We start from the raw sequence: 57,671 nt of genomic DNA, 5'->3' as shown, positions 1-57,671 counted from the left end.
TCATCGACAGGAGTTCACGCCTTCGGAGACAATCCAGCTCGAGCCGACCTGCCTCTTTGTCTACCGCAGAGACAGGCAGATCGTCGACGGACTCAACTGCACTCTCCCCACCGGCGACGGCTCCCTCAGCCTCAAAGGAAGCCTGGGCTCACTGGCACAGCCTGCGCCGAGCCTCACTATCGGCATTGACCGGCTGCCGGCATCATTTGTGCTCACGGCGCTCCGAACCCTTCATCAGGGATTCGCGCCCGGATTAGAAGCGAAAGGCTCAGCTCACGGCTCCTTCACCTACCAGGCCACTGCCCCTTCTTCTGTACTGGAGGGCGGCATGACAATAGATACGCTGTCACTGAACGCGCCAGAGCTTAAGACGCCCCTCGAATTGGAGCCGATCCATCTCACAGCTTCCGGCAAAGCATCTCCGGCGAAGGTCACGTCGCACCATGGAGCACCAGCAGTTCCGGATCGCACTTCAGTCGAGCTGACGCCCTTTTCTCTACCCGGCAATTCGCTTACCCTGGCTGGCACGCTCACGCGAGCGGGATTTGAGCTGCACATGAATGGCGCTTCAACCATTGACCGCCTGACCTCTCTCGCCCGCAGCTTTGGCCTTTCGCACTCCTCTGTTGCGGCCCTTGGGCCGCAGGGTACTGCAGCGATAGCGCTCACCCTCCGCGGCCCATGGACTAAGGCCGTTGCAGCTACGCCGCGGCCCCTCGATGTGGAGGGGACCATGCGGCTGCAGAATGCCATCTACAATTCTGCTTTTCTCCCCGCTCCTGTTGAGCTCCTCTCGGCGGAGGCGAACTTTTCTCCCTCTGAGGTCGTGTGGAGCCCTGTATCGGCGGCATTTCAACACATCCCGTTCACGCTGTCATTGACTGTCCCGAAGAACTGCACGGGGCTAGACTGCGCCGTGTTGTTCAATGCCAGCACGGCAAACCTCGATGCTGGAGTTCTTGAACGGGCGTTGACCGGCAACTCAAATCGTGGCGCCTTGCTGGGCGAGATCATGACCCGCATCGATGCGACGCTCAGCCCCGGCAAGAACTGGCCTGCCGCATCGGGAGTCGTACGCGCCAACACCTTCCTGGCGGGTCCTATGGTTATGCGCAATATGACCGCTTCGCTCCAGGTGCAGGGAAGAAGCGTTGCGCTTCATACCCTCGACGCGCGAACGCTGGGGGGCACCGTGCACGCAAGCGGCACTCTGGATGCGGTCTCCGGCGCGCCTCCAAGCTATAACCTGAGCTTTGTGCTTACCAGGGCGGCGGCAACAGAAGCAGCCGCGCTCTTCCACGAAAACTGGGGCTCAGGAGAATTGAGCGCCAGTGGTGATCTGAAGCTGAGCGGTTACTCCCGAGCTGCTCTTGCCTCTTCGGCGCGAGGGACATTCCATGCCGCCTGGGATCATGGTGCGTCGACTCTCCTCGGCAGCTTTGAGCACTGGGATGGCAGCGGCACCGTGGAGCAGTCCAGGTTGACGCTGACTCGCTCTTCACTGACGCGCGGCTCAACCGGCGAACCACTCTCAGGGTCCATCGGGTTTGATCGTCAGGCGAATCTGACAGTCGGAACCCTGCATCTTGTGGGGCCAATGCAGCCACAGAAATAGTTCCGGCTACTGGTCCGCACCCTCCAGGGGAAAGTTGTGAAAGAGCAGCGTCGTCTCAAAGGGTGTTGGCTGCCCATTCACGAGATACGGCTCATAACGGGTTCCTTTTGCATACTCGAGAGCAATGTGCTTTAGCTCTTTGTCATCCGCATCGATAAGCTGTGCTTTGGTGACGCGGCCCTTTTCGTCAACCTGAACATGGATGAGTGCATTTCCGTACACGTCAACTTCATGCACTCTGCCATACTTTATGATCTTGTATTTCTCGGCATCCGGCGCGGGCTCAGCATCGCCCGGCGCCACGAAGATGGTAGGCGGAAACTTCTTCACCTCTTCCACTCTTCCGTCTGCCTCGACCATCAGCCGCTTGCCATCCCATATCCGAATCGTTGCAGCTGCAGTATGCGTACCCACCGTCTGCCAGTCGGAATAGATCACCGTCTGGTTCAGCAGTTGCGCATACGCGTAAACATGGATCAGCGGGTCAAAGCAGAGATTGGTAGTGGTTTCGTCGCTGGCACAGAGTAGAGGAGCGCCATTCACCTGCTGCGGAACCAGCCGGGGAGGGGGCCTGTACGCCATGAGGCGGTCAATCGCCGGCATCGGTTCGAGATATAGCTCCTCGAAGTCAAGCAGTTCCAGTGGCCGCTCACCCGACGTACTGATCCAGAGGTGATGGTCGATGAAGTTTTGGATGACCGTGTACTTGTACGCGCCTGCCACAACATCTGCGCGGCTGGAAATCATCGGATCGCGATAAACGTCATACGTCCCCGTAGTGACTTTGCCCTTCAGGTCATGCAACTTGAGGTCGTAATGAACATGGTTAGGCACATCGGTCGGCCCAGCACCAGCTAGCAGCACGTTGGCGCGCGCGATCGCCCGAGTCAGGCTCAGACTCTGCATCACCTGGGCGGAGCAGGCCAGCGGCGCAAGGAAAACGACGGCTAAGAGAAAGCGGCTGTCAATCATCGTATCGTGTGTGATGCTAGCTCCGCGCGGTCTGCGAAGCAAGCCATCGCGACCCGGATAACCACCAGATCAAAACCGCGCATCCAATGCCGGAGTTGCAGCGCGAACAATCGCGCATCTTTCTGGAGGACAAATCAAATGTTTTTAGTTCTTGCAGTCGTTCTGGTGCTGGCCTGGATTGGCGGCTTTGTAGTTTTCCACGTCTCCAGCTTTCTGATTCACCTGTTGCTGATTTTGGCGGTCATCTCAATCATCATGCACTTCGTGCGCGGATCGCGAACGGCATAACCTCGGCGGCCGAAAGAAGTTCAGCGATAGCCGATAGCAGTTTTCGCCAGGCCATGAGAAGGCGTCTGGCTCGCATCGGCAGCACGGAATAGAAAACCGGAAGACCGTTCAGGTCTTCCGGTTCACGTCTTCCAGTTCGATTTTCTCTACTCGTCGTAGTGCAACAGGCTGAAGACATCGAACTCAGGAAACTTTGCCCGCCCCTTCAGGAAGTCCAGCTCTACGGCAAAACCCAGCCCGGCAATCTCGCCGCCAAGCTGCTGTACCAGCTTCACTGTCGCCTCCATCGTGCCGCCGGTCGCGAGCAGGTCATCGACAACGACCACTCTCTGACCCGGCTCAATGGAGTCCAGGTGGATCTCAAGAGAATCCGTTCCGTATTCGAGGTCGTACGTAATGCGTGCAGTCTCCGCAGGTAGCTTGCGCGGCTTCCGCACTGGCACGAAGCCGGCATTCAGCCGATATGCGAGCGCCGGGCCAAAGATAAACCCTCGCGCCTCAATACCCAGCACCAGGTCGATGTCCTTGCCGATGTAATGGGCCGCCAGCGCATCAATGAGTGCCGCATACCCCTGCTTGTCCTTGAGCAGCGTGGTGATGTCATAAAAGAGAATGCCCGGCTTGGGAAAATCCGGTACGGTGCGGACAAGTGACTTGAGAGGTTCGCAGTTGATCGGCTGTTCTGACATGCTGGTTTTACCAGGCTCCTTCGATTTGAAACGGTCCAAGGCCATCAGCCTCAGACTCGGTAAGCTCGTGTTCCATCACGCTGTCGACACGACTGCCGCGCGATCCGTGGCCTAGCCTTCTACGCAACTCAGCCAGGTCTTCCTGCTCGCCCGCGGCAACTGCCTCCACATGACCATCTTCCGTGTTGCGCACCCACCCACGCAGGCCCAGCGCGCTGGCTTCTCGATTGACAAACCAGCGAAAGCCCACACCCTGAACGCGACCCTTAACTAGGAAATGGCAAACCATAGGAATCGTGGTTAGTTTTGCAGATGGGGCGGGAGAGCGCAAGCCGCCAGAAACGCCAAGAGACGCAGCGGCACTGCCAGCGAAGATATCCCCGCGGCAACTCCCCTTATATGCCCGCTAACCTCGTTGTCGCATTGGAAGGAATAGATACAGGGGTGCTTGGAACTAATAACGTGGCCCCTGAAGAAAACAGGCTGGCGTAAGCCACGCCAGCCTGCTCCAGAAAGCTTCGGCCGCCCTTACGCTCGGCTCATGTAGGCGCCTTCCGCCGTATCAATCCTGATCTTTTCGCCTTCGTTAATAAAGGGAGGTACCTGTACGACCAGTCCGGTCTCCATCTTTGCCGGCTTGGTAACTGAAGAAGCGGTCGCCGACTTGAGGCCGGGCTCCGTCTCCACCACGGTCAACTCCACCGTCTGCGGCAGCTCAATGCCCACCGGAACACCGTCAAACAGCGAAACCTTGATCTGAAGATTCGATGTTAGATACTCGACAGCATCGCCCAGCGTCTCCCGCTTCAGGTGGAGCTGCTCATAGTTCTCCGTGTTCATGAAGTAGTAGTCATCGCCGTCGTTGTAGAGATACTCCATCGGAATTTCGTCGACAATCACACGCTCAATCGGATCCGGCGAGCGAAAGCGGTGCTCAAACATGGCCCCGGTGCGCAGGTTGCGCAGTTTGGCCTGAATGAAGGCGCGCAGATTGCCGGGCGTGCGGTGCTCCACCGAGAAGACGGCGTGCAGCTCATTGTTGTGCTTGATAATCATGCCCGGGCGCATTTGGGTGGCGGGAATCGCCATAAAAAAAGCTCCTTGCTTGTGGTTCTGGGATTGTGCAGAGATTCGCGGTCGGAAAAACTCTCCGCTCCGATTGTAGCTTACGGGCTCCCGCACACGCGAGATTGGCCTTACCATCTCCTCTCTAAGTGCTTTCAAATCTGGCCTGCCCGCTGGCGGCCATTGGGATGCCGCATTCCCCAATGATCGGCATGCACAAGACGAACACCCAATCCGCCGCCTTCCTGCCTCTTCAGCCGGTCTATGAGCAGCGCTTTCGATGCATAGGAGCAGAGTGCGAGGACACTTGTTGCGCAGGCTGGACGATCCCCATCGACAAGGCAAGTTATGAGAAATACCAGCTGCTTCCGGCCAGCGCGCTGAGGACTAAGGTTGAGCAGCATCTACTGCTGACGCCGGAAAAGAACAGCGATGCGTACTACGCCAGTATCCAACACGATAGCCGCGGCTTCTGCCCATTCCTGGAGGAGAGCCTCTGCGGCCTGCAGAAGAAGCACGGGCCGGAATATCTTTCTCATACCTGCGCAAATTATCCCCGCAGCAGCCGACAGATCGACGGGCTCACGGAAAAGACGCTCCTGCTCTCGTGCCCCGAAGCCGCCAGGCTGGTCCTGCTCGAGCAGAACCTGGTGCCAGAGTTATCTGCAGCGCCCGTCGACGGCCTTCGCTATGGGCAATTCCATCACCTTTCCGCCGAGCCTGCCGGGGCTGGTGACCTGCCCATGGTTTACTTCTGGCAGATCAGGAGCTTTGCTCTGCTGCTCCTTCGGGACCGCAGCTATCCGCTCTGGCAGCGGCTGTTTCTCCTCGGAGTATTCTGTAAGAGACTCTCTGGCCTGGTAGGCGAAAGACAGATCCACCTCATCCCGAAGCTGCTCGAAGACTATAGCAAGATAGTTTCCGACCTCCTCCTCGGCGCGACCATGGAGGCCATCGCCGCGCAGCCTGCTCTCCAGCTGGACATTCTGCTGACGCTGCTCAAGAACCGCCTGGAGCGATCCCCCGTTAACGGACGGCTGCTGGAATGTGTGCGCGACTTCAGCCTGGGCATCGGCTTTGATCCGGCATCCACGCCTGCCGCCCTGCTCTCGCGCTATCTGGGGGCCAATACAAGATATTTCCGGCCATGGTTTGTGCAGAACGAGCTGCTCTTTGAGAACTATCTGAGCAACTACGTCTTCGCTCATCTCTTTCCCTTTGGGTCACCGGGACCGGAGCAAGGGCTGCATATCTATCGCGAATACATGCTGCTCTGTGTCCACTACGCAATGATCAAGGGACTGCTGATTGGGATTGCCGGACGCTATCAGTCCGCCTTTGATACCGCCTGCGCGCTCAAGCTCATCCAGTCTCTGGCAAAGGACATCGAACACAGCGCTCAATCAGTCGAGCAGATCGTCGACTTCCTTGAGACCAGCCATCTCGACAATACAAATGGCATGACTGTGCTCTTGAGGGATTCTGCCCAACCGGGGATGTAACGAATGTCTTACTTACCGAAGATCCGAGCAAAGAAGTGACCGACATGGTGCAAGAAACCTGTCTTCTGTTTCTTTACTGTGGGCGCAGGGGGGGCTGCCTGGGAGACCTCAGCGGGCGGCTGAACCTTCGCAGGCGTCACAGGCGGTACATCGACGGCCGAGTTATATGTCAGCGGCACCTGCACCTCCGCGTGAGCGGTACCGGGTGGCACTACAGGCCTGCTCGGCGGAGGCGGAGGAGGCTTCAATCCTTCGCTCTCGGCCAGGGGAAAAGCCGTATCAGCAGGCGTCGAAGACGGCCCTCCGACAGGCTGCCCGGATTTTGCCGGATGTGAGCCAGAGACGCCCGCCGATGCTACGGAGACTGCCGGGCTGGCTGGGCAGCCGCACGGCTCCGGCTCATTATCGACCACCTGCTGCAGGCTGCCATGTTCGAACAAAACCCGCTGATTTGGCTGCACTCGATAGATGCCGCCCTCAAACTGGCTGCTGACCGTCACATAAGGCGCATTCGCACCGTGATTATCGACGCAGGTATCGCCCTTCTGGTTGACGCGGACCTTCAGCTCCGCGCTTCCCGGCCCGGAGATCAGGATGCGTAGATCGGGTGTCATCAGCACGTCGGAATATTTGCCGGGCGTGTAGTTTGCCTCAAGCGCACCGCGGTCGAGCGCAATCAGCAGCGCCGACGAACTGGCATCGCCCACCGAGCGGTCCTGCGAAAGATGTACGGTCGTTGATGCGCAGAGCTCAAGCTCTCCGCCACGCGCCAGCGTCAGATGCGCTGTCTGATCGCCCGCTGTCACAGTCCCGCTGTTGGCGATGCTGGCTTTGCCATTCTCGACACTCAACGAGCCGGAGAGCGCAACACCCTGCGTGGGAACGTAAGCTATGGGTTTCTGCTGCGCAACGAGATCGATCGGCAGAAGCAGCCAGACGGCAACCCAGAGACGCATCCCGCTATAGCTCCAGAAAATTCTGAATCAGCCGTTTGCCATCCTGCGTCAGCACGCTCTCAGGGTGGAACTGCACACCCTCGACAGGAAACTTCTTATGGCGCAGACCCATGATGATACCATCAGCCGTCCTCGCCGTAATCTCAAGCTCAGGCGGCAGCTTCTCGTCGGAGACGATCAGCGAGTGGTAGCGGGTGCAGGTCATCGGACTGGCGATGCCGGTGAAGATGGTCTTCCCGTCATGAGTCACTTCGCTGGTCTTGCCGTGCATCAGCACCGGCGCACGCACCACCTTGCCGCCAAAAGCCGCCCCGATCGCCTGGTGGCCGAGGCAGACTCCGAGAATCGGCAACTTCCCTGCAAAATGCTGGATCAGCGCAATGCTGATGCCCGCCTCCTGCGGCGTGCAGGGCCCGGGCGAAAGCAGGATCCGCTCCGGCTGAAGCGATTCGACTTCCTCGACCGTCAGCTCATCATTGCGGCGGACAGTCATCTCGGCCCCAAGCTCGCCCATGTACTGCACGAGGTTGTAGGTAAACGAATCGTAGTTGTCGAGGACGAAAACCATTGCTGCTTTCAGTGTAGCGCTACTCCAGCACTGCTACCTTGGCGCGCTTGCCCACGCGAACAGTCAGGCGCGCTGGCATACGCTCCAGCGAGAGGTGCGGCTCGGCAGAGGCTGTTCCATCAATGCGCACCGATCCCTGCTTCAATTTGCGATTTGCATCCGTGCCGGAATCCGCAAGTCCCAGCCGCACGAGCAACTTATCCACACGAATCGCAGCGTGCTCCGCCGAGTAACCTAGGTCCGCAGGAGCAATCTGAACCTCCTCCAATCCTTCGACGTCGTCGCTCTTCTGCTGGAACTGCTTAGCCCAGTTCTCATCCGCCGCTCGGGCAGCCTCTTCCGAATGAAAGCCGCCAACGATAGCACGGGCCAGGCGCTTCTTGGCCTCCATGGGGTGGAGCACGCCGCTCGCCACATCCGCCTGCATCTGATCGATCTCCGACTGGCGCAAATCGGTCAGCAGCGTCCAGTAGCGCCACATCAGCTCATCGTTGATCGACATCAGCTTGCCATACATCTCCTGCGCGGGCTCATGGATGCCGATAGCGTTGTTGAGCGACTTTGACATCTTCTGCACGCCGTCCAGCCCCTCGATAATCGGCGTCATCAGCACGATCTGCGGCAGTTGGCCAAAGTCACGCTGCAGTTCACGCCCAGCCAGGAGGTTGAACTTCTGGTCTGTTCCACCCAGTTCCACATCAGCCTTGAGCGCGACTGAGTCGTAGCCTTGCGCCAGGGGATAGAGCATCTCGTGCAACGAGATCGGCTGCTCATTTTGAAAGCGGGCATGGAACTCGGCCCGCTCAAGCATCTGCGACACGGTGAACTTGGCGGCCAGCCGGATGATGTCCTCGAAGGTGAGCTTGCCAAGCCACTCAGAGTTGAAGCGAACCTCTGTTTTATCGCGGTCGAGGATACGAAAGACCTGGTCTGTATAGGTCTTCGCATTCTCGTCGATCTGCTCGCGGGTGAGCGGCTTGCGCGTCGCGGATCGTCCCGTTGGGTCTCCGATGAGCGACGTGTAATCGCCGACGAGGAAGATCACCTGGTGTCCGAGATCCTGAAAATGCTTAAGCTTCCGCATCAGCACCGTATGCCCCAGGTGCAGGTCCGGCGCCGTTGGATCAAACCCGGCCTTGACGCGCAGCGGCGTCCCGGTCTGGCGCGACTTTTCCAGCCGCTCACGCAGGTCAGAGACACGGATAATCTCGGCCGCGCCCTTCTGCAGCAGGTCAAGCTGCTCATCTACAGGAAGAAAATTAGCCATTGCTGGTAGCAGTATATCGGCAGAAAGCCCCTTTCCACGTTCGCCTTGTCAGCCATCCGGGCAACTTCGCTTTTGTACTTCGATTGACAGCGGGCAAGTTAAATCGAAATTCACATTTGATTGCGCTGGAATTCACTCCGGATTCACTTCGGGAGATTAAACCTGAAACGCCGCACCACATGACGCGTGCGGCTCCACGAATAACCTTTTACCCCCGGAGGGGATTCAATGAAACGTAAGTCAGAAATACTCCTCAAATGCGGAGCCGCGGTCCTTGCTGCCCTGCAAGTGGCCGCTGGTTGCCCGCTCCAGGCCGATGCTCGACCAGAAGAGTCTTCGTCTCAGAAAACTACCACGCCGATCAAGCATGTCATTGTCATCATTGGCGAGAACCGCACCTTCGACCATCTCTTTGCCACCTACAAACCTCGCGGGGGGCAGCATGTATGGAACCTGCTCTCGCGCGGCATCATCAATGCTGACGGAACGCCGGGCCCGAACTACGCCTACTCAGCACAGTACAGCGCCGTTGATAGCACAGGCTCCTACACCAACAGCCCCCAGCAAAAGAATCCCTACGCCCACATTCCGCCCATCGGGACAGGAGGTGCACCCACCGCCGCCAATGACGATGCTCCTCCGACCTTCCAGACCCTCCGCGTAGCAAAAATCGCCGATACCGGCCTCGCTGCCGGATACGAGAAGTTCCTGCTCACTGGCGCAACCGGCCTGAAGAAGAACTCGCTCGATACCCGTTTCAGGGACCAGGACGATCTCCGGGAGGGCGTCTTCCCAATCACCCCATCGATCGGCGCTGATGATTACGCTGCCAGCCCGGTGCACCGCTTCTTCCAGATGTGGCAGCAGGTGGACTGCAACGCCCGCTATGCCACGGAAGATAATCCCAGCGGATGCCTCAAGGATCTCTTCCCCTGGGTCGAGACCAGCGTAGGCGCAGGCAGCAACGGCAAGCCGCTGCCTGCCGGCTTCAACTCCCTCTCGACGGGGGAAGGCTCGACTGCCATGGGCTTCTACAACATGCAGCGAGGCGATGAGCCGTATCTGCGTGAACTGGCCGACGACTATACGCTCAGCGACAACTACCATCAGGCGGTGATGGGCGGAACCGGCGCCAATCACATCTTTCTCGGTTACGGAGATGCGCTCTACTACAGCGACGGCAAAGGTCATGCGACCCGCCCGCCGTGGAACCAGATCGAAAACCCTGACCCGCAGCCTGGAACCGACAACTACTACAAGCAGGACGGCTACTCCGGCGGAAGCTATGTGAATTGCGCCGATGGAAGCCAGCCCGGAGTGGAACCGATTCGCCAGTACCTCGGCTCGCTCAACCGGCCAGCTCCGCCCAACTGCCAGGCAAACCACTACTACCTGGTGAACAACTACAACCCCGGCTACCTGGCTGATGGCTCGCTGGGAGCGAAGACCAGCAAGTTCACCATCCCGCCCAGCTCAGTCCGCGGCATAGGCGATGCCCTGATGGAGAAAAATATCTCCTTCAAGTGGTATGGCGAAGGCTGGGATCTCTACTCCACCGATCCGGCTTACACCAATCCCTACAACCAGTACTGCAACATCTGCAATATCTTCCAGTATTCGACCTCGATCATGGCCAATGCTAAAAATCGGGAAGAGCACATCAGCGACACAACCCAGCTTTACGAGGACCTCGCGACGGGTAATCTGCCTGCGGTCTCTTACGTCAAGCCGGACGCCTTCAACGATGGCCATCCGGGTTCGTCCAAGGTCGACCTTTTTGAGGGATTTGTGAAGAAGGTCGTTGATAACCTTCAAGCCAACCCCGAGCTATGGAAAACGACCGCAGTTTTCGTCACTGTGGATGAGGGCGGCGGCTACTACGACTCAGGCTATATCCAGCCATTGGACTTCTTCGGGGACGGCACGCGCATTCCCCTTCTCGTCATCAGCCCCTACTCGCGTGGTGGACGTGTCGTGCACCAGTATTACGACCACGTCTCCATCCTCAAATTTATCGAACGCAACTGGCAGCTGAAGCCGCTGACCGACCGCAGCCGCGACAACCTGCCTAATCCAAGGACAGCAGAAGGCAACCCTTATGTCCCCACCAATGGCCCGGCCATCGGCGATTTGATGGAGATGTTCAACTTCCACGACAGGCGCTAGCTAAGCGATAGCCACAGGAGGCAGGCTCTCGGGCCTGCCTCTTTCTTTAGCGAAGCGCTTTTCCTCAATCCCTTCACGCATGCGTAACATCTCACCTAGAGGAGCAATTAATGGAAAAGAGGAAACTCGGAAATTCGGGAATGGAAGTGCCACCTATTTGTCTGGGCGGCAATGTTTACGGATGGACGCTCAACGAGGCGGACACCTTTCGCCAGCTCGACTCCGCGCTCGCGGCAGGGCTTAACTTCATCGACACCGCTGATGTCTACTCCCGCTGGGCTGCCGGACACATGGGTGGCGAATCGGAGACGATCCTCGGAAACTGGTTCGCCAAGAGCGGCAAGCGCAAGGAGATTATCCTTGCGACCAAGGTCGGCATGGACATGGGCGACGGCAAGCAAGGATTAAAGGCCGACTACATCCGTAGGGCCGTCGAAGATTCTTTACGCCGCCTCCAGACCGATTACATCGATCTTTATCAGGCACATAAGGATGACTCCTCCACGCCGCTTGAAGAGACTTTAGGCGCGTTCACGAAGCTCATCGAAGAGGGCAAAGTGCGCCACATTGGGGCTTCCAATTACACCGGCAGCCGTCTCGCTGAAGCGTTGGAGATCAGCCAGAAGAATGGTCTGGCAAAGTATGTTTCGCTGCAGCCGCATTACAACCTCATGGAGCGCAAGGAATTCGAGAGCGACCTTCTCACCGCCGTCGAAAAGTACAACATCGGCGTCATCCCTTACTTCGCTCTTGCGGCGGGTTTTCTCACCGGCAAATACCGCAGCAAGCAGGACGCGGAAAAGGCCGCCCGCGGAGGCATGGTAGGCAAATACCTCAACGAGCGCGGCTTTGCCGTGGTCGAAGCTCTTGATGCCGTTGCGAAGGAGCACCAGTCAAATCCGGCGCGAGTCGCTTTGGCCTGGCTGCTGGCCCAGCCTGGCGTGACTGCGCCGATCGCCAGCGCCACCAGCGAAAAGCAGCTCGAAGACCTGATCGCAGCCCCCGAGCTCAAACTCTCGCCGGAAGCTATCAAAAAGCTGAACGACGTAAGCGCGCCCGACGCAGCATAACCCTCACACTCACTCCATCCGCAGGGCCTGCATCGGTTCCACCGAGGCAGCCCTGCGTGCAGGAATCACTCCGGCGAAGAACGCAGCAATGCAAAGAGTAAGCGTCGTCAGCAGCAGGATCACCGGATCATAGGGCTTCGCCCCAAAAAGCTGGCTCGAGATGGCATAACCTGCTCCAACTGCCGCGGGAACGCCAATCGCCAGCCCTATAAAGATCTGTTGAAACGCCCCCCGGATTACCATTCGCAAAACTGCAGTTCTATCTGCGCCCAGAGCCATGCGCAGGCCAATTTCGTTCGTCCGCCGCTCCACGGAATAGGCAGTCACGCCATAAAGACCGATGGAAGCCAGGAGCAGAGCCAGCACTCCAAAGAGCGAGGTCAGTGTTGCAATCATCGATTGCTGATCAAACGCTGATTTGACCTGCTCGGCAAGCGTCTTGAAGCTGATGACAGGCAGATTGGGATTGACCTGCGCCACTGCGCGTCGAACCTGCGACTCAAGATTCGGAACATGGCCATTGGTCCGAATCTCGATGGCATTCATATAACTCAACATTTTCTCCCACGTCTGGGCAATCGGTTCTACATACTGCACATGCTGAGTGCCCGCGACGAAGTACATCGGGCGGATTGGCTGAAACGGCCCCAGGTATTGCGTGTCTTCAGTGACGCCGACTATCTCGTAAGTGCCTGCGTATTTTTGGTCCATCACGCCGAAGTGCTGCCCCATCGCGCTCTTGCCTTTAAAGAACCTATTGGCGAAGGTGCGATTCACGACCGCCACTTTGCGCGAACTCGCCGTATCCTGTTCAGTTATCCCCCGACCTTGCAGTATCTTCGTTCCAATGGTCTTGAAGTAATCCGCGGATACCCGATCAAGCCCAGAGACAGACTGATTGGAACCCTGGGGCGGCGGAGCCTGGCCCTCGATATAAACACTGAAGTTGGACTGATTACCATCCAAGGGGCTATTCAACGAAGCGCTCACGGACGTCACGCCTGGAATGCTCATCAACGCATCGTGAAGCTTCCGGTAGAACGGTTCCAGCTGATCGCTGCGATAGCCTGCGAGCTGAGGCCCACAGAACAGCATGTATCGATCCTTGGCATCAAAGCCGAAATTCTGGTTCTGCATATTCCTCAGGCTTTGTGTGAGCAACCCCGCCGCGCAGAGCAACACCAGAGATACTGAAGCCTGCACAATCACCAGCACCCGTTGAGTCAGATTTCCCTGCTGCCCAGTCGCGCGATTCGCACCGCGCAATGCTTCGATCGGATTGGCATGAGATGACATCCACGCGGGAGCAACTCCGAAGATCACCCCCGTCAGGAGCGATACGCCAAAGGCAAACCCCAATACAGCCACGGACGGGGAAGCATCAATCGGAATATAGGTATCCGGGAAGGCGAGATGCAGAATCAACTTCGTGCCGCCATACGCGAGAGCCACTCCAGCGACTCCACCGAGCACCGAGAGGGTGATGCTTTCGAGCAGCGCCTGGCGCACCAGTCGCGAGCGAGGTGCGCCGAGGGCTGAGCGCACTGATATCTGCTGCTTTCGCACTGTGGAGCGAACCAGCATCAGGTTTGCCATGTTCGCACATGCGATTAGGAGCACGAAGCTTGAAATCCACATCAGCAGATGCAGTCCGGACTTGTAGTTGTCGGCCATCCGCTGCACTCCGCCGCCGCCTGCGGAAAGATGCAGCGTCTGCTTCAGCACCAGCGGCCGGTCCTCCGAGCTGAGCTCGCTGACGGGGCTGAGCAGCCATTGCCGCAGCTCCAGCTGCATCTTAGCTTCTATCTGCTTTGCATTGGCGCCGGGGGAGATGCGTCCGATCAGGTTCAGCCATTCAATATTCGGCCTGTCGAGAATCGAGCTGCTATTCCGGAGAAGCGGCTCATCCCCAAGCGGTACCCACAGCGAAGGAGGATTGGACGTCAACCTCTCCCCGAAAAAACCCGGAGGAGTGATACCAATAATCGTGAACGGCTGGCCGTCTATGAGAAACGTCGAGCCAAGGATAGCTCTATCCTCGCCATACTTCTGCTGCCACGTACGAAAGCTCATCATCGCCACAGGAGCTGCGCCCTTGCGATCATCGTCAGGCGAAATCAGGCGCCCTGCGTAAGCTGCGATCCCGAGGGTAGAGAGAGCATTGCCAGAGACGAATTCGCTCGTCAGGCTCTCTGCCGGGTGACCACTTCCAGGCCGACGCACTGCGGCCATGTCCGAACTCGACTGGAAGGCAGCTAGCTGGCTGAAGCCCGGTGTATGGTCACGAAAGTCCCTGTACTGATCGTAGGAAAAGAGAGACCAATCGTCTTCAAGACCGCCGTTCTGGCAGCAGTTCTCAACATCCCCGATCCGCAGCAACTCGCTGGGCTGAGCCACCGGCAGCGACTTCAATAGCACGGCATGCACCAGCGAGAAAATCGCCGTGGTCGCACCTATTCCCAGGGCCAGCGTCAGGATGGCGGTAGCAGTGAATCCCGGTGCTTTGCGGAACTGGCGCAGGGCATAGCGGATGTCTTCGACAATAGCTGGCATGAACTTCTCCTGCCTTGGGAATACGCACTCGGCATGCCATCTTGTTCCACGTCTAAATGATTGATTTTGTTAGGGATTGGAAAGTCTTAGCTCGGAGGCATGTCCACTTCCGGACAATCGCTGTCCGGAAATGGACAATCGCAAAGGTGGAAGAACGGGGAATGCCTACTTTGCCAGCTCCGTCTTGACTACGTCGCTTACCTGCCGCCCTTCGGCCCGCAGTCCACTCGACTGGATGCGCGCCTGCACAGCCTTCATCGCGGTCCCCATGTCCTTTGGCCCGAGTTCCTGTCCGCCAGCCTTCAGCTCGGCCAGCGCTTCTATTACCAGGGCACGAATCTCCTCTTCGCCGGCCGCCTGAGGAAGGTAGTGCTCGATCAGTTTGATCTCCTCGGCCTCCTTCGCGGCAAGCTGAGGACGATTGCCCTTGGTGAACTGCTCAATCGATTCGCGCCGCTGCTTGATCATCGTCGTCAGCACGGCTTGCGCCTCGGTGTCGGTAAGTGGTTCGCGCTTCTCGATCTCTTTATTCTTGAAAGCGGTCTTAATCATCCTCAGCGTCGATAACCGCTCGGGCTCTCGCGCCTTCATTGCGGCGACCATTTCCTGATCTATTTGCTTTACTAGGCTCACGCCGGGGGCTCCAATCTACAAACTAACCATTATAGAAAGAAACGCGCGGGGCTGCTGCTGGCTACAATAAAGACATGATTCGTAAGACACGTCTCTTCACGCCGGGCCCGACTCCGCTGCTGCCTGCTGCACAGTTCGCCATGGCTGCGGCTGATATTCACCACCGCACCGCAGAGTTCCGCGCTCTCTACCAGCGCGTTCTCGACCAGCTCAAGCTTTTCGTCGGCACGAAGAACGACGTGCTGCTGCTCTCCAGCTCCGGAACCGGCGCTATGGAAGCCGCCGTTTCTAACCTCACATCTCCGGGCGACCGCGTGCTTGTCCTCTCCGCCGGCAAGTTCGGTGAGCGGTGGACCGCACTGGGTAAGGCCTTCGGCTGCGAAGTCGATGTTGTCTCCGCACCCTACGGCCATACTTTTTCGCTTGAAGAAGTTCGCAAGGCTCTTAAGATCGAGACTCGCGCCATCTTCATGCAGGCCACAGAAACGTCGACAGGCGTCCGTCACTGCGTGCCCGCCATCGCCGATCTCATCAAGTCTGCGAATAGCAATGCTCTGCTCGTTGTCGACGCCATCACCGGCCTCGGCACCACCCACTTCGATATGGACGGCTGGGGGGTAGACGTGCTGATTGGCGGCTCCCAGAAGGCGGTCATGATTCCGCCGGGGCTGGCCTATCTCGCCGTCAGCGACAAGGCGTGGGAAGCGATGGAGATTTCGCTGAATCCCCGCTACTATTTTGACCTCCGCAAGGAGCGCAAGAACGCGCATAAGGGCGAGTCGGCCTACACGCCTGCCGTGGCCCTCATTGCGGGACTCGGCGCTGCCCTTGATTACATCGCACAGCAGGGTGGCGGAGATCTCGCTGCCGGACGTGCCGCTCTGGTCGAGAACGCAGAAACCTGCGCCGAGATGACCCGCGCAGCAATTGCTGCCATGGGACTGAAGCTCTACGCGCCAGACGCTCCCGCAGCCGCAGTCACCGCAGTTCTTTCTCCCGAGGGCATAGATTCCGGCGTATTCGTCAAGGAGTTGAAGTCGCGCTTCGCCGCTGTCATCACCAACGGCCAGGGCGAGATGAAGGGGAAGATCTTCCGCATTGCCCACCTCGGCTTCTTTGACTACATGGACACAATCTCACTCATTGGCGCGCTCGAGCATATCGCCGTCTCCGTGCTCAAGCTGCCGGGCTTCCAGTTCGGCCAGGCCCTCACCGCCGCACAGAAGGTCTTCGCCCAGCGCGATCCACAGGCTGCCGCAAAGCGTGAGTGTCAGTGTGGACGCGAAGTGAGTCATTGCGCACGGAAGACTGCCGCAGTTACTGCCTAAACAATCGCGATGAGGGGCGGAGTCTCAGCTCCGCCCGCGCGACCTGCCTTGAAGGAGCAAGATGAAGATCATTCTCGCCGAGAAAGTTTCCCCTGCAACGCTCGCCGTTTTCAAGAGTGAGCCTGACTGGCAGGTGCTTACCCACGATCAGGTTCCTGATCTACCAGCGGCACTTGCCAATGCTGACGGATTGGTCGTGCGCTCCGCCGTGCAGGTGGACGATAAGCTGCTAGCCTTCGCGCCGCGTCTCCGCGTTATCGGGCGCGCCGGCGTAGGGGTCGATAATATCGACGCTGACGCAGCCACTCGCCGCGGCATCGTTGTCATGAACACTCCTGGCGCCAATGCCATCGCGGTTGCAGAACTGACTCTCGGTCTCATGATCGCGCTTGGACGCCAGATACCCAAAGCCAATGCCACTATGCACGCGGGCAAATGGGAAAAGAAATCGCTTCAGGGAGTAGAGCTGCGCGGCAAAACGTTAGGCATCCTCGGCCTTGGCCGCATCGGCCTTGAGGTGGCGCGGCGCGCCCGCAGCTTCGGCATGGAGATCATTGGCCACGATCCTTTCGTCTCCGCAGCCATCGCGCGCGAGAACCAGATCCGGCTCGTCAGCGTAGAGGAGCTCTTCCGCGAGTCCGACTACCTCACGCTGCACGTCGGACTCACGCCGCAGACAGCCGGCATCATCAACGAAGCTTCCATCGCCACCATGAAGAAGGGCATCCGCATCATCAACTGCGCCCGCGGCGAACTGATCGTGGAAGAGGCGCTTGCTGAAGCTCTCAAGAGCGGCCAGGTAGGCGGTGCGGCGCTCGACGTCTTCCACAAGGAGCCGCTCAAAGACTCTGCATTTTTCGGACTCGAAAACGTCATCCTTACGCCACATATCGCTGGCTCTACCGCAGAGGCGCAGGAGGCCGTAGGCATCCAGATCGCCCTGCAGGTGCGCGAATATCTCAAGCTGGGAGTCGTGCAGAATGCCGTTAACATGCCCTCGCTCTCGCATGAGGAGTACCTGGAGCTCGAGCCTTACATCAAGATGGCCCAGCGTCTCGGCTCCTTCGTTGCACAGTTTCCTGAGGGGAACATCGAGAGCATCCACATCGCCTATAACGGCCGCATTGCAGACAGCAAGACGGAGCTGATTCGCAACAGCGCTATCGAAGGCGTTCTCGGGCACTCTGAAAACGTCAATCGCATCAACGCAGCCTCTGTCGCGATGGAACGCGGCATCCGCGTCCATGAGGATACGAAAGAGGCAGCCTCGGGCGGCGCAGGCAATGTAGTCAAACTCACCCTGCACACCCAGAACGCAGAGGTGACGGCGAGCGCAACAGTTCTGCACGGCAGCTCCGCGCGCCTGCTCAGCCTCGACGGCATCGACATCGAGGCGCCCCTTGAAGGCACGCTGCTGACCATCCACAACCAGGATGTCCCGGGCGTAATCGGGCGTATCGGCACCATCCTCGGAGAGCACCGCATCAATGTCGCCAACTTCGCTCTCGGCCGCTCTGACCGTAGCCATCGCGTTCCTCAGGGCACGGCGCTCGCGGTGGTTCAGATCGATGGAGAAGTGACGGATGCAGTCCTGAAAGCATTGCGCGGAGTGGATGCGATCTCGCAGGTGCGGCTCGTTAATCTCGGCGAAGAAGTAAAATAGCTGCTAGGGGATAAGCTACATGCCGCTTTACGAGTACCGCTGCAAGCAGTGTGGACATCAGTTTGAGAAGATTCAAAGCTTCAGCGCGGAAGACGAAAAAGAGTGCCCGCAGTGTCATGGAGAACTGGAGCGGCTCATCTCCGCTCCAGCTATCCAGTTCAAGGGCGCTGGCTGGTATGTGAACGACTATGCGGGTAAGAGCAGCGGGCCCAAATCTTCGTCAGCAGCGGCTGAAGGATCAAGCAGCAGTTCGGACAAAAGCTCGACGGCTACAGACAAACCCTCTGCGCCTGCGAGTTCCACTCCCGCCTCCGCTAAAAGCGAATAGCGATTTCTTCAGGCTTTTGAACTCTTTCTTCCAGAGCTCTTCTTAGAAGAGCTCTTTTTTGCGCCCGAGCTTTTCCGGGCTGTGCCCTTTTTGGCTGTGCTCTTTTTCGAACCTGAATTCTTTTTCGCGGCAGACTTCTTCTTAGCTGAAGCACTCTTTTTAGGTGGGGGCGGCGCCTTCTTGCCTTCTGCCCGCGCCTCCGACAGGCCGATCGCAATCGCCTGCTTCGGGTTGGTGACCTTCTTTCCGCTGCGGCCGGACTTGAGCTTACCCTTCTTCATCGCCTTCATCTCCCGCTCTACATCCGCGGAAGCGCTCGGGCTGTATTTCCTGCCCGAACCTTTCTTTGTCGAGGAACTCTTCTTTGCAGTCGCCATCGTATCTGCCTCCATCCAATGGGAAGCAGAGAAGCATCTACAGGTTGCGCCGCTTTCTGTTGATCGGAATCAGTGCCGGATCTTATCGGATAACAGCAGCCGCAGGCAGAATCTCATCTACATCTACCCAGTCCGTCGGATAGCTGCCGGTGTAGCACGCCACGCAATAGGTATTCCCTTCGCCACCATTGCATGCGTTTTGTAACCCTTCAAGTGACAAATAGGCGAGCGAATCAGCCTCTATGAACTGCCGTATCTCTTCGATCGAGCTGTTGGCCGCAATCAGCTCTTTCTTGCGCGGCGTATCAACCCCATAGAAACAGGGCGAGATCGTCGGCGGACAGCTGATGCGCAGGTGCACTTCCTTAGCGCCCGCGGCCCGAACCATCCGAACGATCTTCCGACTAGTCGTCCCTCTGATAATCGAGTCGTCGATCAGGATAATGCGCTTGCCCTCAAGCAGGTTGCGAACAGGGTTAAGCTTCAGCTTTACGCCGAAGTCCCGCACCCGCTGCTCCGGCTCAATGAAGGTGCGCCCGACATAGTGATTGCGAATCAGCCCGAATCGAAATGGAATCCCACTCTCGGCCGCATAACCAATTGCAGCCGTCACGCCTGAATCCGGAACCGGAACTACCAGGTCGGCATCAACACCTGACTCGCGCACAAGCTGCCGCCCCATCTGCTCGCGGCTCTCCTGCACCCAGCGCCCGTAGATTCTGCTGTCAGGCCGTGCAAAGTAGACATGCTCGAAGATGCAGCTCGCCTGCTGTATGCCAGTGGAATACTGCCTCGACGTAACTCCATCGCTAGTTACCATCACCAGCTCGCCCGGCGCTACATCACGCTCATACTTTGCCCGCAGCAGGTCAAAGGCGCATGTCTCTGAAGCAAATACGATGGTGTCCGGACCGTCCGGGTTCTCAATACGCCCCATTGAAAGCGGACGGAAGCCCCGCGGATCGCGAGCTGCAAAGATTCGGTCGCGCGTCATCATTACCAGCGAAAATGCGCCATCTACCTGTCGCAAAGAGTCGGCAATCGCATCGACCAGCGTGCTTTCTTTGGAATGCGCGATGAGCTGCACGATGATCTCAGAGTCGCTCGTTGTCTGGAAAAATGCGCCCGCTCGTTCCAGCCGCGCACGCACCGCGCCCAGGTTTACGAGATTGCCGTTGTGCGCGATTGCGATCAGGCCCTTTGTCGAATCCACGCGGATCGGCTGCGCGTTCAGCAGCGCCGAGTCGCCGGTGGTCGAGTAGCGCGTATGGCCGATCGCCATGTTCCCATGCAGCTTGGCCAGCACATCTTCGGTGAAGATCTCCGACACCAGTCCCATACCCTTGATGTTTGAAAGGTTGGTGCCGTCGGCAGTGGCGATTCCGGCTGACTCCTGCCCCCGATGCTGCAGCGCATAGAGCGCAAGATAAGCCTGCCGCGCAGCCTCCGGGTGGTGATGGATAGCCACAACCCCGCACTCTTCACGAAGCTTGGGGTCCTCTGAGATCTCCTGCGGGCTCGGGCCCGCGTCTAACTGCTCAGCATCCGCTGGCAATCCTTCGCCGTCGATCCCTTCCATCACCAACTGCGATTTCATGCCGTCACCACTTCGCGCAGCGCGCCTTCAAGTGCATGCGCCCAGCGGTTTTTAAGCCCGGTTACGTTGTCGCGAATCACCGGATGACGGTTGACTGCAATCTCAAATTGATCGGCCACTGTTTCTCCAAGGTGGTCCACACGCAGCCCGTCAAACGCGGCGACCAGGGCGCGAACTTTTCCCACAGCGCTCTCATCGCACGTAACAATCACCTGACTGGCGCTCTCCTGGAAGAGCGGCCACGCATGGGGCAGGTCCGCGCCTTCCAGCAGCTTCACGCTCACCCCGACATTATGCTCGAAGCATCCCTCGGCGAGAGCGACGGCGATGCCTCCATCCGAAATATCCCGCGCAGAATGCAACAGCTTCGCTGCAGCCAACTGAGAGAGAGCCTTCTGCAAACTGGCCTCCACTGCCAGATCCAGACTTGGCGGCACGCCCCACAACTCGCCCAGCACCTGCTTCGCATACTCTGAAGACCCAAACTCGCGCAACCGCTCCTCGATCGTTCCAATCTTTTCAGGCGAGATCAGCAGGACAGCATGACCCGGCGCTTGAAAGGCAGACGGAAGCGCTGTCGTTACGTCATCGATAATGCCGACAATGCCCAGCACTGGCGTGGGATAAATGCCCTCGCCCCGCGTCTCGTTATAGAGGGAGACATTGCCGCCTGTCACCGGAGTTCCCAGCGCAATGCAGGCCTCCGCGATGCCATCGATAGCCGCCGAAAGCTGCGCCATAATCTCCGGCTTTTCCGGATTGCCGAAGTTCAGACAGTTGGTAGCAGCAACGGGAGTCGCGCCGGTACAAGCTACCTTGCGAGCGGCCTCCGCGACTGCATGCTCGGCGCCGAGCTTGGGATCGAGATAACACCAGCGCCCATTGCCATCGAGCGCCATAGCCAGACCGCGCTGCGGGCCGCCATTTCCCGAATCCTTAATGCGCATCACGCCCGCCTCACAGCCCGGCCCCTGCACAGTGTTCGTCTGCACCATCGAGTCGTACTGCTCATGCACCCAGCGCTTCGAGCAGATATTCTCCGCGCCCAGCAGCAGGCGAAGATCATCTGCGTAATTCCGCTGCTGTACACGATCCTCATAGCCCAGCTTGTCCAGCGCGCTTCGGGTCGGCTCCATCTGCACCGGAGCTTTCCACTCGCCCACCGGCCGATGGTAGAGCGGAGCATCGTCCGTCAGCGACTGGTTCGGGATATCAGCGACCAGTACGCCGTGATGCCGGATGCGCAGCCGCGGTTCGGCAATGACCGTGCCCACGATAACTGCATCCAGCCCCCACTTCTTGAAGACCTCGAGAACTTCGTTTTCGCGACCCTTTTCAGCTACCAGCAGCATCCGCTCCTGGCTCTCGCTGAGCATCGTTTCGTACGCCGACATACCGGTCTCGCGCTGTGGCACCAGATCAAGCTCTACATCCAGCCCGACCCCGCCTCTCGCACCCATCTCGCAGGTCGAGCAGGTCAGCCCCGCAGCACCCATGTCCTGAATCCCCAGGACCGCACCGGTCGCCATCGCCTCGATACAGCCCTCCAGAAGCAGCTTCTCCATGAAGGGATCGCCGACCTGGACATTCGGCCTCTTCTGCTCGGAGCCTTCCTTGAACTCTTCGCTGGCCATCGTCGCGCCATGGATTCCATCGCGTCCGGTCTTCGCGCCGACATAGATCACCGGATTGCCGATGCCCGTGGCCTTGGCATAGAAAATTTCATCCCGGCGCACAAGCCCGAGCGCAAAGGCATTCACCAGAGGATTGCCCGAGTAGCACTCCTCGAACTTCGTCTCACCGCCCAGGTTTGGCACTCCAAAGCAGTTGCCATAGCTTGCTACGCCGCTCACCACGCCTTCAACAATGGTGTGATTCTTGTGCAGTAACTCCTGGGGAATCCCCTCCCCGGCAATCGGTCCGAAGCGAAGCGAATCCATCACCGCAAAAGGCCGCGCGTTCATGGTGAAAATATCGCGCAGAATGCCGCCAACCCCGGTGGTCGCGCCTTGAAAGGGCTCGATATAGGAAGGATGGTTATGGGATTCGATCTTGAAAGCGCAGGCCCAGCCATCACCAACGTCAATGATGCCGGCATTTTCGCCCGGTCCCTGCACCACGCGATCGCTCTTGGTCGGCAGCCGCTTCAGGTGTACGCGTGACGACTTGTAGGAGCAGTGCTCACTCCACATCACGCTATAAATGCCTAGCTCAGTGAGGCTGGGCGTGCGGCCCAGCGCTTCTTCGATACGCGCGTACTCCTCGGCTGTAATACTGTGCTGGGCGAGAAGCTCAGGGGTGACGGTGGTCGGTTCAGGGGCCACGGCGGCTACAGGTTTCATGGCGTTTAACAATATTGTCGCACGAGGCCGACCTTCGAACCGGACCGGCCTCACCAGGACACAGACTTAGCCCCCACCATCGCGGCCGCTCGGACCGCCGAAATATGTTCTGGCGTCGTCCGGCAGCATCCCCCCACAGCCTGGGCGCCAGCCTCAAACCATTGGCGGGCGAGCTCGCCATAACCGGCGACGTCTGAAATGCCCATCCAGCAGCGCCGCGCGGCATCCCAACCCTCCCCGGAGTTGGGGTAAACCACGATTGGCTTCGCCGATGCCGCTTGAAGAATGTGAATCAGGGGCAACATCAGCTCTGGATGCGTGCAGTTCACCCCGACAGCGACCACCTGCGGCTCTCCGCTCAGTATTGCGGCAACCTCTGCCAGCTGCTCACCATGCACCAACTGCGCTGCATTCCTGCAGGTAAAGGAAATCCAGGCGCCGATAGCGGGGTGAGAATGCAGCGATTCCAGGATCGCCCCAGCCTCCTCAAGCGAAGGGATGGTTTCAAAGGCCACAAAATCAGCGGCAGACGAGGCCAGCGCCTGCAGCCGCTGGCCGTGAAAACGCACCAGATCAGCGAAACTGCACGCATAGTTGCCGTGGTACTCGGCGCCATTGTGCAGCGCCGCGCCATAGGGCCCCAGCGACGCCCCCACCAGCGCATGGCGCCCCGTCTCCCGCTCATATTCGTTCCGCGCACGCACGGCCAGTTCAACCGCCAGTCCTAGCGCCCGGTCGGCGTCAGCAGCGCTGAACCCCACTTCCGCAAAGCCCATCCTCGAAACCTGGTAGCTCGCCGTCAGGATGCAGTCGGCCCCGGCTGCTAAGTAGTCACGATGAACTGTCTCGATCAGCTCAGGCCCAGTCTCCAGCACATGCGCCGACCACAGCGTGCCGGAGATGTCGGCTCCCCGACGCTCCAGCTCCGTAGCCATTCCACCATCAACGACATGTACAAAGCCGAAGTCGAGTTCTCTCAGCGGAGTCATGCTACACTCAGTCTAGCGTGCGCAGCATTGGCCCCGCCCACCAGGACCGGGAGCCGCGCAAGCTTCCTTCAGCAACACGATCGGGGAGTGGCTCAGCCTGGTAGAGCACCTGGTTCGGGACCAGGGGGTCGGAGGTTCAAATCCTCTCTCCCCGACCATTTTCAAACCTCTGATTCGTCCTCATTCAGTCGGCTATCATGATGGAGCGATCCCTTTCAGGTTTGCTGCGCCATCCATAGCCGCAAAGCACCCTGCTTGCCAGCGCATATGCTTACCCCGAAGGCAGTTTTCAAGGCCACGCCATTCGCGATGCGAACCGCATAGCTGAAATCTCTGAAGCGGTAGTGCAACTGATCGGCAGAGACCTCCTTCAGCGCACTGCGATCCGGAGCCCACACAAACTTCAGACCAAGGCGTGAGTGTGACGGCGCGTCTCTCAGCCTGAACGCTGTTTCCTGCTCATGAAACACAGCTACGAGCCTGCCGCCGCCTGCGAGGGGCACACTCGCTTGCAGCATGGAACCAGATTCACTCACCGTCGGTAAGCCAGCCATGGTCAGCGGCTTCTCGCTCCCATCCGGTGCGATCAGAACAAACTGGCCCATGGCGCGTACGCCCTTGCGGCCAGCGCGCACTTCGTCATCGCTCCAGTGATAGCCGTCGAGCACGGCCAGCAGACGCTGTTCGATACCATGTTGTCGCACGGGCTCTTCAAGATACGGCTGCGGGAAGCGGTCATCATAGACATGCAGATCCCGCAGGTAAAACTGATCCTCTACGAAATGCAGATTGGCACGGAAGTATTTGCTTTGATACCAGATGCTGCGCTGAGGCGCAGTGTCCCTGCCGAATGGATCCTTCAGCATCACCTGCGCCTGCGTCGGCGTTGACGTGAAGGAGCGCTTGAACCGGCGCCCCGTTTCGCCCATCGTCTCAACGATCAGTCCACCCTCGCTACGGGCACGGGCGAGCTTATCCATTTGCATCGGATAAGCCTTGCTCATCTGGGGCCAGCCGAAACTGTTCTCCTGCCCTAGTTGCGCATAGGCGACAGACTGGGTTGGCGCATGCGCCGTCATCTCCAGAAAGCGATCAACAAAGGTCTCCGATTGACCGGAGGGCCATACCGGCTCCATTGTGTCCGGATAAGGAAGCTGATTGTCGTAGTAATAAACCGGATCCTGCCCTAACAGGCGAAACATGGGAGTCGAGATCTGATTGCGAGCCGTCAGAGCAGGGCTCCATGCATTCTTCCGGCCCGGATAGTATGCAGCAATGGGACCGCCCCAGATCGTGAAGCCATCCGTAGCCAGCTGATCGCGGCAATTGCCAAAGGCATCGACGCCATAGTGGTCGGCTAGATATGCAATCGAGACTGCATCCAGGTTCCACGAAGCCACCGTCTTCGCATCATGGCCAAAGATACGTCGAAAGGTAGCCATGGCAGTATCGGCGAGCTTGCGACGCTCTTCCGGCGTGTACCCAATTGCATAGGCAATGGGCACATGATAGTCCCACTCCCATTTTGGATTGCCACGCCACGGAATCCCCGCATCGTCGCAGATCTTCCGGTTCATCTCGAACCAGATCCCCGGCTCATGATCCGGGGGCATTGCGTCTTTGAGGAAGTTGACGTACGGTCCCTCGACCAGCGCATCGTATTGCAGCAGCCACGTGGCCGGGAACCTGTGTGCCTTGATCAACGCCATCTGCTCACGTACCGGCTGGATCAGATCGATGCTCTCGCGCGGCTCCTCGGCACGAATAAAGTTCATGATGTTGATAACGCGCAGAGGTGCGCGCGTCTTAGCCCCTGCTGCTGGCATACCGGGTAACAGGCATGACGCAATGGCTGTCTTAACTCCCGCGGCCAGCACCTCGCGTCGCGTGTAGCCGTCCGGATTGCAAACCTTTAGTGGTTCTCTGGCAAACATAGTTATTTCAGGCAGACCGCTGAAGTACGTGTGTGGCTACTCCGCATCCGGAGTAGCCACACCCATGGAGTCTTACCAATCACCTTCCTGTTGTTCTCACCTTCCTGTTGTTCCTGCGCCTGTGGTCGACGAGCAACTATAAGACGCACAGAGCTCTCCCGCGCTACTGGATGGTATAGGAATGCGTCCCGCTCCCGATTGTCTCGGTTCTGTTCGCCGGCAGCAGGACGGTGGCCGTCGTATTCGCTGGAATTGTGATGGTGAAGCGGTGCTGTGCCTCCTGCCAGTCCGAGATAATCGTGCCGTAGTCCGAGTCATACTCGACATGAAGCTGCGGCAGAGCAGGGTCGAAATGAGGATGGATGGTGAGATGATGAAAGCCCGGTCCGGCCGCATCGGTATCGATACCTGCTGCACGGCGATAGACCCAGGCCATCACGGAGCCAAAGGCATAGTGGTTATAGGAGTTCATCGAGGGATCGCCTGTGTCTCCATTCCAACGCTCCCACCAGGTGGTAGCGCCCTTCTTCACCATGTAACCCCATGACGGATAAGTGTCCGACAGAAGAAGTTTGAAGGCCAGGTCGGAGCGGTTATTCTCGTCAAGCACAAACATGAGGAATGGAGTGCCAAGGAAACCAGTTGTGAGATGGTTGCCATGCGCTTCTATATCCTTCGCCAGACGATTGACCATACTGGCGCGCAATGACGCCGGCGCAATACCGGTAAACAGTGTGGCAAGATACGCCGTCTGCGTATTGCCGGCGACGCTTCCATCTTCTTTTACAAATGCCTTGCGGTAGGCATCTGCGATGTGATCGTACTGTTGCTGGTACTTATCTGCGTCGGCTGTCCGATGAAGCGCGTTGGCCATCTCCACCATCTCACGCGCAATCAGCGCCCAGTAGGCGGTACCGATGAGAGTTTTGGGAGTGTTCTGGTCCGGCGCAAGCCAATCCCCATAATTGTTGCCAAGATCATTGCGGCGGATGTAGTCGGGGTTGCTCTTCAGAATGAAGTCCATCCATCGCTGCATTGCCGGCCATGAACGCTCCACCACGGCAGCGTCGCCATACTGCAGCCATGCGGCATAAGGGATGAAGATACCGGCATCACCCCAGCCAGGGGCGCCGGGCTGCGGTCCGAGAATATTCGGAGATACGTCGGTAAAGGCACCGGCGGGAGTCTGTGCGTCCGTAACATCGAGCATGAACTTGTGCGTAAAGGCATCGATGTTGAAGTTATAGGAACCCGTCCGCCAAAAAACTCCGGCGTCGCCCATCCAGCCCAGCCGCTCGTCTCGCTGCGGGCAGTCGGTTGGGATCGAGACAAAGTTGCCCCGCTGTCCCCACGCGCCAAGCTGATTCATCTTGTTGAGAGTCTCACTCGAACTGGTGAGGCGTACCGAAGGCACAGGGGGCAGGCTGTTGTAGACAAGACCCTCGATGGTCGCAAGAGTAGGTGCCGTCGGCGGCGCCATCCCTACATAGGAAAACTCAACATAACGGAAACCGTGAAAGGTGAAAGCGGGTGTCCATGTCTCGTCGCCATCTCCTGAGAGAGCGTAGGTATCCGTCGCGTCAGCATTACGAAGATTTTCCGTGTAGATGCTGCCATCTGGGTTGAGACGCTCTGCATAGCGAAGCCTTACCACGGCTCCACGCGGCCCACGAACATGGATGCGAACATTGCCGACCATGTTCTGCCCCATATCGTAAACAAAAGGATGAGCCGAGCTTGCAGGATCCAGGCTGATGGGATGAAGCGTGATTGTGTGACTAATAGGTAGATCTGGCTGAGCAGTGACGACCATCCCGCTGTCGGGGGGATCTCCAGCGGATGCTTCTGTCCAGTGTGCAGCATTGAAGCCTGGCCTGCTCCAGCCATGCTGGGCAAGGCGCGCATCGTAGGACTCGCCACCATAAATCTCTGAGAAGGTAATAGGCGCTGAGGCTGTAAGCCAACTAGTATCCGTGACGATGGTCTGGTGCCTTCCATTGGCGAGCGTCAGGTCTAGTTGCGCACGAACCAGATCCGGTCCAGGAGTGTAGCGAAAGCCAGTCCAGGTCATCGGCGAGCTATACCATCCACCTCCGAGCAGAACTCCGATTGCGTTTGCGCCGTGGCTCAGCAGCGAGGTAACGTCATAGGTCTGGTAGAGGACGCGTTTGTGAAAGTCCGTCCAACCCGGCGAAAGCAGCATATCGGGCGCTACTGATTTGCCGTTGATGAATGCCTGGTAGGCACCGAGCGCGGTAATGCTGAGGCGTGCGGTGCGAACAGGCGAGTCGATGCTGAAGTCCTTACGCAGCAGCGACGCATCCGTAGTGATGCGGTCGGGGCCGGCAATTGCCTGCTGCCGATCCGTGCCAATCCCGAAGTACATCGAGAGCGGGCCTATTGCTTCCGCGCTCTGCCAGGCGCCATCAGCGGTGGAGCGGGCAAGCCAATGCTGGTTCGTGACAATGCGCTCACTCCTGCCATCCGCATGAGTGATGTGAATGGATGCAGCCACAGCCGACGGCGCCGTCGTGGATGGCGCATCTGCACGATGCGAAATTACATCCAGTTCAATGTCATTGTCTCCGGGGTGAAGCAGGGAGGTTATCTCCTCGCGATCAAACGCACCCCATTCGTCGTGATGACCCGAGACGTGGCCGTTGACGTGAGCAATGAACTTTCCACGCACCAGCACATGTAGGCTTGCCGCTTGCGGCTTGGCATTGAGATGTAGGTGGTAGAGAAAGTGTGCAGGCGTAGCTGAGGGAACACGCATCGGATCCGAATTCGCAAGCCATATCCAGCGAATATCCCTGAGTTCCTGTTCCGCAACAGGGTCTTTCCGCATGATCCACTGGCCCTTCCAGTCGCCAGCACTCATGAGCCCGGTCTCAAACCACGCCGGCGCAGAGGTCGTCTCTTGCCCCTTGTTATCCCAGACGCGGACCTGCCAGAGATAGCGTTGCTGTGGCTTGATCGCAGTGCCGGCATAGGCAATATTTACCGAATCGGAGGAGTGAACGCGTCCGGAGTCCCAGACGTCGGCCTTGCCGGAGCCGAGGTTCTTCGCATCGGTTGCAACGAGGATTTCGTAGGCGGACTGCATCCAGTTCGGAGTCTTTGCATCGCTCTGCCAGGAGAAGCTCGGATGCGGAGTGTCGATGCCCAGCGGGCTCTCAAGGGCGTTTGTTCTAAGGTGAACCGGAGCAGCGTGAGCAGAGGCTACCAGGATCATGAGGGATACTGCGAGTTTAGTCATCGATGGAAAGCTCCGGTCGTGGATTGAAACATAATACCTATTGAGATTGAAATATGCATAGTCGCCCCGGTGCAGCCGCCTCAGCTGGCCCGCTGCGCACTCAAGCCGATGTCAGGATTAGGGTTAGGATCGAAAAAGATCGCAGAACGGCTAATTGCAAAGGCGAGGTGAACTGCCTGCCCCCGGTTCCTCCGTGGCAGGCAGAGCTCTCTTGAAATGGCGTCAGAAATGTCGCAGGCGATGCGGCCCGGCGGATTTCACTGATCATTCAGCCTTCAGATCAGAATGTGCCTAGCTCGATCTGCGCTACGCTCCCCTGGTGCCGGAAGTTAAGCCCGCGGTCCGTTTCATCTCCGTTCAGAATGCGCAAAGGCTGCCACTTTCCGTTGCGGTAGCTGCCTTCCTCTGCCTGGAGAATCTGCATATGCTCGTGGCCGGGGCTGGTCAGCTGAAACGTAATGCTGGCGTCGAATCCCGTTACCAGGAACTTATCCGGCCCCAGTTGCGCCACGAGTGCTCGTCCGTGAAAATCCTTTGTTCCCGGCGGCCTCATCCCGTCCCTCTGCGGATAGCCGAAACCAATCGTCGCCTGCCACTTGCCAAAATTCAATGTTTGAACGGCCTGGCCTTCTTCTTCGACCGCGGTCTTCAATTTGCCTTCAAAGTTCAAGGCGGCAATCTCCCGATCCATCGGACCAATCAGCGCATAGTTCTCTGCGTGCATGCCAGGCAAGCCACCTGGAGGGATTGTTGCGTCGATGCGATCCACGCCAAAAGGTGAAAACCCGATAGCACCCATACCCAGCGCGGTAAAGAAGTAGCGGCCAAAGTCATCCCCCGAGCCGGTCTCCGGAATCCACAGTGGATTATCGGGTCTGCTGTACGTGCGAAGGATTTCCCGATAGAAAGCACCATCGCTTGAGTAGATATCCGGCCCGATGATGTCGATATCAGGCGTTTCCATCTTCCAAAGATTGAGCATCGACTGCACCGCGCCGCCGCTGGGGTAACTGATGCCGGGAGTTGGAATGCGCCTCTCCGGCAGCTCGCGGATGGGATAGCTCACCCACACATTCACATACATCGGCAGCGGATACTCAGCCTTACCGGCCTTGGCCACTTCATCGATGTATCGCGAAACCGAGTAGGCCTGAAAGGTTTCATCGGCATCGCCGCCGAACACCTGCTTCCAGGTTCCCGGAGTTTTATGCAGCCCTTTGAGCAGCGCTTCCGGCACCGTCCCCTCGAACTGCTTTTCCGCCATCGCAGAATAATCTCGCACGCTGCCGATGGCGCCCGATTCATTCTCAACCTGCACCATGATCACTGTGTGCTGATCGCCATCTAGCTGCTTCAGGTGCCGCATCAGCGTGCTGAAGGCCTTCTTATCCGCATCAAGATTGCTGGAGGAATTCGCTGACAGCACCTCGATGGGCTCGCCATGGGCGTCCCTCATTCGGGGGAAGCGTGAACCATCCATCTTGACCCACCGGGGCGTGTAGCGCATCTGGCCGTTCTTCCATGTGCCAAACCAGAGAAGGATCAAATGGAGATGGTGCTCGCGTGCCTGGTTCACCAGCGCATCGACCTCTGTAAAGTCGAACTTGCCCTCCGTCGCCTCAATCTGCTCCCAGTAAACCGGAGCGGCAACGGTATTCACGTGCATCGCCTCCATCCACGGCCACACCTTCGGCAACACGGATGCCCATGCGCTTGAGTTATGCATCTGCGCGCCCAGCACCAGATAAGGAGCGCCATCAACCATCAGCGCAAAGCGTCCATCCTGCCGCGAAATATGCGGCATATCCGCAGGGGTGGCCGGGGCAGTGCTTTGGGCTGGCGACAATGGAGCGAAGCTCAACAGGACAAGGCAGACAAGCAAGCCAGGCAGGAAATTGATTCGCAAGGAGGCTCCTCTTTGGAGGTCTGATTAGCCCTGCGAGGCCAAAGCCTGCCGCCGCACAGCCGCCCCAACTTTATCTCCCTGCCTGCGAACTTGTAAATGCACCCGCCGGGGTCTACTCCTGCTTTACGCTCGTGGCCTTATCGTTCTGGAACGTCACCGACCACTTCTTGCCTCCGGCATCGTAGTGCACAGTTCGATTGCCGACGTTCGAGGAGTCAGACTGCTGAATAACTCCCAGCGCCGCGGCGGTCTGCAACTCGTTCATCCCTACCTTTGCCTGGTGCTGATCGACCGTCTGCCACACGTCCGCGGGCCAGTGTTTATACATCGTATGAGGATCGTCATAGTAGAAGATGTCATCCGCGTAATACTTTGAGTCGGTGCCCTGCTCATAACCGATCGCGGTCGCATATTCCTTTTTGTCGCCTGGCATTGTGAACACGGCAAAGATCTGCTTATCCCCTTTTGGGATGCGATCCTCGATCTTTGCCGGTACCGCTTCGGGAACCATGTCCTTGATCTCCAGCGCCTGCATCCCCGGCAGCATCCCCTGGCTCTTCGCAAAATTCACCCTGTGCGCGGCATAGGGAAAATACTCCAGTTCGTAGCCAGCCTGTACCCAGACCGTTTTTCCGTCGAGAGCTTTTGCGGATTTCAAATCATCGATGAACAGCTTGCGAGGAATCACCATCTCATCCGCTGTCAGCTGTCGCTCCTGCGGCTGCGGCTTCTGGACAGCCGGAGCATTGCGCTCCCTCCAGATAAAGAACACCCTTACGCCAAGTGCGGCAAGTGCAATCAACGTAACGACGGCAATTTTCTGCCAGCTCTTCATGTAACTTCCCTTCCTTTCAACAGGATAGGATGCAGATCAGCGCTTCTGTACTTCCTGGGAGCGCTCGTTTAATTCCGCCTGCATCAGCGACTCGGAACTGAGCGCATCCGCTCTCCGCAGGCTCGGGAATAAACCCGCCCACAGACCTGTCACCACCAGGGATCCGATCCCTCCCGCGACAACGGCACGCACTGCGCCCCACCACTGGGCTGTCAGTCCACTCTCGAATTCGCCCAACTCATTGGACGCGCCGACAAACAGCGAATTCACGGCACTCACCCGGCCACGCATCTGCGGCGGCGTCGCCAACTGCAGCACGGAAGACCGGATAACCACGCTCACCATGTCTGACGCTCCGACGATCAACAGCGCCACGAGCGACAGAGGCACGCTCCTCGACAATCCGAATACGATGGTCGCCACGCTGAAAATGCCAACGCAGACAAACATCTTAGCGCCTGCCCCATGCTTGATCGGCATCCATGTCAGCGTCATCGAAACCAGCAACGCCCCGATTGCAGGGGCCGCCCGCAGCAATCCCAATCCGCGCGGCCCTGCATGCAACACGTCTACCGCAAAGATCGGCATCAACGCTACCGCACCTCCCAGCAGCACTGCAAAGAGGTCGAGCGTGATTGAGCCCAGCAGGATACGCGTCCGCCAGACATAGCGAAATCCTGCCAGCAGCACATCTACTGATATCGCCTTATGCTCCATCCGCCCCGGCCGCACGTGTAGCGACCCTACCAGCACGAGGAAACACATCAGCATGACAAGAGTGAAGGAGTAGACCAGCGCCGCGCCCGACAACCGCCCGTGGAGTGGCAGCGTAAAGAGCAATCCGCCCAGCGCCGGGCCTGCAAAGTTGGCCATTTGGAAAACCGTCGCGCCCCACGTCACCGCGTTGACGAAGTGCTCCTTCGGAACCAGGTGTGGGATAAGCGCAGAACTGGCCGGTCCGCTGAACGCACGGCCCGTTCCTACCAGAAATAGCACGCTGTAAATTGGCATCACGCGGTGGATTCCGTGTAGCGCAAACAACAACAGCAGAGTGCTGCAAACCGCCTGCAGCGAGTAACAGACGAGAATCACCGTTCTGCGATCAAAGCGGTCCGCCACATGCCCTGAGGGCAAAATGAACAGCAACCCGGGCAGAAAGAGCGCCAGCCCCGTATAGCCCAGATCCAGCGCACGATGGGTAATCTGATAGACCTGCCACGCGACCGCAAGCGCCTGCGCCTCAGCGCCGATGATAACCGAGAGCCGCGCCAGCGAGTAGAGAGTGAAGTCCCGCGAGAGAAACGCCGCGATTGCGTCGCGACCTGGTGGTTGGTCTGACATTGTCTGATGCTTTTATACCCTGCTGGCGGTACTTCGCGCTTCTCTGCTGGCTCAGAAGTAGGTTTCCACCATATCCACTACATTGTAGTTTTCGTCGACCACCGCGATCCATCGCCACTTGTCAAACGTAAGACAAGGGTGCGAGATGTCGAATCCGATCATGTCGCCCACCCGCAGGTCGTCCTCTTCCTCGATCGCCAGGTAAGCATGCTGGTCCATCATTCGGGTAAGCTTCCATCCAGGGAGCGCAGGAAGAGGCTGCATATTGCCCGGGCGGCAGTGCAGCGTCGGAACAGGCAGCCCGGCATCAAAGGCTGCGTCACGCTTGCCCAGAGTTATGATGGCCTTCTGCGGTTCAGGAATCGACTGCACATAGGCCCAGAGTTGCATTGCAGGCTGCAGGCCCGGCGCCAGTTCCGCAGCTAGGGCACTTCGCGCCTCGATCTCCTGCTGCGCTAGCCGGTAGATCCCCACATCGTGGGTCAGGTAGCAACCAGGCCTCAGGATAATCTCCGCCTTCAGGCCCTTTGCTGCCGCGCCGAAGACCTCAGCGACCACGTCATACCAGGCCGAGCCCGCGCCTGTAAGCAGGAAAGGGCTGCGATCAAAGCCACGGCTCACGGCAATCTCACGAGCCGTCTCTACCACTTCATCGAGAAACAGCCGCACCGCGGCCTCGTTATCGAGAACGCCTTCATACACTTCCACGCCGCAGAGCGCCAGACTCCCGGGCCAGCGTCCCAGAGCGTCGAGCACCTCTTCTAGCTGCTGCTGGTTTCTCACCCCTGCGCGCCCGCCGTCGGAGCCCAACTCTACCAGCACATTCAGGCGCTGCCCCTGAGCCTTAAAAAATGCCCCGAGCAACTCCACCTGCGCCGCCGAATCCACCAGACAGAAGAACTCGCAGCCGGGCAGCAGGTGCGACACTGTGGTCATATTCTGCCGTCCCACAAGCTGGTTCGCCATCAGGATACGGCGCACCCCGTACTCTGCCGCGACTCGAGCCTGCTGAGCCGTCGCCACAGTTATTCCCCATGCTCCCGCCTTCAGCTGCTTTTCGAATAGCGCAGGGGCCATCGTCGTCTTGCCGTGCGGAGCCAGCTGAACGCCGCTGGCTCGCGCAAAGCGCTGCATCCACGCCAGATTATGTTCCAGGCGGTTACTCAGGAGCACGGCAGCCGGCAACATCAGGTCCTCACGCAGCAGGTTCAACCCACGCGCGACAACCTCCTCTACCGTTGCCGGACTCTCCAGCGAGCAAATTCCTTTATTCAGCGGCAAAATATTCTGCATTGCGAATACTATAAGCTCTTAACATGCCGGCGACCCTGATCCGCAATGTATTGCTGGTGGATGGAAGCGGCGAACCGCCGCGCCCTGCAGATGTTCTGCTGCGTGACAGCCTGATTGAACGCGTCGGAACGCTACCAGCCGAGAGCGCGGATACCATCATCGACGCGAACGGCCTCGCGCTCGCACCTGGTTTCATCGATTCTCACACCCACGACGATACTGCCATCCTGCACACCCCGCAGATGCTGCCCAAGTTGTCCCAGGGCGTCACTACCGTCATCGCCGGCAACTGCGGCATTTCAGCGGCTCCCGTGCGGTTGCGCTCTGACCCGCCTGACCCGATGAACCTGCTCGGCGATGCCAGCACATTTCAGTACCCCACCTTCGCCTCCTACGTCGAGGCAGTCCATGCCGCGCGTCCTGCCGTCAACATCGCTGCCTTTGCCGGACACACCGCCCTGCGCAACAATCACATGGACCGCCTCGACCGCACCGCCACCCACGCGGAAATCGCTGCCATGCGTGTGGATCTGCAGGAAGCGCTCGACCACGGCGCATTAGGACTGAGCACCGGCCTTGCCTACCTTTCGGCATTTTCCGCCACAACGGAAGAAGTGCTCGCTCTCGCAGAGACGCTCGCCGCTGCGGGCGCCATCTATGCAACGCACCTCCGCAGCGAAACGGAGCAGATCCTCGCCGCGATGGACGAGGCTTTCCGCATCGGACGCTCCAGCCGCGTTCCCGTCGTCATCTCTCACCTCAAGTGCGCTGGCATCACCAACTGGGGCCGCAGCGGCGAAGTGCTCGCGCGGCTCGACGCTGCCAGCACCGGTCAAACCATCGGCTGTGACTGCTATCCCTACGCCGCCGGCTCGAGCACTCTCGATCTTCGCCAGGTGGACGAACGCGTGAAGATCACCATCACATGGTCCACTCCGCACCCTGAGCAATCCGGCAAAACACTCGCGGAAATCGCCGCCGCCTGGAGACTCTCGCACCTTGAAGCGGCCAAGCGACTGCAGCCCGCCGGGGCCATCTACCACAGCATCTCCGAATCAGACATGCGCGCCATCCTTAGCCACCCTGCCACTATGATCGGCTCAGATGGCCTCCCACTCGACCCGCATCCGCACCCTCGACTTTGGGGCGCCTTTCCGCGCGTCCTCGGCCGCTACAGTCGCGACCTCGGGCTCTTTCCGCTGGAGGAGGCCGTGCGCAAGATGACATCCTTGCCTGCAGCCCGCTTTGGCCTCGTTCATCGCGGACTGGTGCGCGATGGCTACTGCGCGGACCTCGTTCTCTTTGATCCGCAGCTCATCTGCGACACCGCGACCTTTGAGCACCCAGCACAGGTCGCCGGCGGGATCGAATCCGTCTGGGTCAACGGCAGGCTAAGCTATTCCCGCGGAGCCGCGACTGGCGATCGATCAGGGAAATTCATTCCTCGCGGGAGCATTATCGCGTGAGCGAAAGCCGCGAAGAAGCGCGTATCTCGACACCACCGGTAAAGAATTTACAACTCTATTTCTTCCAGGAGAACCCATAATGAAGCGTTACGGAGCGGAAGGCGGCAAAGGTACGGGTGGCCAGCATCTTCCCTTTTCCCGCGCGGTTGAGGCGGACGGCTGGCTCTATGTCTCAGGTCAGGTGCCCATGCTCAATGGTGAGGTAGTCGAAGGCGGCATCATCACCCAAAGCCAGCAGGCGATTCGCAACCTGCTCGGAATCCTGCGCGAAGCCGGTTACGGTCCTGAGCACGTTGTCCGCTGCGGCGTCTGGCTCGACGATCCTCGCGACTTCCAGTCGTTCAACAAGGTCTTCCGCGAACACTTCGGCGAACACCCTCCGGCCCGCGCCTGCGTCGTCTCCAGCATGGTTGTTGACTGCAAAGTGGAGATTGAATGCGTCGCCTATAAGAAGCCGGAAGCGTGATGCCTGTCCACAGCATCTATCTACTCACCGCAGCCGTCGTCTCTGTCCTTGCGCTCGTCGTTCTTATCGCGCGTTATAAGGTCAACCCGTTCCTTGCGCTCTGCCTTGCCTCGTTTGCTCTCGCGCTTGCCACCAGAATGCCGCTCCACACCATTGTTCCGGCGTTCGAGAGCGGTGCCGGCAATACGCTTGGCCACATCGCCATCATCGTCGGCCTCGGCACCATGCTCGGCAAAATGATGGCCGAGTCTGGAGGAGCGGAACGCATTGCACATACCCTCGTCGGCGTCTTCGGCGAAAAGCGTATTCCCTGGGCGATGGTACTGATCGGCATCCTCGTTGGCCTGCCCGTCTTCTTTGATGTCGGCTTCGTTCTGCTGGTGCCTATTGCCTACACTGTAGCCCGCCGCACTCGGCAATCCTTGATAGCCGTGGGTCTGCCCATGGCTGCCGGACTCTCCGTCGTTCACGGCCTCGTCCCGCCGCATCCCGCTGCCATGCTAGCGGTTGCGGCCTTTCACGCGGATACAGGACGCACCATTCTCTACGCGCTCATCATCGGCATTCCCACCGCCATCCTCGCGGGCCCTGTCTACGCCCGCTGGATATCCCCGCGCATCACCCTCGACACTGACAACCCCATCGCCGCACAGTTCCTTGACCAGGATCTGAGCCACGGGCTGCCTGGTTTCGGCATCACCCTGGCCACCATTCTGTCACCCGTCTTCCTGATGCTCTGCGCCAGCTGGGCTGATGCTTTCTCGCGCCCTGGCTCCGCACTCAACCAGTCACTCCGCCTGCTCGGCAGCGCCGACGTAGCCTTACTCATTGGAGTTGTCTTCGCCTTCATCACCCTGGGCCGCATGCGTGGCTTCAGCAAAGAGACGCTTCTCCGCTGGTCAAACGAGTGCCTTGCACCCACGGCTATCATCATCCTGCTCATCGGCGCGGGCGGTGGCTTCGGCAAGATCCTCGAGGCAAGTGGCGTAGCTGCGGCTATCGTAGATGTGGCCATGCATGCTCATGTGCCCATCATCCTGCTCGCCTGGTCTGTTGCCGCGCTGGTGCGTCTAGCCACGGGCTCCGCTACGGTTGCCATGACTACGTCGGCAGGCATCATCGCACCCATCGCCCTGCACCTGCCCGGCATGCACCCTGAACTGCTGGCCATCGCCACCGGCGCAGGCTCACTCGTCTTTTCTCATGTGAACGATGGCGGTTTCTGGCTCGTCAAGGAGTACCTCAACCTGAGCGTCACCGACACCTTCAAAACCTGGTCGGTCTGCGAGACCATCATCTCCATCGCGGGCCTGTTACTGTCGATGGCCATGTCGCTGATCGTGCGCTGAACCGGCGCATCCGGCGAGAAGATAAGTAACTCTACAAGTTACTTATCTTCTCGTCGTGCGATCGAGTCAGGAAGTAGTACACCGCCGGGGTCACGATCAGCGACAGCACCATTGAAATCAGCAGCCCTCCGATCACCGCAATCGCCAGGGGCTGCAGCATCTGCGAACCCGCCCCCAGCGCAAAGGCCAGCGGCAGCATGCCGCTCACCGCAGCCATTGCAGTCATCAGGATCGGCCGCAGCCTGCGCTGTGCGGCTTCAAGCATCGCTCCCTTGGCCGCCATCCCCTGCGCGCGGTACTTCTGATCTGCATCGAGAAGCAAAATGCCATTCTTCGCGACAATTCCGATAACCATGATCAGACCCATGAAAGAGGCGACATTGAATGTGATCCCGGTAATGAGCAACGCAAAGACGACGCCAGCCGTGGACAGGACAGAAGAAGTGAGGATGGCCGTCGGCGCGGAAAAGTTGTGAAACTCCGCCAGCAATACGCCGAACACCAGCATCAGCGCGATCAGCAATACCCGCACCAGCTCATGGAAAGACTTCTGCTGCTCCTGATACGTCCCGCCGTACTCTACGCGAACGGTGGAAGGCAGATGCATCGCATTGATCGCCCTCTGCACTTGCGCGATAGCGCCGCCCAGATTCGAGCCTTCGAGCCTCCCCGTGACGGTGATCAGCTGCTGGAGATTCTCTCTCTTGATCTCGTTCTGCGGTGGCAACTGTACGATATGCGCAAGCGAGCCAAGCGTCGCCGTCTTTCCCGTACTGCTGTTGAAGACCGTGTTGATAATATTCTCGAACGAACTGCGATGCGACTCATCCATGCGTACGCGGACTGTATATGGGCGATCCTTTTCGATAATCGGATTGGCCGTTGGCAGTCCATCGAGAATGGCCGTCGAGTCGACTGAAACTTCCTCCGGGGTGAATCCCAGTCGCGCTGCTACCGTTGGGTCGATCTGAAAATCCGTGGCAGGACCGCTGATCGTATTGTCGATGCCGTTCTGCACATCCACCACGCCGGGAATCTTGCCGATCGTGTCGGCGATCTGCGGTCCAAGTCTCGTCAACAGCGCCATGTCCTGTGAGAACAACTTGATCTGAATCGGCTCCGGCGAATTCGAAAGATCGCCGATCATGTCCTGCAGCACCTGGGTGAATTCAACATCAAGCTCGGGCTCTGAGGCGTGAACTTTGTTACGAACCTCGTTCATGATCTCGTCAATGCCACGGCTGCGGTCGCTCCGCAGCTTCACGGTGATGTCGCCGGTATTCGCCTCCGTAACCGCGGCGAGCCCCATCTGCAGACCTGTGCGTCGTGAAATGCCATCGACCTCCGGCACCGACAGCAGAATGCGCTCCACATGGCTGACTACGCGGTTCGTCTCGGAGAGCGAACTCCCTGCAGGCATGATGTAGTCGACGATAAAGCCGCCCTCATCCATCGCCGGAAGCAGATCGGAACCCAGCGATTGAAAGGCAACATAGGTGCCGCCGATCAGCACAAGGCAAGCCGCCGCCAGCAGCAATGGCCTCGCCAGCGCAACCTCGAGCACCCGCTTGTGAGCACGAAGCACGCCCTGCATAATGCGCCCATGGTGCTCGTGCGCCTCCCCGTTCTTCGTCGTACGCTTGCTCTTGAGCAGTACCAGGCTCAGACTCGGCGTCCAGCTCAAGGCCAGCAGTAGCGATGTCAGTAGCGAAACCGTCATGGTAATCGCCAGCGCACGGAAGAACGTACCTGTCACTCCCGTCACGGATATCAATGGAAGAAAGACAACGATCGGAGTGATCGTTGATCCGATCAAAGGTACGGTTATTTCCTTGAATGCCTTCCGCACAGCCTCCGTGCGGCTCTCGCCGCTGTCGCGATGGAGAACGATATTCTCAACCACAACAATGGCATCGTCGATCACCAGGCCGACTGCTGCCGCCAGGCCGCCCAGCGTCATCAGGTTAAAGCTCTGCCCTGTAGCCCAAAGGAAGACAATCGTAACCGACACGGTTACAGGAATCACCAGCCCCGCTACCAGAGACGAAGTCCAGTCGCGAAGAAAGACAACCAGGATGATAGCCGCCAGCACCAGCCCGATCAGGATTGCATCCCGTACGCTCTTAATACTGTCACGCACCAACAGCGATTGATCGTAATAGGGCTTGATAGTTACACCCGGCGGCAGTGTTTTCCTGAGCTGGGCAATCTTCGCAGCAACTGCATCCGCCACTGAGACCGTATTGCCGTTAGGCTGCCGCGTGACATTCAGCAGAACCGCAGGCTTGCCCTCTGCGGTGACAATTGTATAAACCGGCATAGGTGCACGTCGCACCTCCGCCACATCGCCCACATGGACCGGTACTCCCGAAGCTGTCGTCTTGACTGCAAGCCCTGCCAACTGGGCTGCGTTTTTGGCCTGTGCGCCGACCAGTCCGAGAATAAGCTCGTGACTCGACTCGTAGAGTCCCGGCGAGTCCACCAGATTTGAAAGTTGAATCGCATTGACCAGATCGCTGATCGTGACACCGGTCGCCAGCAGCTTCGCGGTGTTGGGAATAACGTGATACTCCGGCACCTGACCGCCCTGCACCGTTACCGTACTCACGCCCAGTACGCGATTCAACGGCGGCTTCAGGTTATAGGTCGCCAACTCCCAGAGCGCCGTTTGCGAGAGCGTATTCGATGTGAGGCTGTAGCCGAGAATAGGAAATGTCGCAAACGTCAACCGGTCGGTACGAATGCGCGCTGTCGGCGGCAGCGTCTGTTCCACCTTTGAGAGCGCCGCATCCACCAACTGCAGCGTCGTCACCATGTCCACGTTCCAGGCGAAGAAGAGGCTCACCTCAGCCGATCCGCGACTGGTCGTCGAGCGCACCGTCTGTAGCCCTGGCACGCTGTTTACGGCGTCTTCAATGGGCTTGGTAATCGTCACCTGCATCTGCTCGACAGGCATCACACCGTTGTCGATGCCGATGACCACGCGCGGAAAATTCGTATCGGGGAAAACTGAGATCGGTACCTGGAAGGCGAAATACGCACCTGCAATTGCCAGCACGATCGTGAAAAAAAAGATCGTCCGCGACATGCGAACCATCCAGAACGACTGATCGCCTGTCTTGCTGTTCTCTGGCGCATTGACCGGGCGGTGCAGCATGCTCACAGTCCGCCCCCGCTGTCTTTCTTGCCCACTTCGGTGCTCTTCTCCATCTCCTCGGCGGAGACGACCTTCACCTTCGTACCATCATCGAGCCCATATCCACCCGTCGTGGCTACCTGCTGCCCGTTGCTCAACCCCGCGGTGATCTGCGCCTCTTCGCTATCGCGGATACCAACCGTCACCGGCTTCTGATGCACCACGCTATCCGCACCGATCAGCATGACCGTATCTCTGCCGTTCTGGTCTTTTGAGAGCGCAGCCGCCGGAATGACGAGCGTATCCTTGACCGTCGGCCCGGTCATCGTCACATGCACAGGCGTGCCCGGCTTCAGCTCGCCTGCCTTATTTTCGATACGCACCCAGACCTCAACCGTTGTGCTGCCCGGGTCAAGCGCCGGACTTACAAGAGCGATCTTTCCGTCGACCGGTGCAGTCAGCCCCGGCACCTTCACTGAAGCATCCGCCCCCACCCTCAGCAGCTGCGCCTGGGCCTGCGGCAGATGCACCTTCGCCAGTAGCGCCGATATATCCATCACCGTAATCAGCGGCGCGCCAGCTGCCGCCGTCTCCCCTGCATAGAGCGGGCGGTCCGTAACTACGCCGCTTATCGGGCTTGTGATGTGCGAGTAGTTCAGATCGGCCTCGGCCGTCTGGTACTTCCCCTGTGCTGATTCCAGCTGGCCCTTCGCGGATCTGAGAGCCGCTTCTCGCCCCACTGATTTGATTCCTTCAAGGCGCTTCTGCGCGGCATCATAGGCAGCCTGCGCCTGCACCAATGCAGCCTTCGCCATATCCACATCGCGGCCGGCAATCGCTCCTTCTGAGAAAAGCTGCGTGCGGCTATCCACGATCTTCTGGTTCAGGTTCAGGTTGGCCTGTGCCTGCTCCAAATCAAGCTGCGCCTGCTGGTACTGCTCGGGAACCTGCGCCTTCGTGGTCGTCTCGTAGACCGCTTGAGCGGAGTTGTAGGAGCCCTCCCCTTCGAGCGCTGCGCCTGCGAGATCCTGGTTTTCCAGTGTCGCCAGCAGTTGACCAGCCTTCACCTTTGCGCCGCGCTGCACATAGAACTTCTTCACTGGAGCGGTGATCTTCGGCGCAATCGCCGCCTGGGCCACAGGCGAGAGCACCGCATCGCTCTCCACGTGTTCGGTGATCGAGCCTGGCGCGACGGTAGCCGCCTGCACGCTCACCACAGCCTCCGGAACAGCTTCCTGCTTGGCGCAGCCCGCCGCCACCAGCGCAATCGGCAAGAGAGCCACGGCAAAATATTTAACAATGCAATCGTTCTTCATAGCGTTCCAGTCAGTGTCTGCAGGTTGGCAAGAGCCATACGATATCGAACAATTCCATCGGCGCGCGCACTTTCTGCAAACGTAAGCTGATTCTGCGCGTCCACCACTTCCAGCGCAGTCGATTCACCGGCCTTGTAGCGTAAGCTCGTCAGCCGCAGCCCTTCGCGCGCTGTATTCACGCTGGTGCTCAGCGATTGCAGTTGGTCATGCGCAGTAACCGCTTCGCTGTAGAGTTCATCGAACTGCGCGATGAGCCGCTTCTGCGTGTAGCTCAGCTGCGTAACGGCCACCTGTCTGCGAATCTCGCTTTGCTTCACCCGGTCATGGGTTGCAAACCAGTCCCATACTGGAATATCAAGCGTGACCGCGGCAGAGTAACCCAGATTCTGCGCCTGGCCGGCGCCTGGCACAAGCGGCCCGCTGAGGGCAAACTGAGGCGCGTCGATGCCATACACAGCCGCCAGCCCGACGTCTGGAAGATAACCCGCCTTGGCTGCAACAACTTCTTTCTGGCTGGCCCCGACGGCCGCCAGTGCCGACCTCAGCTGAGGATTATTCTTTTGCGCTGCAGCTTCCACGTCTCCACGTGAGGGGAGAGCGGGCTGGGCTCCGCCATCCTCAAGCGCAAATGCCGTACGCGGATCAGGGAACAACAGCACCGCCAGATCCAGTCGCGCTCTCTCCGCATTCAGCCGGGCGTCATCCCGATCGCGCGACCGCTGCTGCATCTGCAGGTCGGCCTTCAGCACATCTGCATGGGCAACTTCGCGGCCTTGCTCGAGCTCCCGCGTCAGCTTGTCGAAGTTCTGAGCCTCGTCATAGGCGCGCTCAGTGACCGTGTACTTCTGATCCGCTGCAAGCAGCGAATAGTAGCTGTTGACCACCGTCGCCACCAATCCGCGCCGCGCAATCTCCTGCTCGGCTGCAGCCTGCGCCGCCAGAAAGTCAACCCTCTGATAACTGGCGATCCGGGCCAGGCCTATCGTCTCCGTAACCTCGGCCTGGCTTGCATACTCGTGCACCGCATTATTGGCTATGAATATGGGAGCCGCCTGACTTCCGGTCTGCCCTCCCTGGTTCACCAGCCCATTCGGCTGGGTGTAGAGCGCCTGGTTATGAAAAATCACCCCGGGCAGCAGTGTTGATCTTGCAATCCCTCGATCGTAGGCTGCCGTCTTCCCACTGGCGACTGCGCCGGCGTAGGTCGGATCATTGATCTCTGCCCGGCGGATCGCCTCGTCGAGCGAAATCATCACGGGCGGAGCGGAAGGAGCAGCACTCCCCGCCTGCGTCTGGGCCGAAACCTGGGCCGATAGCTGCATCTGTCCCTGAAGAGAGGACTGCGCTTGCAGGGGAACGCCTGCCGAAAATGCCAGGCAAATCCCCAGACCGACCAATGCTCTTCGCCTGGCAGTCAAGAATTCAAGGGGATCCAAATCCATGTCCATTAGCTGCATAAGCTTCGCATTTACTCTTGAAGCCTACACGGTAGACCTTAAGCTAATCTGAATGCCCTCACGGCATCGATCCGCTGACAAATGCCTGCTCCGCAACTCCTCCGGCCACACGATAAATGGCAAACTGGCGATCCCGGCTGCTCCGCAGCTCAAAGATCAACTCCGCCTGTTTATCGCCATCCGTATCCGCGGCATCCACCAGCCTCATCCTCGGGGTCACATCAAGCTGGTCGCCCCGCGTCACCTGCTTGAAGAGCACTCGCGGATTCCCGTAGAAATCGGGCTGCGCGATCAGCGCCACATACTTCGTCGCGGGCCCGCCATCGCCAACCTGCGCCGTGAAAACCAGTGTCGATCCTCCGCCATAGGAGAGCTCATAGGCCCTGAAAACTTCATTTGTGAACATTGGCAACGGCTGCGCTGGAGCTGTCTTCGCGGCAGTCTTACGCCGATGAGCTGCCGTTGACCTGGTACTCTTCTGCGAGACTGGAGCCGGTCCAGGCCCGGGCGGCGCGATCAGCTTCTGCGCAATCTGTTCCATGGCTGTCTGCATCTTCTTAGCATCACCCGGATCAGCCCACGTATAGCCCCACGCGTGTGGCTCGCTCTTGCTCGCATCGGAAATCGCAACCACCTGCTGCATATTCGCCGGATCGCCCTCAAGTTTCGATGGCTGGTCGATTTTTTCGAGATTCGCAGGCACCCCACGCCGCAGGTGCGGACGGTCCGGGTCAAGGTCGCTGGTAGACGTCACCGGGGAACCCGCCCCTTCTGACTCCTTGCTCACCTTTTTGCCCTCAGGACGACGCCGCAGCGTTGGCCGTTCTGGGTCGACCGGCGGTGGCGCGCTCTTCGCCGTCGTCGCACTCGTATCCGTCGGCGTCGTCTGGCCGCCCTTTGTCTGGCCTGCAGGCTCATTCCGGCTGCTCTTGTCTACTGCAAAGTGCGGCCGGTTAGGGTCCACCTCCTTCACCACCTTGGGAGGCGTCCGCGAAGCATGCAGTCTGGGTTTCGCCGGCACAATCAGCGGCTCCCAACGGCCGATCCCTATCCAGCTGCCGTTCAGCCGCTCGGCCGCGTTCACAGCGTAGAGCCCTTTGGGCGTTCCAGCCTGCTCCAGTTCATATTCGGTTCCAGCTTCCACCGCGAGCGGAGCGGGCTGCGCCAGGTAAAGGCCGCCGGGCTGATAGCCTTCCCCATCGAAAACCGCTATCGGCAGCAGCCTGCTTGCCGTCGGCTTGCTCAACGGGCCCAGATATTCGAGCACCGCAGTCGCCCGCAGGGGCGCAGGCGTATCCCCCTTCGCCTGCGTGTGTGCTGGGTCCTGCTGCGCATACAGAGTCAATCCCGCGCAAATCACACCCCAGGCCGCTACCCTATGAAACTTTTTGCGAAATTCTCCGCCCATCCGTGACACAGCTTTCATGCTTAAGGAACAATCTATAAGACGCAACATTTATTCAACAGGAGTCCTCCCATGGAGCTACACGAAAAAGTCGCCGATTTCACCCTGCAGGATGACCAGGACAAGACCGTCCACCTCAGCGACTTCAAGGACAAGCCCGTTGTCCTCTTCTTCTACCCCAGGGCCGATACGCCCGGCTGCACCATTGAGGCCTGCGGTTTCCGCGACACGTTCACCAAGCTCCAGAAGGCCGGAGCCGTCGTCCTCGGCATCTCCCGAGACACACCCAAAGCGCAGGCGAAGTTCAAAGCCAAGTACGACCTCAACTACCCGCTGCTTGCCGATGTTGACGAGAAGGTCTGCAATCAGTTCGGAGTCCTCAAAGAGAAGAATATGTACGGAAAGAAGGTTATGGGCATCGAGCGCACCACCTTCGTCATCGGTCCCGACCAGACCCTGCTCAGGATCTTTCCCAAGGTCAAGCCCGAAGGCCATGCCGAAGAAGTTCTTGCCGCCATCAAGGAACTCAAAACGAAGTAAATGCCGTCAGCCCATCCTTTCGCAATCCATCGCGAAAGGATGGAGCATCATCAAAATCCTCAGCCTCAATATCAACACGCCCTACTTACGCCACTGGCCACTCCTCTCCAACGCGATTTCTTCCTCCCCGCGCCGGATAGAGTTGCGCGCGCCCTTCTCGGCAAGCTCATCGTCCGTATCCTTGACGGCGAACAACTCACTGGCCGCATCGTCGAAACAGAGGCCTACTTCGGCCTCGATGATCCGGCAGCCCATGCCTATGCCGGAGAAACTGCCCGCAACCGCATCCTCTTCGGCCCTCCCGGACACGCGTATGTCTACTTCATCTACGGCATGCACTATTGCCTCAACGCCTCCTGCGAACCTTCCGGCCATGCAGGCTGCGTGCTCATCCGCGCGCTTGAGCCCCTCAGCGGTCTCGCCACCATGGCGCGCCTGCGCCGGCAGCCGGCATCGCGGCCTCACCTGCTCACCTCCGGCCCCGGCAAGCTTTGCCAGGCCCTCGCCATCACCCGCGCAGATAGCAACGGCTCCGACCTCACCGACCCCAACGCCAGCCTCTTCTTCGCCGATGATGGTTTCCGGCCCGCGCAAATCGCGGTCACACCGCGCATCGGCATCAGCAAGGCCGCCGATCACCCGGCTCGCTTCGTGATTCCCCACAGCAAATTTCTTTCCCGCGCCCTGTAACCAATTGCCGTGCTCACCCGTATACTTGGCAGCACCCGCTGACGGAGACTTTTTTGCAATGATGAACAAAGCTTCCCTGGTGACGCTCGCCGCCATCCTATCGCTCACGCCCGCTATCGCCTTCTCGCAGAAAGCGAAAACGCCACCGCAGGATATGCACCATGAGCTGCCTAAACCCACCAACCTCCAGGTGCTGCCGCGCGACATCCCGCCCAAAGAGCTCGTCACGCTCATGCGCGGCTACGCTGGCCAGCTGGGGGTCAAATGCAATTACTGTCACGCCCGCGACGAGCAAACGAAGAAGCTCAACTTCGCCAGCGATGCCAACCCGCAAAAGGCCAACGCGCGCACCATGATAGCCATGACCATGGAGATCAACCAGAAATATCTCAGCCGGATCAAAGACCCCGATATGCCGATGGTTTCCAAGGTGGAGTGTGGCACATGCCACCGCGGCCACGACGCACCCGAGGCATACATTCCTCCCCCGGAGAAGCCAGAACATCACTAAATTCTGGCCCTGGGAAAGCAACTCTACACGCCGGCTCTTCCGGGGCTACAATCGGGCTGCACTGCCAGGAGCCTCCATCATGAAGCTGCGCGCCGTCACGCTCGCCTTGGTTCTTCTCAGCCCCTTCACCGTCGCGGCTGCCTTCGCGCAATTCCCGCAGCTGCCCGGCTTCGGCTCAGCGTCTAAACTCAATGACACGCAAATCGCTTCCGGTCTCAAGCAGGCTCTCTCTGTCGGCACTGAGAACGCGGTCAAGCTGGTAGCCAAACCCGGCGGCTATCTCGACAACAGCGCCATCAAAATCGGCCTGCCCTCCAACCTTCACCCCGTCGAGCAAATCCTCCGCGCTGCGGGTCAGGGTGCGAAGATTGACGGCTTTGTCGCCAGCATGAACCACGCGGCAGAGAGCGCAGCGCCCGCCGCGGCAGGCATCTTCGCCGATGCCGTCAAGCAGATGACGATCGAAGACGCACGCAAGCTTCTCAACGGCGGCAACACGTCCATCACCGACTACTTCAGATCCAAGACATCAGCCAGCCTCGCCGCCGCCTTCCGCCCGCATGTTGAGGCGGCGATGAAGTCCAATGGCGTCACCCAGCAGTATCAGTCGCTCGCAGGCCAGCTGCCGAGTCTGCCGTTCATGAAAAGCTCAAGCCTCGACATCAACACCTACGTAGTCAACAAAGCGCTCGACGGCCTCTTTTACATGCTTGGCCAGCAGGAGCAGCAGATACGCAAAGATCCCGCCGCCCGCACAACCTCACTGCTCAAACAAGTCTTCAGCCGCTGAACTACTCCCCACCAGCGTCATCTTTCGCCGCCAGTTTCGCATCTGGCTGCGTTCATCCGTACTCGCTATCGAGTTGTTCGCCCTGTGCTCTGCGTCACCGCTCTCTCTCGGACACAGGATCCAAGATCACCCTGTACCTGACAAGTTTCACATCCACCCACTTTCAACAGCAGGGAAGAACAACTCATGAGAAAAACGATCCTTGTTCGAAATGCCTTTTCTCTCGCCATCCTGGCGGGAGCCTGCATCGCATCTGCCCAGTCTGCTTGGACGACCGTAGTGAACAACAGCAGCGTCATGCCCGGAACCAACACCACCTTCAACAGCTACAATCAACCCTCGGTTAACGCGTTTGGCGACGTAGTCTTCCGCGCACGCAGCAAAGGCGGCAATGGCGGCGAGCCCACTCACGGCATTTACCTGCGTGATATGCTTCGCCGCACTCAGACGGTACGCATCTTCGACAGAAGCTCCGCCGTCCCTCAGCCCGATAACACTGGCGCTACCTTTACTGAGTTTCCATCCTTCCCGCGCATCGACCTCCTCAGCCCCACTCTGGCAACACGCGGCACGTCGAAACCCGTCTGGAACTACCAATTGGCCGACGGCTCCGATACTAAGACTGGAACATCCGGCGTCTACGTCGTGCGAAATGGCACGCCCCTTACAGCCGCAAGCCAGCTCGGCGCGGTACCAGGCTATTCGCGCTTTCAGGTCCCCGGAGAGAATGTAGCCTTAAAGTTCGACCAGTTCCCAGGAGCTCCTGCAATCACCGGCAACCTGCTTGTCTTCAAGGGCAACTATACGGACGAAAGCCTCAGCAAAACGGGCGTCTACTTTCGCGACTTCACCGCTCGCAAGGGCCTTGATCCCATCCAGCGCATCGCAGACACCTCTACCCTCATCCCCAATCGCCGCTCTGGGAGCGCCCAGGCCTTCGGGGCCACCGCTCCCCCCAGCGCCGCCTTCGGACTAGCCGTCTTCACCGCATGGGACGATGAAGACACTCCCACCATGGGCGGCATATATCGCGCTCCGCTACGAGCAAACCCCGCGCTTACGACCATCGTCGGCATCGGCAGCCAGGTGCCGGGGGAAACCTCCGGCGTCACCTTCAAAAATTTCGGGGAAAACCTCTCCTTCGACGGTCGCTTCCTAGCCTTCTGGGGCTCCTGGGGAACCGAGCAGCGAGACGTCACCCTCCCCTGCCCGACCGACGGCAACAAGGACCTGATCGCCTACTGCAACAGCCTCTATCCCGGTGGAGTCACCACCATGTCGGTCCCGAAGCATCAGGGCATCTTTGTTTATGACAGCATCACCCGCCGGATCACCCCGCTTGCCCAATCACCCACCAACTTCGATGACTTCCTCTACTGGGTCTTCTCCGGCAAACCGCCAGGAACCGGCGGTAGTGAAAGCGAAGACGGAGAGCCCGCACGCTGGCGCTCCTCGGCCTTCAATGCCGTCTCCGGACGACTGTTTAGCTTCCAGGCAATCTTCAAGGCGCACAAGGATAAAGGCCTCGTCGATGGCATCTATCACGTCGATGGTCCATCCAGGCCTTCCATCACCACTATCCTCGACACCACCATGTCGGGGCAGACCGTCGATCGCAGCGCGCCTGCCGGCTCCACCATCACCGCCCTCGGCATAGAGCGCGAAGGGCTCAGAGTGGGCTGGCTTGCCATCACCGCCAGCATGCTCAACCCGGAAACCAGTGAGAGCTGGGGTGGCATTTATATCAAATACCTGCCCTGATCCTCTCCCCTGCCAGCAGGAAGGCCTTCTGCCTTCCTGCTGCCTCCTTCCATCTCTCACCCTCACCCTTGCTAAACTTAAGCTGCATGATCCTACCCTTTGTCCGCGAGCTGCTCGCGGACCTGGAGCACTCTCCCGCCTTTGAACAGGCCGAGCGCCACCTGGCCCTCGCGCGTGGAAGACGCCGTGTCTCCGGCATGACCTCCACCGCGCGCGCTCTCTATCTCCCCCTCTTTGCTCGCGCCGCGCGCGTCCCCGTCGTCTTGCTGGTTGCAGATAATAAGGCCGCCGATGCCATGCAGCTCGCACTCCGCGCAGCCTGCGACCTCACCGGCGCCGTTGCGCCTGAGGCCGTGCTCAAACTGCCAGCCCACGACGTGCTCCCCTTCGAGGGCATCTCGCCCCACCCTGACGTACAGGAGCAGCGCGCCGCGGTCCTGTGGAAGATCGCAGCCGGCGCCGCATCCATTGTCATCGCTCCCGTTGAAGCCGCCGCGATGAAGCTCTTCGGCACTGACTATTACGCCGGGCTCGCCACGATCCTGCGCCGCGGAGAAGAGGTCGACGTCGACTCCCTCATCGGCCACCTCTCCAGCGTCGGCTATACGCGCATGGATCTCGTCGAGATGCCCGGACAGTTCACCCGCCGCGGCGGTATCCTCGATCTCTATTCCCCTGAATCTGATCGCCCTGTCCGCATCGAGTTCTTCGGCGATGAGATCGAATCCATCCGCAAATTCGATCCTGAGACGCAGCGCTCCTCCACGCCTCTCGATGAGGCCGTCCTGCTGCCGCTCACTGAAACTCCTGTCACCGAGCGCCTGCTCGCCGCCGTTCATGCCCGGCTCAGCGGCGCCCGCCTGGAGTCGGCCGATGATCCCGACCTCGTTGCGCAGTCCATCGCCGCTGGCGGAGTCTCCGTCTTTCCCGGCTGGGAGTTCTTTGCCTCCGTCGCCGGAGCAGACAAAACCCTGCTCGATCTCTTTCCGCGGTGCGTCCTCTTTGTGGAAGAGCCCGCCATGCTTAAGAACCAGCTCGACCGCTGGTGGAACAAGGTTGAGCAGCGCCACGACCGCAGCGGGATCGGCTCTCTGATCGCTCCGACCGACATCTACCTGCGCCCTGAACTCCTGCTCGCCCGGATGGGCTCGCATCCCGGCCTCGACATTGACCAGCTCGGCGCCGTAGACGTTCTCGAAGAAGATGCGACCCTCGGAGAAATCGCCTTCAACTCGCGTCCGACTCTACGCTTCCACGGCTCTATCCCAGCCATGATCGAGCAGATCCGCACCCTCATGCAGCAGGAGACACGCATGCTGCTCGCCGCCCCCAATCAGGGTGAAGTTGAGCGCCTCGCCAATCTCCTCCGCGAGTATGAGGTTCCCTATCGCCTCGGCAGCCGCCTGCAGCACGCCGGCAGCGAAAACATCTATGACGAGTCGAGCTACCTCGCGCGTGATTTCCGCACGCCCGTTCTCGTCCGCTGCACCCTAGCCAACGGCGTCAGTCTGCCGGATGCGAACCTCGTCGTCTTTGGCGCCAACGACTTCTCCGATGAAGCCGACGTCACCGCTCGCCCAGCGCCGCGTCGCTCCAAGACCGCAGCCTTCGTCTCCGACTTCCGCGATCTCGCCGTCGGCGATTACGTTGTCCACGTCGAGCACGGTATCGCCCGCTACATGGGGCTCAAGGAGATCACGCAGGACGCAATCAACATCGAGTTCATGATCCTCGAGTTCGCCGAGCAGGCACGCCTCTATGTCCCGCTCACGCGCCTCGATCTCATTCAGAAATACCGCTCCACTGACGCTGGTCCCGCACCTGTCCTCAACCGCCTCGGCTCGCAGCAGTGGGCCAAGACAAAGGCCCGCGTCAAGAAGGCCATGCAGGACATGGCAGATGAGCTGCTCAAGCTCTATGCCCAGCGCAAGGCAGCCCAGGGCCATGCCTTCCCGCCTGACAACGAGTTCCAGCGCGAGTTTGAAGATGCCTTCGACTACAACGAGACGGAAGATCAACTCTCCGCCATCGCCGACATCAAGCGTGACATGGAGTCGTCCCTTCCCATGGATCGCCTGCTCGTGGGCGATGTAGGCTACGGCAAGACGGAAGTGGCCATGCGCGCCGCCTTCAAGGCCGTGCAGGATGGCCGCCAGGTTGCCGTCTTAACGCCCACCACTGTCCTCAGCTTCCAGCACTTCGAAACCTTCAAGAACCGCTTCAAGCAGTTCCCCATCAACATCGAGATGATCTCCCGCTTCCGTACTGCCAAGGAGCAGAAGATCATCCTTGAACGAGTCGAGGCTGGCAAAGTCGATATCCTCATCGGCACTCATCGCCTGCTCTCCAAGGACCTCCAGTTCCACAACCTCGGCCTGCTCATCGTCGACGAAGAACAGCGCTTCGGCGTGCGCCACAAGGAGCGGCTCAAGCAGATGCGCCGCGAAATTGACGTGCTCGCCATGTCCGCGACGCCCATTCCGCGCACCCTCCACATGTCGCTCGTCGGCCTGCGCGATATGAGCGTCATCGAGACGCCGCCTAAAGACCGCATGGCCATCCAGACAGTCGTCGCCAAGTTTGATGAGAAGCTCATCCGCTCCGCAGTCGAAGTCGAACTCGAACGCGGGGGGCAGGCCTACTTCGTTCACAACCGCGTGGAGACTATCTATGAGATAGCTGCCAAGATACAGGAGCTGGTTCCCGCCGCGCGCGTCATCGTCGGCCACGGCCAGATGAGCGAAGGTGAGCTCGAAAAGGTCATGCTCGCCTTCATGCACCACGAGCACGACGTTCTCGTGGCCACCACCATCATCGAAAACGGCCTCGACATCCCGCTCGCCAATACCATCGTCATCAACCGCGCCGACCGCCACGGCCTTTCGGAGCTCTATCAGCTACGAGGCCGCGTAGGCCGATCCAACCGCCGCGCCTACTCCTATCTGCTCATTCCGCCTGAGCAGGAGCTGACCGAGATTGCGCGCCGGCGCCTCGCCGCCCTCAAGGAATTCTCCGATCTCGGCGCAGGCTTCAAGATCGCCGCCCTTGATCTCGAACTCCGCGGAGCCGGCAACATGCTCGGCGGCGAGCAGAGCGGACACATCGAGGCAGTCGGCTTTGAGATGTACACCTCGATGCTCGAAGAAGCAGTCAGCAAGCTCAAAGGCGAAGAGCGTGTGGAGCGTCCACCCACTCAGCTCAATCTCGGCATCAGCCTCCGCATCGACGAGAGCTATATCACCGAAGAGAATCAGCGCCTGCGCATCTACAAGAGCATCGCGGGCTCCCAGTCTCTCGACGCCGTCGAGAGCATCCGCGCCGAACTGGAAGACCGCTACGGCCCGCTGTCTGAGAACGTCACGCATCTGCTCGCGGCCTCGCGCCTGCGCATTGAATGTGAACAACTCGGTGTCTCACAGATCGATCGCAAGAAAGATCAGCTCCACATTCGCTTCACTGGAAATGCAGGCGTCGATCCGGGCCGCCTGATGAAGATGGTCGCAAAAAATGCGAAGCGCGGAGCGCAGTTCACCCCGCAGGGTGTGCTCCGGCTGCCCCTGACTGCAACGAAGCCCGATGAAGTACTGGCCGAAGTTCACACTCTGCTTGATGAGCTCGCCATCCGCGAGCCCGTCGCTTCCTAGCGGCTCTACTCTCCCAGCGCCGTCCGCAGCCGGCCATGCGTCGCCGCCAGCCGCATTTCAGCCTCGCCTTTATTGAGGCCGAGCCGGTGCATCAGCACGGCAACCTTCACCGAACCCGCCTGCCGCAAAAGCTCCGCGGCTTCAGCCGTTTCAAGTCCAGTAATCGAGGCAACGATGCGCCGCGCACGATCTACGAGCTTCGCATTCGTCGGCTGCACGTTCACCATCAGGTTCCCGTAAACATACCCCAGGCGCACAAAGACACCCGTCGTAATCATATTCAGCACCAGTTTGGTCGCTGTCCCCGCCTTCATCCGGGTCGAGCCGGTCACCACCTCGGGGCCGGTTGCCGGCGTGATCGCAATCTGCGCCGCCAGCGCCACCTGCGATCCCGGCACGCAGCTCAACCCGATTGTCGCCGCGCCGATGTTGCTCGCATACTCCATCCCGCCCAGGACATAGGGCGTGCGTCCACTGGCCGCAATCCCCACCAGGACATCTTTCGCGGAGAAGCCGTGTGCCTCCAGGTCCGCGCGGCCCTGCCCGGGATCGTCCTCAGCAAGCTCCACCGCATTGCGCAGCGCCACATCTCCGCCCGCGATAATCCCCACCACCATCTCCGGCGGAGTGTTGTAGGTTGGCGGACACTCAGACGCATCGAGCACGCCCAGCCGTCCTGAAGTTCCCGCGCCGAGGTAGTAGAGGCGGCCACCTTTGTCCAGCCTGTCCACCGTCGCGTCGATCGCCAGCGCTATCTGCGGCAGCTCGCGCTCCACAGCCGCCATCACATCGTGATCCGCGGTGTGCATCGCATGAACCAGTTCCAGCGTGCCCAGCCGATCAAGATTTTCCGTTGCGGAGTTCCGCGCTTCTGTCAGCAGCTGGTCAAGTTTCAAAGGATCGCGTTCCAATTCTCGTGAGGTTCGTCTTAAGCGTATCGCCACAGGGCGTGAGCAATCATCGCAGCTTATTTCACCGGTGCGTCCAGCACGGGTTTGTCCAGCCCCTGCATCGTGCGTCCGGCGCCGCCATCCAGATCGAACACCACCACCTCATTCGCGCCGCTCTTCAGCCACGGCCCCGGCAGATAGAGTGTCTTCTGCGGCCCTATATTCCACACCCGCCCCAGCGCGCGTCCATTGATCCAGACCTCACCCTTCGTCCACGCGCTCGTATCCAGGTGGGTGTCCGCAGTCTTGCTCACGTTGAAGGCCGCACGATAAAAGCAAGGTCCTGTGCAAGGCTCATCGGTAAAGGGCAGCGAAGCAGTCGCGGTCATCGGCAACGGATAGTTCTCCCATCCGGTAACCGGCTTGCCTGCAGCAGTCACGCCCCCCAGTATTCCCACACGCTCCCCGCGGATTACGGTCGTATAGTTCACCCGCCCCGTATTCTCAACCAGAATATCCAGCTGCGAGCCTGCAGGCGCATCCACCTGCAGCCCCGTCTGGTTCAGGCGTCGATCGACCGAGCCGATGTACTTCCCACCCACATAAACCCGCGCATAGTCATGCAGCGTATGCAGCGCCAGTTCCCCCGACACAGGCTGCTGCAGCTTCGTCCGATAGAGAATATAGCCATACGCCTGCCCCATATCTTCCATCGTCAGCGGCTGTTCGGAGTGCGTTGGCGCAGGCAGCGTCTTCCACAGCGAGACCGACTGCGCAAACTTGAAGGGCGCAATCGCGACCGCAACTGGAGCCGCAGGAACCGGCGGCGGCGTCACACCCGTATCTTTCGAGATCACATCGCGAAAGGCGAAATACTTCGGCGTAGGATGACCACTTTCATCGAGCGCGGCGTCGTAGTCGTAGCTGGTCACGTCCGGCTGATAGTCCTTGCCGTTGGAGTTCGCCCCGTTCATCCATCCAAAGCTCGTGCCTCCCTCGAACATGTAAATGCTCACCGAGTAGCCCTGCTTCAGCATCCAGTCCAGGTCCGCGACCTGCTGCTTCATGTTTGTCACCGCATGCTTCGAGCCCCAGTGATCGAACCAGCCGTCCCAGTACTCGCCCGTCATGAATGGCCCCTGCGGCCGAAACTTCTTCAGCAGCGGATAGCTCCTCTGCGCGTCGCCCGGGCCAAAATTGATCGCCGCAGGCAGCTCCGGCAGCGTGCCCTTGGCCAGCATGTCCGCGCCGTCCGCCGTGTAGAGCTGCGCCTTGGTAAACCCGGCATCGACAATCATCTTGTGAATCTGCTCCATATAGGCGTGATCATCGCCAAAAGAGCCGTATTCGTTCTCCACCTGCACGGCGATAATTGGGCCGCCGTTGCCGATCTGCAGCGGCGCAACCTGCTCGCCGAGCTTCTTCATGTATTCGCTGGCAGCAGAGATGAAACCGGGATAGCTCGAACGCACCACCATGTTGTGGTCCTTAAGCAGCCACGCCGGAAAACCGCCAAACTCCCACTCCGCGCAGGCATAGGGGCCCGGACGCAGAATCACGTACAGCCCCTCCTGCTGCGCCTCCCGCACAAACTCCGCCACATCCCGGTTGCCGGTGAAGTCAAACACTCCGCGCTCCGGCTCCTGTTCATTCCAGAAGACATACGTGGTAATAGTGTTCAACCCCATCGCCTTGGCCATCTTCAGCCGATCGCGCCAGTAGGCGCGTGGCACCCGTGCATAGTGGATCTCGCCCGAAATAATGCGGAACGGTTTCCCATCAAGCGTGAACTGCCCATTCTGGACAGTAAAACTGCGCGGCTGAGCGGAGGAAACGAGCGGCGCGAAAGCCGCAGCAGCAAGCATGGAAGAAAGCACAAATCGCCGGAGACTCATCGGGTCGAGTGTATCAGCTTGAATCCTGCGCACCTATGCCCGCGCAAACCACGCCAGCATCATAAAATTGAATAGGTTCGGCCCGTTACCCAATCCAAAAAAGGGGCTGAATCAATAAAGGGTCTTTTGCGTGAAGCGTTTTTTCGGATTGCTCCTGTTGTTGATCGTAGTGGCTGCCTCGACCGTTGCCTTCGTGCTGCTCACGCCCACTGGCCCGCACACGGAAACCTTTCTGGAGATCGCCCCCGGAACGCCGACAATGAAGATAGCCGCCCAGCTCCAGCGCCAGGGATTCATTCTGAATCGCTATGTCTTCGAAGCGCTGCACGTTGTGCGCGGCGGTTCGCTCAAGGCTGGCGAGTATCGTTTCGATCACCCTTCACGCATGAGTGAGGTCTACTCGCGTCTCGTCCGTGGCGACGTCTATACACGCGCGCTCACCATCCCCGAGGGTGCAAACATCTTCGACATCGCGCAGCGCGTGGAAGCGGCCCAGCTCGGCTCCCGCGAAGCCTTCCTTGCCGCCGCCCGCAAAGACACCGCGCTCATCTCCGACATCGATCCCCTGGCCGATAGCCTGGAAGGCTATCTCTTCCCGGATACGTACCACTTCGAACGGCTCGTCACGCCGGAGCACATGGTCGCCACCATGGTCAGGCGCTTTCGAGAAGCAGCCGCCCTCGCAGGGCTGACCACTGGATTTCATAAGGTCATCATCATTGCCTCACTCGTTGAGAAGGAAACCCCGATCGATAGCGAGCGGCCCCTAGTGGCCAGCGTCTTTGAAAACCGCCTCGCCCAGGGCATGCCGCTGATGACCGATCCGTCGGTCATCTACGCCGCGCTGCTCGACGGACGCTATCGCGGTACGATTTATCAGTCTGACCTTGCGGCGGATTCGCCTTACAACACGTATAAGCATGCAGGACTTCCGCCCGGCCCTGTCTGCAATCCCGGCATGACGTCCATCAAGGCGGCGATGTCACCAGCGAAGTCGAACTACCTTTACTTTGTCGCAGCAGGCGCGGATCCAGCAGGGCACTCCCGCTTTGCAGCCACTCTCGAAGAGCACCAACGCAATGTTGCGGCCTACCGGCACGCAGTCCATGCGGGCGGAACACAATAAGCACCGGAGCAGTTACTTTTTTTGAGGCATGATGCGTAAGCGATGGATTCAGGCAATGGCGATGCTGCTGCCGGCGTTGACCGGATGCCTGAAGCATACCCGTAAAGTGATGCAGGTTAGCATGCCGGGAGTCGTCATGAGCGCCTCCGGCTCTCAACTGGTCGACAGCATCAACAAGCAGTACGATGCAATCGACTCGCTCAACGCCAAGGTTGAATTTCGCGCCTCGGCCGGCGGCGCGAAGAAGGGCAAGGTCACTGACTATACGTCCTTCAGCGGCTATATTCTGCTGCGCAAGCCGGAGAACCTGCGCGTCCTCGGCCTGGTTCCTGTGTTGCACACTATCGCCTTTGACCTTGCCAGCGACGGTCAGACCTTCAAACTCTACATCCCCATCAAGAACAAGGCCATCGTCGGGTCGAACTCCGTGACCGTGCAGTCCACCAATCCGATTGAGAACCTTCGGCCCAACATCTTCTTCGATTCGCTGCTCATCCACAGCATTGGTCCGGACGAGCTCTACTCCATCACCAATCAGACCAAGACCGTACAGGATTCCAAAAAGAAGCGGCTCATCGTCCAGCCGGACTATGACCTCAACGTCCTCCGCAAACAGCCGGACAGCAACGAACTCATCCCCGAGCGCGTCATCCACTTCAGCCGCATCGATCTTCTCCCCTACGAAGAGGACAT

At 59.3% G+C, this 57,671-nt stretch carries 44 protein-coding genes and 1 tRNA gene (2 of these 45 cut by a window edge); 20 read left to right on the top strand and 25 right to left on the bottom strand.

Features of this window, described 5'->3' with window-relative positions; all coding sequences use genetic code 11:
* A protein-coding gene (locus C7378_RS12625) for an AsmA family protein (protein WP_165876799.1) crosses the window boundary here: on the top strand, positions 1-1,615 show its 3' portion. The gene continues 842 nt to the left of window position 1, outside the view; the window shows 1,615 of its 2,457 coding nt (coding positions 843-2,457); its start codon lies off the left edge, out of view; its stop codon occupies positions 1,613-1,615.
* 6 nt (positions 1,616-1,621) lie between these two features.
* Here C7378_RS12625 and C7378_RS12620 read toward each other — a convergent pair whose 3' ends face one another.
* Complete coding sequence (locus C7378_RS12620; RefSeq protein WP_131997261.1) at positions 1,622-2,587, bottom strand: energy transducer TonB; 966 nt, start codon at positions 2,585-2,587, stop codon at positions 1,622-1,624.
* A 138-nt stretch (positions 2,588-2,725) separates the two neighbouring features.
* On the opposite strand from C7378_RS12620, the gene C7378_RS12615 reads away from it, so the two are divergent.
* The gene (locus C7378_RS12615; protein ID WP_131997258.1) at positions 2,726-2,875 is read left to right on the top strand and encodes a lmo0937 family membrane protein; all 150 of its coding nucleotides are present in this window, start codon (positions 2,726-2,728) and stop codon (positions 2,873-2,875) included.
* Positions 2,876-3,021: 146 nt separating this feature from the next.
* Here C7378_RS12615 and C7378_RS12610 read toward each other — a convergent pair whose 3' ends face one another.
* From C7378_RS12610 to efp, 3 genes are all read right to left on the bottom strand, one after another.
* Positions 3,022-3,564 carry an adenine phosphoribosyltransferase gene (locus C7378_RS12610; RefSeq protein WP_131997255.1) on the bottom strand — a complete coding sequence of 181 codons (543 nt, stop codon included), beginning with the start codon at positions 3,562-3,564 and terminating at the stop codon, positions 3,022-3,024.
* Positions 3,565-3,571: 7 nt separating this feature from the next.
* Complete coding sequence (locus C7378_RS12605) at positions 3,572-3,853, bottom strand: acylphosphatase (protein ID WP_131997252.1); 282 nt, start codon at positions 3,851-3,853, stop codon at positions 3,572-3,574.
* 239 nt (positions 3,854-4,092) lie between these two features.
* Positions 4,093-4,653, bottom strand: coding sequence for an elongation factor P (efp, locus tag C7378_RS12600; RefSeq protein WP_131997249.1), 561 nt, complete (start codon positions 4,651-4,653; stop codon positions 4,093-4,095).
* A gap of 164 nt (positions 4,654-4,817) precedes the next feature.
* Between efp and fliB the strand changes: the two genes are divergently transcribed.
* Positions 4,818-6,131 (top strand): flagellin lysine-N-methylase, encoded by a 1,314-nt coding sequence (fliB, locus tag C7378_RS12595; RefSeq protein ID WP_131997246.1) that lies wholly within the window; start codon positions 4,818-4,820, stop codon positions 6,129-6,131.
* 8 nt (positions 6,132-6,139) lie between these two features.
* Here the strand turns inward: fliB and C7378_RS12590 are convergent, their stop codons facing one another.
* The 3 genes from C7378_RS12590 to tyrS are packed head-to-tail and all read right to left on the bottom strand — an operon-like array spanning position 6,140 to position 8,922.
* Entirely contained in the window at positions 6,140-7,087 is a 948-nt protein-coding gene (locus C7378_RS12590; RefSeq protein ID WP_131997243.1) for a hypothetical protein, read from the bottom strand.
* A 4-nt stretch (positions 7,088-7,091) separates the two neighbouring features.
* A complete protein-coding gene (locus tag C7378_RS12585; protein ID WP_131997240.1) occupies positions 7,092-7,655 on the bottom strand; it encodes an anthranilate synthase component II in 564 nt (187 codons plus the stop codon).
* Positions 7,656-7,674: 19 nt separating this feature from the next.
* Positions 7,675-8,922, bottom strand: a complete 1,248-nt coding sequence (tyrS, locus tag C7378_RS12580) for a tyrosine--tRNA ligase (RefSeq protein ID WP_131997237.1) — start codon at positions 8,920-8,922, stop codon at positions 7,675-7,677.
* 228 nt (positions 8,923-9,150) lie between these two features.
* Between tyrS and C7378_RS12575 the strand changes: the two genes are divergently transcribed.
* Complete coding sequence (locus C7378_RS12575) at positions 9,151-11,088, top strand: alkaline phosphatase family protein (RefSeq protein ID WP_131997234.1); 1,938 nt, start codon at positions 9,151-9,153, stop codon at positions 11,086-11,088.
* Between the two features lie 140 nt (positions 11,089-11,228).
* On the top strand, positions 11,229-12,158 hold the full coding sequence (locus C7378_RS12570) for an aldo/keto reductase (protein WP_243648235.1): 930 nt from the start codon (positions 11,229-11,231) through the stop codon (positions 12,156-12,158).
* Positions 12,159-12,167: 9 nt separating this feature from the next.
* On the opposite strand, the gene C7378_RS12565 is transcribed toward C7378_RS12570, so the two are convergent.
* Both C7378_RS12565 and C7378_RS12560 read right to left on the bottom strand, forming a co-directional pair.
* On the bottom strand, positions 12,168-14,711 hold the full coding sequence (locus C7378_RS12565; RefSeq protein ID WP_131997228.1) for an ABC transporter permease: 2,544 nt from the start codon (positions 14,709-14,711) through the stop codon (positions 12,168-12,170).
* A gap of 165 nt (positions 14,712-14,876) precedes the next feature.
* Positions 14,877-15,344, bottom strand: a complete 468-nt coding sequence (locus C7378_RS12560) for a GatB/YqeY domain-containing protein (protein WP_131997225.1) — start codon at positions 15,342-15,344, stop codon at positions 14,877-14,879.
* A 74-nt stretch (positions 15,345-15,418) separates the two neighbouring features.
* Here C7378_RS12560 and C7378_RS12555 point away from each other — a divergent pair, with 74 nt between their 5' ends.
* The 3 genes from C7378_RS12555 to C7378_RS12545 all read left to right on the top strand — a co-directional run bounded on the left by C7378_RS12555 (position 15,419) and on the right by C7378_RS12545 (position 18,663).
* Positions 15,419-16,672: a pyridoxal-phosphate-dependent aminotransferase family protein gene (locus C7378_RS12555; protein ID WP_131997222.1), complete on the top strand. Its 1,254-nt coding sequence runs from the start codon at positions 15,419-15,421 to the stop codon at positions 16,670-16,672.
* A 61-nt stretch (positions 16,673-16,733) separates the two neighbouring features.
* Entirely contained in the window at positions 16,734-18,335 is a 1,602-nt protein-coding gene (serA, locus tag C7378_RS12550) for a phosphoglycerate dehydrogenase (protein ID WP_131997219.1), read from the top strand.
* A 19-nt stretch (positions 18,336-18,354) separates the two neighbouring features.
* On the top strand, positions 18,355-18,663 hold the full coding sequence (locus tag C7378_RS12545) for an FmdB family zinc ribbon protein (protein ID WP_131997216.1): 309 nt from the start codon (positions 18,355-18,357) through the stop codon (positions 18,661-18,663).
* An 8-nt stretch (positions 18,664-18,671) separates the two neighbouring features.
* Here the strand turns inward: C7378_RS12545 and C7378_RS12540 are convergent, their stop codons facing one another.
* The 4 genes from C7378_RS12540 to mmuM form a co-directional block, all read right to left on the bottom strand.
* A complete protein-coding gene (locus tag C7378_RS12540; RefSeq protein WP_131997213.1) occupies positions 18,672-19,040 on the bottom strand; it encodes a DUF6496 domain-containing protein in 369 nt (122 codons plus the stop codon).
* Between the two features lie 82 nt (positions 19,041-19,122).
* Complete coding sequence (gene purF / locus C7378_RS12535) at positions 19,123-20,637, bottom strand: amidophosphoribosyltransferase (protein WP_243648233.1); 1,515 nt, start codon at positions 20,635-20,637, stop codon at positions 19,123-19,125.
* Entirely contained in the window at positions 20,634-22,979 is a 2,346-nt protein-coding gene (gene purL, locus C7378_RS12530; RefSeq protein ID WP_131997210.1) for a phosphoribosylformylglycinamidine synthase subunit PurL, read from the bottom strand. Before purL ends, purF begins: the two co-directional genes overlap by 4 nt.
* Positions 22,980-23,029: 50 nt before the next feature.
* Positions 23,030-23,968, bottom strand: a complete 939-nt coding sequence (gene mmuM / locus C7378_RS12525) for a homocysteine S-methyltransferase (RefSeq protein ID WP_131997207.1) — start codon at positions 23,966-23,968, stop codon at positions 23,030-23,032.
* A gap of 81 nt (positions 23,969-24,049) precedes the next feature.
* Here mmuM and C7378_RS12520 point away from each other — a divergent pair.
* Positions 24,050-24,126: transfer RNA gene (locus C7378_RS12520), tRNA-Pro, on the top strand.
* 57 nt (positions 24,127-24,183) lie between these two features.
* Here C7378_RS12520 and C7378_RS12515 read toward each other — a convergent pair.
* The 6 genes from C7378_RS12515 to C7378_RS12490 all read right to left on the bottom strand — a co-directional run bounded on the left by C7378_RS12515 (position 24,184) and on the right by C7378_RS12490 (position 34,524).
* Complete coding sequence (locus C7378_RS12515) at positions 24,184-25,902, bottom strand: hypothetical protein (protein WP_131997204.1); 1,719 nt, start codon at positions 25,900-25,902, stop codon at positions 24,184-24,186.
* Between the two features lie 163 nt (positions 25,903-26,065).
* Positions 26,066-29,161, bottom strand: coding sequence for an alpha-L-rhamnosidase (locus C7378_RS12510; protein ID WP_131997201.1), 3,096 nt, complete (start codon positions 29,159-29,161; stop codon positions 26,066-26,068).
* A gap of 280 nt (positions 29,162-29,441) precedes the next feature.
* On the bottom strand, positions 29,442-31,067 hold the full coding sequence (locus tag C7378_RS12505; RefSeq protein ID WP_131997198.1) for a GH35 family beta-galactosidase: 1,626 nt from the start codon (positions 31,065-31,067) through the stop codon (positions 29,442-29,444).
* Between the two features lie 112 nt (positions 31,068-31,179).
* Positions 31,180-31,902 carry a hypothetical protein gene (locus tag C7378_RS12500; protein ID WP_131997195.1) on the bottom strand — a complete coding sequence of 241 codons (723 nt, stop codon included), beginning with the start codon at positions 31,900-31,902 and terminating at the stop codon, positions 31,180-31,182.
* A gap of 36 nt (positions 31,903-31,938) precedes the next feature.
* The gene (locus C7378_RS12495) at positions 31,939-33,243 is read right to left on the bottom strand and encodes an MFS transporter (RefSeq protein ID WP_131997192.1); all 1,305 of its coding nucleotides are present in this window, start codon (positions 33,241-33,243) and stop codon (positions 31,939-31,941) included.
* A gap of 51 nt (positions 33,244-33,294) precedes the next feature.
* Entirely contained in the window at positions 33,295-34,524 is a 1,230-nt protein-coding gene (locus C7378_RS12490) for an amino acid deaminase (protein WP_243648232.1), read from the bottom strand.
* A gap of 35 nt (positions 34,525-34,559) precedes the next feature.
* Here C7378_RS12490 and C7378_RS12485 point away from each other — a divergent pair, with 35 nt between their 5' ends.
* The 3 genes from C7378_RS12485 to C7378_RS12475 all read left to right on the top strand — a co-directional run bounded on the left by C7378_RS12485 (position 34,560) and on the right by C7378_RS12475 (position 37,817).
* Positions 34,560-36,002, top strand: a complete 1,443-nt coding sequence (locus tag C7378_RS12485) for an N-acyl-D-amino-acid deacylase family protein (RefSeq protein ID WP_131997186.1) — start codon at positions 34,560-34,562, stop codon at positions 36,000-36,002.
* 79 nt (positions 36,003-36,081) lie between these two features.
* On the top strand, positions 36,082-36,468 hold the full coding sequence (locus tag C7378_RS12480) for a RidA family protein (RefSeq protein WP_131997183.1): 387 nt from the start codon (positions 36,082-36,084) through the stop codon (positions 36,466-36,468).
* A complete protein-coding gene (locus C7378_RS12475; protein ID WP_131997180.1) occupies positions 36,468-37,817 on the top strand; it encodes a GntT/GntP/DsdX family permease in 1,350 nt (449 codons plus the stop codon). The genes C7378_RS12480 and C7378_RS12475 overlap by 1 nt, the downstream gene beginning before the upstream one ends.
* 31 nt (positions 37,818-37,848) lie before the next feature.
* Here C7378_RS12475 and C7378_RS12470 read toward each other — a convergent pair whose 3' ends face one another.
* From C7378_RS12470 to C7378_RS12455, 4 genes are all read right to left on the bottom strand, one after another.
* A complete protein-coding gene (locus C7378_RS12470; protein ID WP_131997177.1) occupies positions 37,849-40,974 on the bottom strand; it encodes an efflux RND transporter permease subunit in 3,126 nt (1,041 codons plus the stop codon).
* Between the two features lie 2 nt (positions 40,975-40,976).
* Entirely contained in the window at positions 40,977-42,269 is a 1,293-nt protein-coding gene (locus C7378_RS12465; protein ID WP_131997174.1) for an efflux RND transporter periplasmic adaptor subunit, read from the bottom strand.
* Entirely contained in the window at positions 42,266-43,591 is a 1,326-nt protein-coding gene (locus tag C7378_RS12460) for a TolC family protein (protein ID WP_243648231.1), read from the bottom strand. The genes C7378_RS12465 and C7378_RS12460 overlap by 4 nt, the downstream gene beginning before the upstream one ends.
* Positions 43,592-43,784: 193 nt before the next feature.
* The gene (locus C7378_RS12455) at positions 43,785-45,152 is read right to left on the bottom strand and encodes a hypothetical protein (RefSeq protein WP_131997168.1); all 1,368 of its coding nucleotides are present in this window, start codon (positions 45,150-45,152) and stop codon (positions 43,785-43,787) included.
* A gap of 51 nt (positions 45,153-45,203) precedes the next feature.
* Between C7378_RS12455 and bcp the strand changes: the two genes are divergently transcribed.
* The 6 genes from bcp (at position 45,204) to mfd (ending at position 53,067) form a co-directional block, all read left to right on the top strand.
* Positions 45,204-45,671: a thioredoxin-dependent thiol peroxidase gene (gene bcp, locus C7378_RS12450; RefSeq protein ID WP_131997165.1), complete on the top strand. Its 468-nt coding sequence runs from the start codon at positions 45,204-45,206 to the stop codon at positions 45,669-45,671.
* Positions 45,672-46,361 carry a DNA-3-methyladenine glycosylase gene (locus C7378_RS12445; protein WP_243648230.1) on the top strand — a complete coding sequence of 230 codons (690 nt, stop codon included), beginning with the start codon at positions 45,672-45,674 and terminating at the stop codon, positions 46,359-46,361.
* Between the two features lie 58 nt (positions 46,362-46,419).
* Positions 46,420-46,872, top strand: coding sequence for a c-type cytochrome (locus C7378_RS12440; RefSeq protein WP_131997159.1), 453 nt, complete (start codon positions 46,420-46,422; stop codon positions 46,870-46,872).
* 79 nt (positions 46,873-46,951) lie between these two features.
* A complete protein-coding gene (locus tag C7378_RS12435) occupies positions 46,952-47,662 on the top strand; it encodes a DUF4197 domain-containing protein (RefSeq protein WP_131997156.1) in 711 nt (236 codons plus the stop codon).
* Positions 47,663-47,848: 186 nt separating this feature from the next.
* Positions 47,849-49,423, top strand: coding sequence for a hypothetical protein (locus C7378_RS12430; protein WP_131997153.1), 1,575 nt, complete (start codon positions 47,849-47,851; stop codon positions 49,421-49,423).
* Between the two features lie 86 nt (positions 49,424-49,509).
* Positions 49,510-53,067, top strand: a complete 3,558-nt coding sequence (mfd, locus tag C7378_RS12425) for a transcription-repair coupling factor (protein WP_131997150.1) — start codon at positions 49,510-49,512, stop codon at positions 53,065-53,067.
* 5 nt (positions 53,068-53,072) lie between these two features.
* On the opposite strand, the gene murQ is transcribed toward mfd, so the two are convergent.
* Both murQ and C7378_RS12415 read right to left on the bottom strand, forming a co-directional pair.
* The gene (gene murQ / locus C7378_RS12420) at positions 53,073-53,963 is read right to left on the bottom strand and encodes an N-acetylmuramic acid 6-phosphate etherase (protein WP_131997147.1); all 891 of its coding nucleotides are present in this window, start codon (positions 53,961-53,963) and stop codon (positions 53,073-53,075) included.
* Between the two features lie 71 nt (positions 53,964-54,034).
* Positions 54,035-55,852 (bottom strand): glycoside hydrolase family 35 protein, encoded by a 1,818-nt coding sequence (locus C7378_RS12415; RefSeq protein ID WP_131997144.1) that lies wholly within the window; start codon positions 55,850-55,852, stop codon positions 54,035-54,037.
* Between the two features lie 130 nt (positions 55,853-55,982).
* Here C7378_RS12415 and mltG point away from each other — a divergent pair, with 130 nt between their 5' ends.
* On the top strand, positions 55,983-56,978 hold the full coding sequence (mltG, locus tag C7378_RS12410) for an endolytic transglycosylase MltG (protein WP_131997141.1): 996 nt from the start codon (positions 55,983-55,985) through the stop codon (positions 56,976-56,978).
* A 28-nt stretch (positions 56,979-57,006) separates the two neighbouring features.
* On the top strand, positions 57,007-57,671 hold the 5' portion of the coding sequence (locus C7378_RS12405; RefSeq protein WP_131997138.1) for a hypothetical protein. The gene runs 217 nt beyond the window's last position; the window shows 665 of its 882 coding nt (coding positions 1-665); it begins with the start codon at positions 57,007-57,009; its stop codon lies off the right edge, out of view.

Source organism: Acidipila rosea (genome assembly GCF_004339725.1).
Lineage (GTDB): Bacteria > Acidobacteriota > Terriglobia > Terriglobales > Acidobacteriaceae > Acidipila > Acidipila rosea.
The sequence above is the reverse complement of the archived record's forward strand: the minus strand, read 5'-3'. Positions and strand labels throughout refer to the sequence as shown.

Excerpts from the sequence above, each read along its gene's own strand:
- C7378_RS12620 (WP_131997261.1), bottom strand. The coding sequence starts at position 2,587 with ATGATTGACAGCCGCTTTCTCTTAGCCGTCGTTTTCCTTGCGCCGCTG.
- C7378_RS12615 (WP_131997258.1), top strand. The coding sequence starts at position 2,726 with ATGTTTTTAGTTCTTGCAGTCGTTCTGGTGCTGGCCTGGATTGGCGGC.
- C7378_RS12610 (WP_131997255.1), bottom strand. The coding sequence starts at position 3,564 with ATGTCAGAACAGCCGATCAACTGCGAACCTCTCAAGTCACTTGTCCGC.
- C7378_RS12605 (WP_131997252.1), bottom strand. The coding sequence starts at position 3,853 with ATGGTTTGCCATTTCCTAGTTAAGGGTCGCGTTCAGGGTGTGGGCTTT.
- efp (WP_131997249.1), bottom strand. The coding sequence starts at position 4,653 with ATGGCGATTCCCGCCACCCAAATGCGCCCGGGCATGATTATCAAGCAC.
- fliB (WP_131997246.1), top strand. The coding sequence starts at position 4,818 with ATGCCGCATTCCCCAATGATCGGCATGCACAAGACGAACACCCAATCC.
- C7378_RS12590 (WP_131997243.1), bottom strand. The coding sequence starts at position 7,087 with ATGCGTCTCTGGGTTGCCGTCTGGCTGCTTCTGCCGATCGATCTCGTT.
- C7378_RS12585 (WP_131997240.1), bottom strand. The coding sequence starts at position 7,655 with ATGGTTTTCGTCCTCGACAACTACGATTCGTTTACCTACAACCTCGTG.
- tyrS (WP_131997237.1), bottom strand. The coding sequence starts at position 8,922 with ATGGCTAATTTTCTTCCTGTAGATGAGCAGCTTGACCTGCTGCAGAAG.
- C7378_RS12575 (WP_131997234.1), top strand. The coding sequence starts at position 9,151 with ATGAAACGTAAGTCAGAAATACTCCTCAAATGCGGAGCCGCGGTCCTT.
- C7378_RS12570 (WP_243648235.1), top strand. The coding sequence starts at position 11,229 with ATGGAAGTGCCACCTATTTGTCTGGGCGGCAATGTTTACGGATGGACG.
- C7378_RS12565 (WP_131997228.1), bottom strand. The coding sequence starts at position 14,711 with ATGCCAGCTATTGTCGAAGACATCCGCTATGCCCTGCGCCAGTTCCGC.
- C7378_RS12555 (WP_131997222.1), top strand. The coding sequence starts at position 15,419 with ATGATTCGTAAGACACGTCTCTTCACGCCGGGCCCGACTCCGCTGCTG.
- serA (WP_131997219.1), top strand. The coding sequence starts at position 16,734 with ATGAAGATCATTCTCGCCGAGAAAGTTTCCCCTGCAACGCTCGCCGTT.
- C7378_RS12545 (WP_131997216.1), top strand. The coding sequence starts at position 18,355 with ATGCCGCTTTACGAGTACCGCTGCAAGCAGTGTGGACATCAGTTTGAG.
- C7378_RS12540 (WP_131997213.1), bottom strand. The coding sequence starts at position 19,040 with ATGGCGACTGCAAAGAAGAGTTCCTCGACAAAGAAAGGTTCGGGCAGG.
- purF (WP_243648233.1), bottom strand. The coding sequence starts at position 20,637 with ATGAAATCGCAGTTGGTGATGGAAGGGATCGACGGCGAAGGATTGCCA.
- purL (WP_131997210.1), bottom strand. The coding sequence starts at position 22,979 with ATGAAACCTGTAGCCGCCGTGGCCCCTGAACCGACCACCGTCACCCCT.
- mmuM (WP_131997207.1), bottom strand. The coding sequence starts at position 23,968 with ATGACTCCGCTGAGAGAACTCGACTTCGGCTTTGTACATGTCGTTGAT.
- C7378_RS12515 (WP_131997204.1), bottom strand. The coding sequence starts at position 25,902 with ATGTTTGCCAGAGAACCACTAAAGGTTTGCAATCCGGACGGCTACACG.
- C7378_RS12510 (WP_131997201.1), bottom strand. The coding sequence starts at position 29,161 with ATGACTAAACTCGCAGTATCCCTCATGATCCTGGTAGCCTCTGCTCAC.
- C7378_RS12500 (WP_131997195.1), bottom strand. The coding sequence starts at position 31,902 with ATGAAGAGCTGGCAGAAAATTGCCGTCGTTACGTTGATTGCACTTGCC.
- C7378_RS12495 (WP_131997192.1), bottom strand. The coding sequence starts at position 33,243 with ATGTCAGACCAACCACCAGGTCGCGACGCAATCGCGGCGTTTCTCTCG.
- C7378_RS12485 (WP_131997186.1), top strand. The coding sequence starts at position 34,560 with ATGCCGGCGACCCTGATCCGCAATGTATTGCTGGTGGATGGAAGCGGC.
- C7378_RS12480 (WP_131997183.1), top strand. The coding sequence starts at position 36,082 with ATGAAGCGTTACGGAGCGGAAGGCGGCAAAGGTACGGGTGGCCAGCAT.
- C7378_RS12475 (WP_131997180.1), top strand. The coding sequence starts at position 36,468 with ATGCCTGTCCACAGCATCTATCTACTCACCGCAGCCGTCGTCTCTGTC.
- C7378_RS12470 (WP_131997177.1), bottom strand. The coding sequence starts at position 40,974 with ATGCTGCACCGCCCGGTCAATGCGCCAGAGAACAGCAAGACAGGCGAT.
- C7378_RS12465 (WP_131997174.1), bottom strand. The coding sequence starts at position 42,269 with ATGAAGAACGATTGCATTGTTAAATATTTTGCCGTGGCTCTCTTGCCG.
- C7378_RS12460 (WP_243648231.1), bottom strand. The coding sequence starts at position 43,591 with ATGCAGCTATCGGCCCAGGTTTCGGCCCAGACGCAGGCGGGGAGTGCT.
- C7378_RS12455 (WP_131997168.1), bottom strand. The coding sequence starts at position 45,152 with ATGAAAGCTGTGTCACGGATGGGCGGAGAATTTCGCAAAAAGTTTCAT.
- bcp (WP_131997165.1), top strand. The coding sequence starts at position 45,204 with ATGGAGCTACACGAAAAAGTCGCCGATTTCACCCTGCAGGATGACCAG.
- C7378_RS12445 (WP_243648230.1), top strand. The coding sequence starts at position 45,672 with ATGCCGTCAGCCCATCCTTTCGCAATCCATCGCGAAAGGATGGAGCAT.
- C7378_RS12440 (WP_131997159.1), top strand. The coding sequence starts at position 46,420 with ATGATGAACAAAGCTTCCCTGGTGACGCTCGCCGCCATCCTATCGCTC.
- C7378_RS12435 (WP_131997156.1), top strand. The coding sequence starts at position 46,952 with ATGAAGCTGCGCGCCGTCACGCTCGCCTTGGTTCTTCTCAGCCCCTTC.
- C7378_RS12430 (WP_131997153.1), top strand. The coding sequence starts at position 47,849 with ATGAGAAAAACGATCCTTGTTCGAAATGCCTTTTCTCTCGCCATCCTG.
- mfd (WP_131997150.1), top strand. The coding sequence starts at position 49,510 with ATGATCCTACCCTTTGTCCGCGAGCTGCTCGCGGACCTGGAGCACTCT.
- C7378_RS12415 (WP_131997144.1), bottom strand. The coding sequence starts at position 55,852 with ATGAGTCTCCGGCGATTTGTGCTTTCTTCCATGCTTGCTGCTGCGGCT.